This window comes from Bradyrhizobium sp. 157 (assembly GCF_023073815.1).
Lineage (GTDB): Bacteria > Pseudomonadota > Alphaproteobacteria > Rhizobiales > Xanthobacteraceae > Bradyrhizobium.
This window is the reverse complement of sequence record NZ_JADPKF010000080.1, coordinates 1-57671: the sequence shown is the minus strand read 5'-3', so window position 1 is coordinate 57671 and position 57671 is coordinate 1. Positions and strand designations below refer to the sequence as shown.

49 protein-coding genes (1 of these 49 running past the window's edge) are annotated in these 57671 nt (G+C 63.6%); 15 read left to right on the top strand and 34 right to left on the bottom strand.

What is annotated here, in order from left to right; genetic code table 11:
- On the top strand, positions 1–984 hold the 3' portion of the coding sequence (locus tag IVA95_RS21480; RefSeq protein WP_247512281.1) for a DUF1236 domain-containing protein. It extends 300 nt beyond the left edge of the window; only the last 984 of its 1284 coding nucleotides appear in the window; its start codon lies off the left edge, out of view; the stop codon is at positions 982–984.
- Positions 985–1125: 141 nt separating this feature from the next.
- Here IVA95_RS21480 and IVA95_RS21475 read toward each other — a convergent pair whose 3' ends face one another.
- A complete protein-coding gene (locus IVA95_RS21475) occupies positions 1126–2718 on the bottom strand; it encodes a gamma-glutamyltransferase (RefSeq protein WP_247512280.1) in 1593 nt (530 codons plus the stop codon).
- 201 nt (positions 2719–2919) lie between these two features.
- Here IVA95_RS21475 and IVA95_RS21470 point away from each other — a divergent pair, with 201 nt between their 5' ends.
- Entirely contained in the window at positions 2920–3651 is a 732-nt protein-coding gene (locus tag IVA95_RS21470) for a gamma-glutamylcyclotransferase (protein ID WP_247512279.1), read from the top strand.
- Between the two features lie 170 nt (positions 3652–3821).
- Positions 3822–5486 carry an NAD(P)/FAD-dependent oxidoreductase gene (locus tag IVA95_RS21465; protein ID WP_247512278.1) on the top strand — a complete coding sequence of 555 codons (1665 nt, stop codon included), beginning with the start codon at positions 3822–3824 and terminating at the stop codon, positions 5484–5486.
- Positions 5487–5726: 240 nt separating this feature from the next.
- Here the strand turns inward: IVA95_RS21465 and IVA95_RS21460 are convergent, their stop codons facing one another.
- The 4 genes from IVA95_RS21460 to IVA95_RS21445 all read right to left on the bottom strand — a co-directional run bounded on the left by IVA95_RS21460 (position 5727) and on the right by IVA95_RS21445 (position 11384).
- Positions 5727–6578 (bottom strand): phytanoyl-CoA dioxygenase family protein, encoded by an 852-nt coding sequence (locus IVA95_RS21460; RefSeq protein ID WP_247512277.1) that lies wholly within the window; start codon positions 6576–6578, stop codon positions 5727–5729.
- A gap of 105 nt (positions 6579–6683) precedes the next feature.
- The gene (locus tag IVA95_RS21455) at positions 6684–7184 is read right to left on the bottom strand and encodes an L-2-amino-thiazoline-4-carboxylic acid hydrolase (RefSeq protein WP_247512276.1); all 501 of its coding nucleotides are present in this window, start codon (positions 7182–7184) and stop codon (positions 6684–6686) included.
- Between the two features lie 263 nt (positions 7185–7447).
- Positions 7448–10123 carry an alpha/beta hydrolase fold domain-containing protein gene (locus tag IVA95_RS21450; protein ID WP_247512275.1) on the bottom strand — a complete coding sequence of 892 codons (2676 nt, stop codon included), beginning with the start codon at positions 10121–10123 and terminating at the stop codon, positions 7448–7450.
- Between the two features lie 175 nt (positions 10124–10298).
- Positions 10299–11384, bottom strand: a complete 1086-nt coding sequence (locus IVA95_RS21445) for a LysR family transcriptional regulator (RefSeq protein ID WP_247512289.1) — start codon at positions 11382–11384, stop codon at positions 10299–10301.
- Positions 11385–11459: 75 nt separating this feature from the next.
- On the opposite strand from IVA95_RS21445, the gene IVA95_RS21440 reads away from it, so the two are divergent.
- Complete coding sequence (locus tag IVA95_RS21440; RefSeq protein ID WP_247512274.1) at positions 11460–12437, top strand: tripartite tricarboxylate transporter substrate binding protein; 978 nt, start codon at positions 11460–11462, stop codon at positions 12435–12437.
- Between the two features lie 5 nt (positions 12438–12442).
- Here IVA95_RS21440 and IVA95_RS21435 read toward each other — a convergent pair whose 3' ends face one another.
- The 4 genes from IVA95_RS21435 to IVA95_RS21420 are packed head-to-tail and all read right to left on the bottom strand — an operon-like array spanning position 12443 to position 16606.
- The gene (locus tag IVA95_RS21435) at positions 12443–13633 is read right to left on the bottom strand and encodes an ABC transporter permease (protein ID WP_247512273.1); all 1191 of its coding nucleotides are present in this window, start codon (positions 13631–13633) and stop codon (positions 12443–12445) included.
- A 2-nt stretch (positions 13634–13635) separates the two neighbouring features.
- Entirely contained in the window at positions 13636–14796 is a 1161-nt protein-coding gene (locus IVA95_RS21430) for an ABC transporter permease (protein WP_247512272.1), read from the bottom strand.
- Positions 14793–15473, bottom strand: coding sequence for an ABC transporter ATP-binding protein (locus IVA95_RS21425; RefSeq protein WP_057842962.1), 681 nt, complete (start codon positions 15471–15473; stop codon positions 14793–14795). Before IVA95_RS21425 ends, IVA95_RS21430 begins: the two co-directional genes overlap by 4 nt.
- Before the next feature lie 47 nt (positions 15474–15520).
- Positions 15521–16606 carry an efflux RND transporter periplasmic adaptor subunit gene (locus tag IVA95_RS21420; RefSeq protein ID WP_247512271.1) on the bottom strand — a complete coding sequence of 362 codons (1086 nt, stop codon included), beginning with the start codon at positions 16604–16606 and terminating at the stop codon, positions 15521–15523.
- Between the two features lie 532 nt (positions 16607–17138).
- Here IVA95_RS21420 and IVA95_RS21415 point away from each other — a divergent pair.
- Positions 17139–18017: a DUF2066 domain-containing protein gene (locus IVA95_RS21415; RefSeq protein WP_247512270.1), complete on the top strand. Its 879-nt coding sequence runs from the start codon at positions 17139–17141 to the stop codon at positions 18015–18017.
- 32 nt (positions 18018–18049) lie between these two features.
- Here IVA95_RS21415 and IVA95_RS21410 read toward each other — a convergent pair whose 3' ends face one another.
- From IVA95_RS21410 to IVA95_RS21310, 21 genes are all read right to left on the bottom strand, one after another.
- Complete coding sequence (locus IVA95_RS21410; protein ID WP_247512269.1) at positions 18050–19063, bottom strand: NAD(P)-dependent alcohol dehydrogenase; 1014 nt, start codon at positions 19061–19063, stop codon at positions 18050–18052.
- A gap of 73 nt (positions 19064–19136) precedes the next feature.
- Complete coding sequence (locus IVA95_RS21405; RefSeq protein ID WP_247512268.1) at positions 19137–19763, bottom strand: NAD(P)H-dependent oxidoreductase; 627 nt, start codon at positions 19761–19763, stop codon at positions 19137–19139.
- A 13-nt stretch (positions 19764–19776) separates the two neighbouring features.
- On the bottom strand, positions 19777–21354 hold the full coding sequence (locus tag IVA95_RS21400; RefSeq protein ID WP_247512267.1) for an isochorismatase family protein: 1578 nt from the start codon (positions 21352–21354) through the stop codon (positions 19777–19779).
- 19 nt (positions 21355–21373) lie between these two features.
- Positions 21374–22222 carry an MBL fold metallo-hydrolase gene (locus IVA95_RS21395; protein ID WP_213251370.1) on the bottom strand — a complete coding sequence of 283 codons (849 nt, stop codon included), beginning with the start codon at positions 22220–22222 and terminating at the stop codon, positions 21374–21376.
- 43 nt (positions 22223–22265) lie between these two features.
- Positions 22266–23156 carry an amidohydrolase family protein gene (locus IVA95_RS21390; protein ID WP_247512266.1) on the bottom strand — a complete coding sequence of 297 codons (891 nt, stop codon included), beginning with the start codon at positions 23154–23156 and terminating at the stop codon, positions 22266–22268.
- Positions 23153–24271, bottom strand: a complete 1119-nt coding sequence (locus IVA95_RS21385; protein WP_247512265.1) for a VWA domain-containing protein — start codon at positions 24269–24271, stop codon at positions 23153–23155. Before IVA95_RS21385 ends, IVA95_RS21390 begins: the two co-directional genes overlap by 4 nt.
- Positions 24268–25149 carry a MoxR family ATPase gene (locus tag IVA95_RS21380; protein ID WP_247512263.1) on the bottom strand — a complete coding sequence of 294 codons (882 nt, stop codon included), beginning with the start codon at positions 25147–25149 and terminating at the stop codon, positions 24268–24270. Before IVA95_RS21380 ends, IVA95_RS21385 begins: the two co-directional genes overlap by 4 nt.
- Positions 25150–25157: 8 nt before the next feature.
- Complete coding sequence (locus IVA95_RS21375; protein ID WP_247512262.1) at positions 25158–26180, bottom strand: molybdopterin cofactor-binding domain-containing protein; 1023 nt, start codon at positions 26178–26180, stop codon at positions 25158–25160.
- Between the two features lie 2 nt (positions 26181–26182).
- The gene (locus tag IVA95_RS21370; protein ID WP_247512261.1) at positions 26183–27760 is read right to left on the bottom strand and encodes a xanthine dehydrogenase family protein molybdopterin-binding subunit; all 1578 of its coding nucleotides are present in this window, start codon (positions 27758–27760) and stop codon (positions 26183–26185) included.
- Positions 27761–27771: 11 nt separating this feature from the next.
- Positions 27772–28251 carry a (2Fe-2S)-binding protein gene (locus IVA95_RS21365; RefSeq protein ID WP_247512260.1) on the bottom strand — a complete coding sequence of 160 codons (480 nt, stop codon included), beginning with the start codon at positions 28249–28251 and terminating at the stop codon, positions 27772–27774.
- A gap of 6 nt (positions 28252–28257) precedes the next feature.
- A complete protein-coding gene (locus IVA95_RS21360; protein ID WP_247512259.1) occupies positions 28258–29076 on the bottom strand; it encodes an FAD binding domain-containing protein in 819 nt (272 codons plus the stop codon).
- Positions 29077–29092: 16 nt separating this feature from the next.
- Positions 29093–29536: an SRPBCC family protein gene (locus tag IVA95_RS21355; RefSeq protein ID WP_247512258.1), complete on the bottom strand. Its 444-nt coding sequence runs from the start codon at positions 29534–29536 to the stop codon at positions 29093–29095.
- Position 29537: 1 nt separating this feature from the next.
- Positions 29538–29975, bottom strand: coding sequence for an SRPBCC family protein (locus IVA95_RS21350; RefSeq protein ID WP_057842976.1), 438 nt, complete (start codon positions 29973–29975; stop codon positions 29538–29540).
- A 9-nt stretch (positions 29976–29984) separates the two neighbouring features.
- On the bottom strand, positions 29985–32879 hold the full coding sequence (locus tag IVA95_RS21345; RefSeq protein ID WP_247512257.1) for a flotillin family protein: 2895 nt from the start codon (positions 32877–32879) through the stop codon (positions 29985–29987).
- A gap of 24 nt (positions 32880–32903) precedes the next feature.
- Positions 32904–33737, bottom strand: a complete 834-nt coding sequence (locus IVA95_RS21340; protein ID WP_247512256.1) for a phosphoenolpyruvate hydrolase family protein — start codon at positions 33735–33737, stop codon at positions 32904–32906.
- Between the two features lie 2 nt (positions 33738–33739).
- Positions 33740–35977, bottom strand: coding sequence for an ABC transporter permease (locus tag IVA95_RS21335; RefSeq protein ID WP_247512255.1), 2238 nt, complete (start codon positions 35975–35977; stop codon positions 33740–33742).
- Positions 35970–36752, bottom strand: coding sequence for an ABC transporter ATP-binding protein (locus IVA95_RS21330; protein WP_213251382.1), 783 nt, complete (start codon positions 36750–36752; stop codon positions 35970–35972). The genes IVA95_RS21335 and IVA95_RS21330 overlap by 8 nt, the downstream gene beginning before the upstream one ends.
- A complete protein-coding gene (locus tag IVA95_RS21325) occupies positions 36745–37827 on the bottom strand; it encodes a branched-chain amino acid ABC transporter permease (protein WP_247512254.1) in 1083 nt (360 codons plus the stop codon). Before IVA95_RS21325 ends, IVA95_RS21330 begins: the two co-directional genes overlap by 8 nt.
- Before the next feature lies 1 nt (position 37828).
- Positions 37829–38839, bottom strand: a complete 1011-nt coding sequence (locus IVA95_RS21320) for a branched-chain amino acid ABC transporter permease (protein WP_247512253.1) — start codon at positions 38837–38839, stop codon at positions 37829–37831.
- A 129-nt stretch (positions 38840–38968) separates the two neighbouring features.
- The gene (locus IVA95_RS21315; RefSeq protein ID WP_247512252.1) at positions 38969–39796 is read right to left on the bottom strand and encodes an AraC family transcriptional regulator; all 828 of its coding nucleotides are present in this window, start codon (positions 39794–39796) and stop codon (positions 38969–38971) included.
- A gap of 138 nt (positions 39797–39934) precedes the next feature.
- Positions 39935–41185 (bottom strand): ABC transporter substrate-binding protein, encoded by a 1251-nt coding sequence (locus tag IVA95_RS21310; RefSeq protein WP_247512251.1) that lies wholly within the window; start codon positions 41183–41185, stop codon positions 39935–39937.
- A gap of 438 nt (positions 41186–41623) precedes the next feature.
- Here IVA95_RS21310 and IVA95_RS21305 point away from each other — a divergent pair, with 438 nt between their 5' ends.
- A complete protein-coding gene (locus tag IVA95_RS21305; RefSeq protein WP_247512250.1) occupies positions 41624–42391 on the top strand; it encodes an SDR family oxidoreductase in 768 nt (255 codons plus the stop codon).
- Between the two features lie 147 nt (positions 42392–42538).
- Here IVA95_RS21305 and IVA95_RS21300 read toward each other — a convergent pair whose 3' ends face one another.
- The 4 genes from IVA95_RS21300 to IVA95_RS21285 all read right to left on the bottom strand — a co-directional run bounded on the left by IVA95_RS21300 (position 42539) and on the right by IVA95_RS21285 (position 46608).
- Positions 42539–43513, bottom strand: coding sequence for a TRAP transporter substrate-binding protein (locus IVA95_RS21300; protein ID WP_247512249.1), 975 nt, complete (start codon positions 43511–43513; stop codon positions 42539–42541).
- A 14-nt stretch (positions 43514–43527) separates the two neighbouring features.
- The gene (locus IVA95_RS21295) at positions 43528–44835 is read right to left on the bottom strand and encodes a TRAP transporter large permease subunit (protein WP_247512248.1); all 1308 of its coding nucleotides are present in this window, start codon (positions 44833–44835) and stop codon (positions 43528–43530) included.
- 1 nt (position 44836) lies between these two features.
- Positions 44837–45382 (bottom strand): TRAP transporter small permease, encoded by a 546-nt coding sequence (locus tag IVA95_RS21290; RefSeq protein WP_247512247.1) that lies wholly within the window; start codon positions 45380–45382, stop codon positions 44837–44839.
- 257 nt (positions 45383–45639) lie between these two features.
- Positions 45640–46608 carry a LysR family transcriptional regulator gene (locus IVA95_RS21285; protein WP_247512246.1) on the bottom strand — a complete coding sequence of 323 codons (969 nt, stop codon included), beginning with the start codon at positions 46606–46608 and terminating at the stop codon, positions 45640–45642.
- 146 nt (positions 46609–46754) lie between these two features.
- Here IVA95_RS21285 and IVA95_RS21280 point away from each other — a divergent pair, with 146 nt between their 5' ends.
- The 9 genes from IVA95_RS21280 (at position 46755) to IVA95_RS21240 (ending at position 57584) form a co-directional block, all read left to right on the top strand.
- Positions 46755–47792, top strand: coding sequence for a class 1 fructose-bisphosphatase (locus IVA95_RS21280; protein ID WP_247512245.1), 1038 nt, complete (start codon positions 46755–46757; stop codon positions 47790–47792).
- Between the two features lie 12 nt (positions 47793–47804).
- Positions 47805–48680 (top strand): phosphoribulokinase, encoded by an 876-nt coding sequence (locus IVA95_RS21275; RefSeq protein ID WP_247512244.1) that lies wholly within the window; start codon positions 47805–47807, stop codon positions 48678–48680.
- The gene (tkt, locus tag IVA95_RS21270; RefSeq protein WP_247512243.1) at positions 48677–50713 is read left to right on the top strand and encodes a transketolase; all 2037 of its coding nucleotides are present in this window, start codon (positions 48677–48679) and stop codon (positions 50711–50713) included. Before IVA95_RS21275 ends, tkt begins: the two co-directional genes overlap by 4 nt.
- Positions 50714–50746: 33 nt before the next feature.
- Positions 50747–51832 (top strand): class II fructose-bisphosphate aldolase, encoded by a 1086-nt coding sequence (gene fba / locus IVA95_RS21265; protein WP_247512242.1) that lies wholly within the window; start codon positions 50747–50749, stop codon positions 51830–51832.
- A gap of 55 nt (positions 51833–51887) precedes the next feature.
- Entirely contained in the window at positions 51888–53348 is a 1461-nt protein-coding gene (locus tag IVA95_RS21260; RefSeq protein WP_213251396.1) for a form I ribulose bisphosphate carboxylase large subunit, read from the top strand.
- A gap of 12 nt (positions 53349–53360) precedes the next feature.
- Positions 53361–53780: a ribulose bisphosphate carboxylase small subunit gene (locus IVA95_RS21255; RefSeq protein WP_247512241.1), complete on the top strand. Its 420-nt coding sequence runs from the start codon at positions 53361–53363 to the stop codon at positions 53778–53780.
- 130 nt (positions 53781–53910) lie between these two features.
- Positions 53911–54825: a CbbX protein gene (cbbX, locus tag IVA95_RS21250; protein ID WP_247512240.1), complete on the top strand. Its 915-nt coding sequence runs from the start codon at positions 53911–53913 to the stop codon at positions 54823–54825.
- 349 nt (positions 54826–55174) lie between these two features.
- On the top strand, positions 55175–56563 hold the full coding sequence (locus tag IVA95_RS21245) for a DUF4403 family protein (RefSeq protein WP_247512239.1): 1389 nt from the start codon (positions 55175–55177) through the stop codon (positions 56561–56563).
- A gap of 16 nt (positions 56564–56579) precedes the next feature.
- Complete coding sequence (locus tag IVA95_RS21240) at positions 56580–57584, top strand: alpha/beta fold hydrolase (protein WP_247512238.1); 1005 nt, start codon at positions 56580–56582, stop codon at positions 57582–57584.
- Positions 57585–57671 lie beyond the last annotated feature (87 nt).

Sequence of the window (57671 nt, the reverse complement as noted above, 5' to 3'; positions counted from 1 at the left end):
GACAAGCGCGGACGCGGCGAGGACGCAAAATCCCGTGAGCGCGCGCAGGATTCCCGCCAGGGCGGCCGCGACGAACAAACAGCCCGGGAAGGCAAGGACGCCAAAGACAGCAGCAAGGGCAGCGCCGAGATGAAACGCGATAGGGCGCGCGATAAGTCCACGGCGGAGCAGGAAAGGTCGAAGGATGGAACCCCGGCCGCTCAGAAGGAGCGCGAGGGAACAACTACGACGCAAAAGGAATCCGGCCGCGATCAGCGCGATAGCGCGAAGGATGCTGCGGAGCGGGGTAAGGATGCGGACCGGCCCTCGACCGCGACGGACACCACGCGCACACCGCCTTCTGGCCAGACGACGCAGACCCAGACCACCCAGACGCAAGACCGCCAGCAGATCTCGACCGAGAAGCAGCTGCGCATCTCCGAGACGCTAACCCGCGAGCGTCTCGCGCCGCCGCAGCGCAATCTCAACGTCTCGATCCGGGTAGGCGAGCGGCTCCCGCGCCATGTGCGCGTGCAACGGCTGCCATCCACGATCGTGTCGATCGAGCCGCAGTACCGCGGTTACGATTACTTCACGACCGAGGAGGAAATCGTGATCGTCGAACCCCGCACGCAGCGGATTGTGAGCCATATTCCGCGTGACGCGTCGCGCATTCGCGCCGCAGGCGGCGAGACCGCCGGCAGTGGACGTGCAGCCGACGCGATGGCCCAAGCCGGCGGAGCGGCCCAAGCCGGCGGAGCGCCTTGCCGTATCATGCGCCGGGATACCGCGGGCAATCTTACCGAAGTCTCGCCCACGACGGTTGGTTCGGCCGCACCGACTGTTGGTTCGACCGCACCGCAGGATTCGATAAGCGTCACTGTTCGCGCGCCGGGCGGCGGCGGATCGACGAACCCGATTGCATTGGGTGCATCCGATGGACAGATCGTGGTTGCGATGCAAGGCGGCGACTGCACCGTGACGATTGAGCCGCAGACGCGGTAAGCGGGTGTGTCTGGCCTCGCAAGAGGCCGTTACATCAGAATGTCGATGCGGGTAAAGGAAAGTGCGGCATCTGATTGCCGCACTTTTCTCGTTCAGCGGCATCGCACCTTTTGCAGCGTCGCTGCCTGATGACGGGCCGCCTCACCCCGCCGCCACTGCCTCGCTCCAGGCGTGGAACGGCTCCGTCGCGCCGCTGTTGGTTTCGCCGTCGCGGAGCACCGCGCTGGGGCAGGCGAACTTCATCGGCAGGCTCTGGATGCGTGTCTCCTCGTAATCGAAACGCGAGCCTAGCGCATCGCGCGCGGCCTGCGGCAGACGGACGTCGCCGATCACGATCGCGCCTTCGCTGGCGTCGATGCGCGGCTGATGGATTGCGGCATCGAGATCCATGCCGTAATCCATCACGAAGGACAGAAGCTGGCTTACCGCCGGCAGAATGCGCCGGCCGCCCGAAGCGCCGACCGCGATGCGCCTTCCGTCCGCCGCCTGCGCCACCACGGGCGTGTAATTGGTGAGACAGCGTTTGCCCGGCGCCAGCGAATTCGGCGTGCCCGGGGTCGGGTCGAACCACATGATGCCGTTGTTCATGGTGATGCCGGTCTGGTTCGTTACGAATTTGGAGCCGAAGGTGGACAGCAAGGTTTGCGTCACCGCGGCCATGTTGCCGTCGCGGTCGACGGCGGAAAAATGCGTGGTGCAGGCCGGTGCCAGCGCCTCCGCGCCGAGCGAGCGCCTGCCGTCTTCGTCACCCATGTCCTTCAACCGTTCGCGATACGCGGCCTGCAGCGCCGATGCATAGGCGACGTAGGCCGCCGCATCCGGTCCGCCGCGTGCGGGCTTGATATCCTGTTGCAGCAGACCAAGCGTGCGCGAAAGCGTTGGACCTGCGGTGAGTTCGGGCGTCGCGAACACCTTGCCGCCGCGATAGGGGATCGCCAGCGGCTCACGCAATTGAGCGCGAAACGGCTTGAGGTCCTCGACCGACAGCGCGCCGCCCGCGGCCTGAATGTCAGCGGCGAGGCTCTGCGCCAGATCGCCCTCGTAGAAGTCGCCCGGGCCGGCGCCGGCGAGCTGCGCCATCGTGGCCTTGAGCCGGTCCTGCGGCAAGCGGACTTTGGACCTGATGCCCCATTGCGGGTTGGGCGGCAGACCGTCTTGCAGATAGGCGGCGGCGCTCGCGGGGTAACACCGCAAGTCTGCCGCCGCGCTCGAAATCATCACCGTGGTCCACCAGTCGACCGCAAGGCCTTCGCCTGCGAGCGCGATGCTCGGCGCCAGCAATTCCTTCCACGGCAGCTTGGCGTGGCGGCGATGCGCCTCTTCCATGCCGGCGACCACGCCGGGCACGGCGATCGAGCCGGGGCCGTGAATGTTGCGGTCGTCCTTTACCCGCGGCCAGGGGAAGATGTCGGAAGCCGCGCCACCGCCAGTCAGCGGATAATCTTCCACCCGCAGGCTGAGCGGCGCCCGCATGCCGTAGTCGATCACCTCGTAGCGGTCTTCGCGCGCCCGGTAGAGCACCATCGCGCCGCCACCGCCGACCCCGCTCATCCAGGGTTCCAGAACGCCAAGCGCAAACGTCGTCGCGATCACGGCATCGACGCAATCGCCGCCCGCGGCCAGCACCTCGGCCCCCACTCGCGCCGCCCTGCTTGATTGCGCGGCGACGATGCCGCCCTTGGAAGTGACGGCCGGCTTGCGTATCACCTGGGTAGTGGAGAACTGGTCGCGCATCGGATTGCCTTTGATCCCTGTACGTGTGTGGTTGCCGGTCGCCGGAGGATTTCGTTGACGCCATTACACCCTAAAAATCTTGGACCAGCCATGACAGAATAACATCCTGGGAGTTCGCATCGCCCGCCTTCGTGTTGGCGTGTTGCATCCGACAATGGCACATTGCGAACCAGGGCCGTATCCACAAAGGAGCATACTGGCGTGACCGCCGACGCATTCATTCATCTGCCGGAGCTGCGAGCCCGGGTAACGCATCCGGAAAAATCGCTGCTGCGCCTGACGCCGGAGATGCTTTCGATGTGGGAGCAGCGGGCGCGGGCCGCGGGATGGCCGGCAAGCTGGCGGCTCTCGGACGAAGCGATCGAGGCGTCGCGGCTTACGGTGCTCGGCGATCACCCTGATGGCGACGACCTCTGGATCTATTCCTACGGCTCGCTGATGTGGGATCCCGGTTTTCACTTTGCCGAGGTCCGGCTCGCCGACGTCGAGGGTTATCAGCGCCGCTTCACGCTGAAGATCAATCTCGGCCGAGGATCGCACGACTATCCGGCGCTGATGCTCTCGCTGGAGCCGCAATTGGGATGTTGCCGCGGGCTGGCGTTCCGCATTGCGGCCGATTCCGTCCATGCCGAGACAGCGATCCTGTGGCGCCGCGAAATGCTGCGCGGCGGCTATGCGCCGGCGATGGTGCCGATGGCGACGCCGCAGGGACCAATCACCGCACTCGCCTTCACCTCGAACCGCTCGCACCCGAGTTATGTCGGCGAACTGCCGCTCGCCGAGACCGCCGCGATGATCGCGAGCGGGAAGGGCGTTCTCGGCACTAACCGCGAATACCTCGTGCAACTGGCGACGCAGTTGCAGGCGCTGGAGATCGAGGATCCGTACGTCGCGCACTTGCATGCGCAGATCGGCGGCGCTCCCGGTGCTTGAGGCGGTCACCCCACGGCAGCCTGGCGCGTTTATTTTTCAAACAATGTTTCAGGCTGGTTTTGCCGCACAATCCGGCATCCTGACGCAAGTGCAGGACGCGGATAATTGCCATCATAAGAGCCGCCGCGCGGAGACGATCAAGGCCAGAACAATTAACGGAGAGGGCGCGCATGACCGGGGAGATCAAGTCGCACTACGAGGTCGTTGTCGTCGGCGCCGGCGTGTCGGGCATTTACCAGATCAAGCGGCTGGCCGATCTCGACGTGGATGCCCTCGTGCTCGATGCCGCGCCCGATCTCGGCGGAACCTGGTACTGGAACCGCTATCCCGGCGCGCGCTTCGATTCCGAGAGCTACACCTACGGCTATTCCTTCTCGAAAGAGCTGCTCGACGAATGGCACTGGCAGGAGCGGTTTTCGAGCCAGCCGGAGAATCTTCGCTACCTCAACTACGTCGCCGACAAGTTCGATTTGCGCAAATATATGCGGTTCAACCGCAGGGTGGAAGCGGCGGCGTTCGACGAGGGCTGTCATCTGTGGCGGCTCCGGCTCGACGACGGGCGTGAACTGAGCTGCCGATTTCTCATTCTTGCGGTCGGGTTGCTCTCGGTACCGACGCTGCCGCGGCTCGAGGGCATGGAGACGTTCAAGGGGCGTTCGTTCCATACCTTCTATTGGCCGCACGAGCCGGTTGAACTCTCCGGCAAGAAGGTCGGCATCATCGGCACCGGCGCCACCGCGATCCAGGTGATCGGCGAGATTGCGGACAAGGTCGGCGAACTCACGGTGTTTCAGCGGCGGCCGAACTGGAGCGCACCGCTCAACAACAGTCCGATCTCGGACCAGGAAATGGCCGACATCCGCTCGCGCTACGATGAAATCTTTGCCGCCTGCCGGCGCACGCCCGGCGGCTTCGAGCACGAGCCGGACCGGCGCGGCTTCTATGAAGCGACCCGCGAGGAGCGGCTCGTGCTGTGGGACAAACTCTTTGACGAGCCCGGCTTCGGCATCTGGCTGAGCAATTTTCGCGAGATTTTTACCGACGAGGCGGCCAATGCCGAGTTTTCCGCCTACATCGCCGACCGGATTCGGCGGCGCGTGAAGGACCCGGTGACGGCGGAAAAGCTGATTCCGAAGGATCATGGCTTTGGCGTGCAGCGCGTGCCGCTGGAGACCAATTATTTCGAGGCTTACAACCGCGACAACGTACATCTCGTCGATATCAGCGAGACGCCGATTCTGCGGGTCACCGAAACGGGCCTGCACACCAGTGCGCGCGATTATGAGCTCGATATCATCGTCTACTCCACCGGCTTCGATGCGATCACCGGCGCATTCGACGCGATCGACATCACCGGCGTCGGCGGCGTGAAGCTCGCCGACCAATGGCGCGAGGGACCCTCGACCTTTCTCGGCATGATGGTCCACGGCTTTCCGAACTTGCTGATGCCGACCGGCCCGCAGAGCGGCTCGGCCTCGACGAATTTTCCACGCGGCATCGAGAACGGCGTCGGCTGGTGCATGGGCCTGCTCGGCCACATCTGGGATCGCGGCTACACGCGGGTCGAGCCAACGGCCGAAGCGCAGGCGCGCTGGACCGCCCACGTCACCAAGATGTACGCCATCATGCTGATGCGCAAAGCCAAGTCGTGGTTCACCGGCTACAATTCCAACATCCCCGGCCACGAGCACGGCAAGACTCGCTACCTCGTCTACAATGGCGGCACGCCGAAATATGTCGCGGCGATCACCGACGTTGCCGAAAGGGGGTATGAGGGGATCGTGTTTGAGACGGGCGCACAGCCCGCAGCGAGGTCCGCGGCCGCCGCGGAATAAGTGCGTGTAAGGGCAGTGCGTAGGATGGTTTCAGCATAGCGAAACCCATCATCTTTGGAAGCCTAAGCGATGGGTTTCGCAAAGCTAGCCCCTCATCCTGAGGAGCCCGCAGAGCGGGCGTCTCGAAGGATGTAGGCCACAGATGAGCCTTATGGTTCGAGACGCGCGGAGCCTGGCATCGGGCCGCGCTACGCGCGGACCCGTTGGCGCTCACCATGAGGGACTTATGGCGCCGCAAGGTTAGTGCGTCCGCAGCAGCCGCCTGGGATGAACGCCATCGACATAGCCCATGAACGGCGGATGGATCGAATAGCCGATCAGCTCGCGTGCGCGCTCGGGCAATTTGCTGGCGACCTCGGTAGGAACGGCGAGCGCCATGTTCTCGAGTTGCCGCACCCAGCCCACGCAATATTGCGGCGTAATGATCAGGCGCGGCCGGTCCGACCGGTTGGCGCCGCCGCGGTGCCATAGCGTTCCCTTGGTGATGGCCAGCGATCCGGATGGCATGATCAGCTTCACGGCGTCAGGCCTGTCGCCTTCCTCGTGGCCGGCTTCGTTGGTGAAATGAGCCGGTTTCACCGCGCCCTCGATATAGTGCCCGTCCCACAGATGGCTTCCGGGAATGATTTCGGTGGCGCCATTTTGCTCGGTCGTATCGTCGATCGCCCAGAACGTGCTGATGCCAAGAGCCGGGCGGGGGCGCGGAATCTTCACGCCGCTGTCGTCGAAATGCCAGGGCTGGACAGTCTCGCCGGGATGGAGATTGATTGCGAGCATGGCAGACAACAGGCAGCTCTCGCCGAGTTCGGCTTCCACAAAGGCCATCGCGAGCGGATGGATCGCGAGCTCTGCGAAGACGGGCGATTTCGCCAGCAGTGCATACACCCGGTTGGTCCTGGTGCCTTCAAAATCGTTGCGGCCGAACAGATCCCGCGCCAGATGCGGTGCCAGCGCCGCGCGGATTTCGGCGATGCGCTCGGGTGCAAGAACGCGTTCGAAGATCAGGTAACCGCTGCGGTCGAACTCTTCCTTGAAGGAGGCGAACGAGCGTCCCCCGAGCCAGGGCAAAACCTGCTCCGCTGTCGCTGCCATCGGCGCTCTCCTCGTGAGCCCGGTCAAGCCAAGGCTTCTTGCGAGATATCATACGCAACTACGGGGGTTTTTCACGAGATTTCTGCGCGTCGACGGCGGCGCAAATCATGGTCGCGGTGCGAATGCGTAGCGGAACGTGCAGCTCGGCGCGCCCTGCATCAGGGTCTGGTCGCGCCTGAGGCTGACCTCGCTGCCGCCGGCGGCAACGATATCGAAATCGGTGGCGCAGACCAGCAGCGCGCCGAGCTCCGGCTCGCCCAGCGCGCGGAAGAAGTCCGCGAACCGGCAATGCGTGACGTCGAATTCCAGCGCCTCCTTGTCGTGGCGACGCATCTCGACCGTTACCTCCCGCTCGGTGACTCCGGCAAGCGCGGTGTGCATGGTCGCCCATTTGCGCCGCGCGCTACCCTCGACATTCTCGCCGATGGCGGCGAACAGCGCCTTCGACCAGTCGCGCAAGGCTAGTCGCGCAATCGCATCGGCCTTTTGCTGACCCAGTTCCGCGCGCAACGCCCGCAGCATCGGCACCAGCACCTGCGCCTGGATCCGCGTTTTGTCCAACAGCGACAGGCGGGGATCGACCATATAATCGTCGAGCAAGTTCATCGCAGGCTCCTTTCGTTTCCCGACCTCCAGCGAGATATTGCGGCCGGCGAGGGGAGCGCAAGCGAGATAAATTGGGCGATCGACTTAGAAAATCTGATGCATGCCCCTCGATGAGATGCGGCAGGCTCAGGCATGGGGCAGGACACCGGACAATTCGAACCAGCATGGGTTATCGATCGCCACTCCAGGCCGGCGCCAAAGCAGCATAACGCCGGTCGAGAGCGGCCGCTCGGATGAAGCGGAGCGGCCGTTGCCCTGCGCGCCTACCCCGCAGCCGCGTTGACCGCGATCGGCGAGATCTCCTCGCTCTCTTCCAGCTTTCGCGGTAACCCCGCAAAGCCGCGCAACGCTTCCGCCATCTTCGCACGTCCGCTGACGCCGGTGATCACCACGTCCACCATCATCAGGGACGTGTGGATATGGCCACGCGCCTGCAGTTGTTCGACCGGGACACCGGCGGCAGAAAGCGCCTCGGCATACTCGATGCCCTCGTCACGCAGCGGATCGAATTCGCAGGTGGCGACGAACGCCGGGGGCAGGCCCGCCAGATTGCCGCGCAGCGGCGAGGCGCGCGGGTCGGTGCGGTCCGCGGGCGAACAATAGATATCCCAGAACCAGAACATCAGCGCGCGCGTCAGGAAATAGCCGACCGCATTCTCGGTATAGGATAGACGGTCGAACCTGCAATCGGTGACCGGGCACACCAGGAGCTGGCCTGCGATCTGCGGGCCGCCGCGGTCGCGCGCGAGCTGGCAGGTGACGGCAGCGATGTTGGCGCCGGCGCTCCAGCCCGCGACCAGCACCGGTCCCGGCCTGCCACCGAGCTCGGCTGCATGCTCGGTGATCCAGCGCGTTGCCGCATAGCCATCCTCGGCCGCGGCGGGGAAGCGATGATCGGGCGCATGACGATAACCGACGCTGATGACGATCATTCCGCTGCGGCGGCAGATGTCGCGGCAGAACGGATCGTCGGATTGCTCGTCGCCGAACACCCAGCCGCCGCCGTGAAAATAGACCACGATCGGATGCGGTCCGGGCGTCGCCGGTCGATAGAGACGGTAGGGCAGCAGACCATCGGCGCCGTGCAGCACGCCGTCGCCGACCTCGCCGACCGGCCGTCCGGCAGGACGTCCCCTGTTGAATTCGGCGACGAAGTCGCGCGCGCCATGGGCGCCGAGCGACTCGATCTGTGGCAGGTTCATCTCCGCCAGCATGCCGAGCACCAGCCGCACGTCCGGCTGCAGGCGAACGACCTGGCCGTCGTTGCATTGCTCCGAAACGTTCGGACCGGTCAGCCTGAAACCGAGCATGCCGCGGGCGACGACCTCATTGCAGATGCTGCGATAGGGGCCCACGCCACCGGTATAGGGCATCACTCCTCGCGCCTTGCCGGGCACGTTGGCGCCCGTGTACCAGGTGTTGGCGAGCCGATGCAGCGTCAGCATCGAACAGTCGGCCATGTGCTGCGCCCAGCCGGCCTGCGCCGTCTCGGTCGCGTCGATGGTCGTGAAGCCGGCCTCGCGCATCGCGGCCAGCCGGTCGACCACCCAGTCGACATGCTGCTCGATCGAGACCGCCATGTTCGACAGCACCGACGGGCTGCCCGGGCCCGTGATCAGGAACAGATTGGGGAAGCCTGACACCGTGAGCCCGAGATAGGTCTGCGGGCCGTTGGCCCAGACGTCGGACAGCGATTTGCCATCGCGGCCCGTGATTGGATGAACCGCCTTGATGGCGCCGGTCATGGCGTCAAAACCGGTGGCGAACACGATCATATCGACATCGATCGTGCGCTTGTCGGTCATGATGCCCGAAGCCGTGATCGATGTGATCGGCTCCTTTCGCAAGTTCACCAGCGTGACGTTGGGGCGGTTGAACGTAGCGTAGTAGTTGGTATCGAGGCAGGGACGCTTGGCGCCGAACGGATGGTCGCGCGGCGTCAATGCGTCGGCCGTCTCGGGGTCCTTGACGATGGTGCGGATTTTCTCGCGGATCAGGTCGGCGAGCAGCGCATTGCCATCGACGTCGACACCCTGGTCGGCCCAGAGCTGGGTCAGGATGTAGACGAGATCGCCGGTGGCCCAGGCCTGCTCGAACCGCTCGCGCCGCTCGGCATCACTCAATTGCCAGCTCACCGCCGTCTGTTGCGGATAAGGGACGCCCGCGAGTGACCAGCGTGCCTGCTCGCGATAGCCTGCCCGATCGCCTTGCAGCAGCGCCAGGCGGTTCGCCGGCGCCGGTCCGTTGTGGGCGGGCAGGGCGAAATTCGGCGTGCGCTGGAAAACGGTGAGGTGCGCGGCCTGCTCGGCGAGCAGCGGGATCGACTGGATGCCTGATGATCCCGTGCCGATGACAGCGATGCGCTTGCCGGCGAGTTCGACTTCTTCGTGCGGCCAGCGCCCGGTGAAGTAGACTTCGCCCTTAAAATCCTTGACACCGTCGATCTCCGGCGGCTTCGGCGCGGAGAGACAGCCGGTCGCCATGATGTAGTAGCGGCAGTAAAGATCAGCGCCATTGTCCGTCGCGAGCCGCCAGCGTTCTGCGTTCTCTTCCCAATTTGCCGCTGTGACCTTGGTGCAAAAGCGGATGTCGCGCCGCAACTCATATCGATCGGCGACGAAACCGAGATAGCGCAGGATCTCGGGTTGCGTTGCGTATTTCTCCGACCATTGCCACGCGCTCTCCAGCTCGGGATCGAAGGTGTAGCTGTAGTCGATGGTCTGGATGTCGCAGCGTGCGCCGGGATAGCGGTTCCAGTACCAGGTGCCGCCGACGTCGCCGGCCTCCTCGATCACCACCGCCGAGAAGCCGGCCTTGCGCAGACGATGCAGGAGATAGAGGCCGGCAAACCCGGCACCAACGACCGCGACATCGACCTGCTGCGTCGTACCGCTGTTCGTTGCTTCAGAAGAACGTGCTGCGACCGCTGCGTCTGGCATGCCACTCCTCCCGTATGATTATATTTTGAAGGAGGCTACTGCCGCGTGTTCAGTTTGTCATCAGGACATATGCAATCAATGGATGTTGGTTGCAGACCCATTCTGCCGAGGCACCGATTTCCGCGATTTCATGAATTCTCCGTGCGAAGCAGTGACTTACCCGCGATGCTCTTTGTTACATGCGCTTGCGTCGCTCATTCGTGCGCCGGCGCTCGATTCCTGTGGCCGCCCAGTTCGTGCTGAAATCCAGCGTGAAGTCGCGAAAACTCTCCACGGCGGGCGAGAGCGATGCGCTGTTCCGGACGAACATCGCGATCTTCCATTTGACCGTGGGTTGCGTGAGCGGCAGGAATGTCAGTCCGAAGGCGCGCACCAGCGGCTCCGCCATCGAGGGGCAGATTACAACGCCTTGTCTCACGCGCAGCATCGATAGCGCGGTGTTCACCCGGTGGACCGGCACCAGCTCCTTTGGGTGATGCCTGGGCGGCACGTTGCTCAACACGTTGATGGCGATGTTGGGCATGTAGTTGAGCACGGGCCGCTCGCGTAGATCCTTCCAACTAACCGACTTGCCTTTTGCCAGCGGGTCATCGCTGCGCAAAGCCGCCCAGAGCGGGTCGGCGCAAATCATGTGTACCTCGACCGATTGATCCGGGACGACGCCGGCCGGCCCGAAGCCGATGTCGGTAGAGCCGTTCTGCAAGCCGGCGAGCACCTCCTGGATCGGCACGTCGTCAAAGCGGACGTCCACGCCGGGATGGCTATTATTGTATTCAGCGATCAGCTCCGGAAGCAGCGTGCACGATAAGGTCTCGGGCGCGGCCACGCGCACCAACCCGCGGCGCAGCTCCTTCAGGTTGGTCAGACTCTCCAGCGCCTCGTCCAGGTTCGAGAGCACGCGCCGCGCCATTGGCGCAAAGCTCTCGCCGACGGCGGAAGCGGAAACCTTGCGGGTGGTGCGGTCCAAGAGGCGGAGGCCGACGCGACTCTCAAGCTCCTTGATCAGGCCCGACAACGCTGCCTGCGACAAGTGCATGGCCTTGGCGGCTTCCGAGAAGCTCGCGGTCTCCAGCACGGCCACATAGGCGCGCAACTGCCGCACTGTCACATCCATCGCCATGTCGGGTCCCCCAGCGTCGCCGTTCCCGTATTCATAGGATGAGGTTATCAATCGGTCAAAAAATACGCATTGTTCGATAGAAGGCGCGTATCTATCGTTGCGGCCTCGATGAGACGAGTCCAGCGATGTCTGCGATCGCACCAATGCGGCTCGGATAAAAATGGGATGGACGCGACGGGCTGCACCGCACCTTCGGGCGGCCTCAACGAGGCATTCATGAAAGTCACACGCCGAACCCTGCTCGGGACGATCGCCGCCTGCTTCTCGGCCGGCTCCGGCTTCGAGGCATTTGCCCAAGGCGATTGGCCGTCACGGCTGGTGCGGCTGGTGTCGCCCTACGGCGCCGGCGGGGCAAACGACATCTCGCTGCGCATCCTGGCCGAGCAGTTCGGGCGCAGCCTGGGGCAACAGTTCATGGTCGAGAACAAGCCGGGTGCGGGCACGCGCATTGCCAACGAGCTGGTCGCGCGCGCCGTGCCGGACGGATACACCTTCCTCTATGCCGCCGCGCCCTATGCCACCGCCGAAGCGCTGTTCGGAAAATTGAAGTACGAGCGCAAGGATCTGCAGCCGGTGGCGATGACGGTCATGGCGCCGCTGTTTCTGATCGTCAATGCCAAGGCGAGCTTCAAGAATTTGCGGGAGATGATCGCCTACGGCAAGTCGCAGACTGATGGCCTGACCTTCGCCTCGCCGGGCGCCGGCTCCCAACCGCATTTGGCGGCCGAGTTGCTGCTGAGAGACGCCGGCGTCAAGGGCCTCAACGTGCAGTACCGCGGCGATGCGATGGCGTACACGGAGCTGCTCGCCGGCCGCGTCGACGCCACCTTGACCGCAATCAGCACGGCGTTACCGCACATCCAGAACGGCGATTTCCGCGTGCTGGGTGTCGCCTCCGCCGAGCGCAGTGCCATCTACCCGCAGGCTCCGACCTTGCGCGAGCAGGGCTTTCCCAACGTGGTGGCCTCAGGTTGGTTCGGTTTCATGGCGCCGGCAGGTACGCCGCAGCCAATCGTCGAGCGGATGCAGCAAGAGATCAATCGCGCGCTCGCCGACCCCGAGGTGAAACAGAAGCTGCTCGCCCAGGGGCTGGAAACACGCGCCGGTTCGGCCGCCGAATTCGGCAAGTTCATCGACGGCGAGACACGGAAATGGAGCGAGGTGATCCGCGTGGCAGGGCTTAAGGGCGAATAGAGCCCTCAGTTCGCGTAGAGGCCTTCGACGATGGGCAATCGCGCGGCCCGTAGCGCTGGAAACAGCCCGCCGATCAGGCCCACGATCAGTGCGAGTGCGACGCCTTCGGCAATCAGCGAGGGGCTGAGCTTGAAGTCGAACACCACTTGCGTGAAGTTGCCGCCAAGCGTCGAGGCCGTGACGCCATCGAATATCAGATAGGTGGCGGCGGCACCCAGCAGGCCGCCGATGACGGCGAGCAACAGGGATTCGGCCAATGTTCCGACAAAAGCCGGGAAGCCGCCGAAGCCGATCGCGCGTAGCGTTGCGATTTCCGTCGCGCGCGCGGCGACCGACGAATACATCGTGTTGAGCGCTCCGGCGACAGCTCCGAGCGCCATCGCGATCGCCAGCGGCCAGCCGAGTTTCTGAATCAGGTCGGAGGTTTGCGAGGCCTGTTCGGCAAAGTAACTCGCTTCGGATTTGACATCGAGCTTCAGCCGCGGATCGTTGTCGCTGTAGCTTTTCAGCTCATTCAGTGCGGCCGGCCCGGTGAGCCGCGCGCGTACGGTCTGGACTATGTTGTTGCGGTTGAACAGGCTCTGCACCACATTGAGATCCGCCCAGATCTCGGATTCGAACACGCTGCCGCCGGCCTCGAACACGCCGACGACAGTCCAGCGCGTGGCGCCGAACGATACCGTAGAGCCGAGGTCCAGCCCTTCAAACTCCCGCAGCAATGCCTTGCCGACCACCACTTCGTTGCTGCCGCGATTGAACATGCGGCCTGCGGTGATGCGAACGTCCTTGCGCAACTCGGAGCCCTGTTCGCCGATCCCGCGCAGCGGCAGATTGGCCTTGGTCTTGGTGGTGCGTTTGATGCCGTCGACCACAAGATAGAGTTCCGGCGAGATCAGCGGCTTGCCATCACTGCCGCGCGCGATGCCAGGTCCATCCTCGATCAACCGCACCTGATCGCGGCTCACCGTGCTGTTGATCTCGGCCTGCGAGCCGGCCCGCAGCACGATGGCGATGTCGTCGGCGCCGGATCCCGCAATGGTGCGCTGGAAGCCGTTGGCCATCGCCAGGAATGCGAGCAGCACAATCACGACCAGTGCGATCGCGATCACCGTCGAGAGCGAAAGCCAGCGGCGCTGCGCGATGCTCTTGAGATTGATGGCGGTGACCGCCGCCACTTGAAGCCAAAGCGAACGCATGCCTATCCCCGTCCGAGCGCGGTTGCAATTTTGAGCCGCATGGCGTTGAGCGCCGGGATGATCCCGGTGATCAGCCCCAGCGCGATCATCAGCGCCAGCCCCTGCAGAGCTATGGTCGGCGATACGGCAAAACCGGGCACGACGTTGGCGAGGCTGTTGCGCAGCGCCATGGCGATCAGCGCCGCGATCGCCAGTCCGGGAATTCCGCCGAGCAGCGCCAGCAACACGGATTCGCCGAGCACCATTCCCAGGATTCGCGGGCCTGAAAACCCGAGCGTCTTCAATACGCCGATCTCGCGGGTGCGCTCCCGGATCGACAGCGCCATCGTGTTGCCGACGATCATCAGAATGGTGACGAAGGCGGCGCCGACCACCAGCACCACGATCAGCGCGATGTTGCCGAACTGCGCCGCAAAGGCCTTGCCAAAGGCCTTTTCAGTGTCGGTCGAGGTCTCGGCGGTGGAATTGGCGAACATCGCGTCGATTGTCTTGGCGACGCGATCGTTATGTTCGGGGGAGGTGGTCTGGAGGATCATCCAGCCGATGGTGTCTTTTCCGAAACTGCGGGTCTCGTCGAAATAGGCGTACTGGAACAGGAGGAAGTTGGTGTCGACATGCTGGGCCTTGCCCTTGACGATGCCGGCAATGGTGAGATCCCAGGTATGGCCGCCGCTCTTCTGGCTGAAGATGTTGCTATTGAGAGGAATGCGGTCGCCGATCTTCCAGCCCCATTTCTGCGCCAGGCTTTCGCCGACCACCGCGCTGCCGCGGTCCCGCATGAAGGCCTGAAGCTGCTCGGGCGGAACCTCGAATTCGCTGCGGTAGACGTCGAAATAGGTGTTCGGCTCGACCGCAAGCGCCATGATGAAGTTCTTCGGGTCCTGATAGTAGCCGCCGAACCAGTTGGCGAAGGTCACCTGCCGCACCCCTTCCACCGCGCGCACGCGGTTGAAATAGGCGATCGGCATCGGCTGGGTGAAATTGATCTTGTTGACGGTGATCATCCGGTCCGCGGCGGCGGCATCCTCGCCGGCGGTGAAGGCACGATAAAATCCGGCGAGCACGCCGAAGATCATGAAGGCGATCAGGATCGACACGATCATCAGGCTCGCGCGCAGTTTGCGGCGGAACAGGTTCTTTCGCACCAGGTCGAAGTCGTTCACGCGGCAAGCTCCCGTTCGACGAAGCGGCCCTTGTCGAGATGCAAGACGCGCTTGGCATAGTTTGCCGCCGCGGGGTCGTGGGTGACCATGACGATGGTCTTGCCGAGCTCGCCATTGAGCAGTTGCAGAATCGATAAGATTTCGTCGGCGGATTGACGGTCGAGATCGCCGGTCGGTTCGTCGCACAGCAACAGATTCGGGTCCGAGACGATGGCGCGCGCTATCGCCACGCGCTGCTGCTGGCCGCCCGACATTTCGCGCGGACGGTGCTTGACGCGATCGGCAAGCCCAACCACGGAAAGCGCGGTGTGAACACGCTCGGCGCGCTCTTTGCTGCGCAATTTGGTGAGCAACAGCGGCAATTCCACGTTCTGCGCCGCCGTCAGCATCGGCATCAGGTTATAGAACTGGAAAATGAAGCCGATGTTGGCGGCTCGCCAAGCCGCCAATTCGCCCTCGGAGAGACCGTCGATGCGATGGTCCGCCACCGCAATCTCGCCCGCATCGACGCGATCGATGCCGCCCAGCAGGTTGAGTAGCGTCGTCTTGCCCGAGCCCGACGGTCCCATGACGGCGACGAAATCACCGCGGGGAATCGCAAGATCGAGGTGGTCGAAAATCGAGATGGTTTCCTTGCCCTTGGTGAAACGCTTGCTTACGCCGGTAAGGCGAACCATCGGGTGTTCGGCTGTCACATTTGTCTCCTCTTTGAATCAGTCGGGAGCTAGTTCGCGGCGCTGGCGTCGGCGGAGCCGTTCGCCTTGTCGTTTGCCTTGGCCTCGCGCAGAAAATTCACCTTTACTGCCATGTCAGGCAGGATGCGTGGATCCTTCTTTTCGAAGCGAATACGCACCTTCACCGTGGCCTTTTCGCGGTTTGCGGTCGGCACGATCGCGATGACAGAGGCGGGAATGGTCCAGTCCGGATAGGCATCCAGCACCGCGTGCACGGCGCCGCCGGGGCTGACGCGGCCGATGAAGGCCTCGTTGACGTCGACCTCGATTTCGATGGAATCCATGTCGACGATGGTGCAGATGCCGGTGCGGGTGAAGCCGCCGACCGACATCGGCGAAATCATCTCGCCGGGTTGCGCGCTGCGGTCGACAACGACGCCGGCAAACGGCGCACGGATTTGATGCTTATCGAGCATCGAGGCGCTGCGCTTGGCGTCGATCTTGGCGGTCTCGAACTGCGACTGCGCCTGACGCAACTGAGCGCTGAGCACGCCGACGCGCGCTTGCGCCTTGGTCAGATCGGCCTCGGTGGCAAAATTCTTTTGCGACAGCGTCTGCACGCGCGACATAATCCGGGTCGCATCCTCCAGCTCGGCGGTGATCGCGGCGACGGCAGCGTCGGCGGTCTCGACCCGCGAACGCGCCAGCTCATAGTCCTTTTCAGCCAGCACGCTGTCGAGCCGCGCGACGACTTGCCCTTCGGTCACTGTCCTGCCTTCGTCGGTGAAGACCTCGACCACCTTGCCGGTAATCTCGGCCGCAACGGTCGCCTTGCGGCGCGCCACCACATAGCCGGAGGCAGCCAAGCTGCCAGCCGCCTTGCCATTGGTTGCGGTCTGCTGAGGCTGCTGCGGCGCTTGCGGCTGTGAGGCAGGCTGTGGTGCGGTTTGCGATGTCGTCTCTTTGGGCTGGTCCTGCCTGCGCAATTCGAAGGCGGCAAAGGCGGCAAAGGCGACGACGCAGGCGGCAATGGCCGCCGAGATCGGCAGCCAGCGGCGGCTCTTCGGTCGTTCCACCTTGGTGGCGCTGCGATCGATCGTCAGCGATCTCAGCAATTTGCTCTTGTCTTCGCGCATCGTTCATTTCCATCCGGCTGCTCGCCGCAGCTTCCGCGCGGGCGACATCGTTCTCGCACGGGCCGTCTCTCTTACAGCCGATCTACATGTCTCGCCATAGCAGCGGTCGAGCCCTCCGCTTTTTCGTGAGGCGGCGACCCCAGCTCGGTTGTAAATCCCGTTCAGCTCTCGCGCGCGCCGGGCGGCGCCCGTTTTCGACGAGGCGAATGGCGGAAATCTAAGGCCTAATGGCGATAGAAGCAATTCGTGGAACCAGCAAGAGTTGTACGCGCCGCATCGCCAATTTTCAGGACATCAGCATCGCGGATCCCTGCGTAGACGCCTGCGATCCTGAAATGACCGCAAAACTCGGGAAAATCTTGCAGGTCGGAACCCTGTCATTGGACCCGCGCGTATGTTTTTCCCAGCGAAGATACATAATGCTAGGGTTGAAGGCCCACCAGCGGGGAGGGCTTTCTTAAAACGATATTTCTGGGGCTTGCATTAGCCAATGTTCCAAGACAAGAGCTTGAGGAATCGCGGAAGCCTCATCGTGGTTGATCTGCCTATGACGAGACGCCAGCCTGTTTTGGTATGGCTTGGCGCAGCCACCATCGTCGGTATACTCGTTGCAACAGCCCTGGTTTGGTGCACCGGAGCTATGGCGGCGGGAGCTGATCTGTATCGGGCGCAGACTGTCGTCACGGGACAGGGCGAAGGCAACCGCATCATCGGCTTTGCCTCCTGTTTGGAGGACGTCCTGATCAAGGTATCCGGCGCACAGAAACTCGCGGGCGACCGTCGATTGGCGGCGTACAAATCGAACGCAAAAAGCTTCGTCAGGGCATTCAGTTATCGCGACCAGTTTGCAGGCAAGCCTGTTCGTGACGAGCAGGGTACCCGCGATCGGCCCTACGATCTGACGGTCGATTTTGACGAAAAGAAAATCGACGGCGTCCTCAAGGCGCTCGGCCTCAAGCCATGGCTTTCACATCGCCCGCGGCTGGCCGTTTTCATCGAGATGGAGCAGGGCCCGAGGAATTTTATTGTCACGGCGGATGGAGTTCAGTCCGATTTGCATCGCGACGCGTTGCTCGCAGCCGCCGACAGGCGCGGGATGAACATCGTGCTGCCCAGCATGGCCGCGTTGGCGAAATCGGGCCTGGAAGGCGCGAAGCTCGAGACTAGGCCATCGTCGGCTCTGGCGCCGCTTGCGACCGAGCAGGGTGGGGAACTCGCGTTGGTCGGACATCTGGTTTGGAATGATCGCGAGCTTGGATGGGTCACGCGTTGGCGAATTGACTGGGAAGGCCGGACGCACGTCTGGGAAGTACGCGGCGTTACGTTTGACGAAGCGTTTCGGCGTGGCATCGGCGGCACGGCTCAGATTTTATCAGACAACGGCGATCCGGGCGGCCGCCCGCGACGCTGACGGAGTTGGCCGCGGGTTAGCGGGATGGCGCTTCATCTGATCTCGATCGCCACCTTCCCGAAATGCGCACCGCTCTCCATGTGCGCAAAAGCGTCCCTGACCTGATCGAAACGGAACGTTCTGTCGATCACCGGCTTCATGCCGTTGACGGCAATCCCATCCGCCATCGCCTGGAGATCCTCGACCGATCCGACGGTGACGCCCTGCAGCCGCTGCTGCTGCATGACCATCAAGGGGAGCCGCAGGTCGGATGGCGGCGGCCCGGCGAGCACGCCGATGAACGCGATCGTGCCGCCGATTCTGGTCGCCCGGATCGATTCGTTCAGCGTACCGACCCCGCCCACCTCCACGACCAGGTCGACGCCGTGACCGCTCCATTCGCGGGCTTTCTTGCCCCAGTCGGGCGTCGTCTTGTAGTTCAAGGTATAGTCGGCACCGAGCTGCTTGAGGCGTTCGATCTTCGCGTCGCTGGATGAGGTTGCGATGACGCGCGCGCCGCACATTTTGGCGAACTGAACTGCGAACAGGGATACGCCGCCGGTCCCCTGCGTCAGAACAGTTTGCCCGGGCTTCACGCCGCCGAGCTTGACGATCGCGCTCCAGGCCGTGAGCCCGGCGCAGGGAAGCGCGGCGGCTTCGATGTCGCTGAGGTGCTCCGGTGTTCGGACCAGCGCGTGTTTCGGAAAAACCCGATATTCGGCAAGGACCCCGTCCACCGCGCCGCCGAGGGCTGAGCGCATTTTTGCTTCGCTTGGTTCGCCGCCGATCCAGCCTTCGAAGAAGCTGCCGATGACGCGATCGCCGGCTGCGAATTCCCGCACGCCTGGGCCTACCCGCTCGATCACGCCCGCGCCATCCGAAACCGGTACGAGCGGAAATTTCTGACGCGAGCCGTAGCCGCCCTTGACGGTGATGAGATCGCGATAGTTCAGCGTTGCCGCCCTGAGCCGGACGAGCACCTGGCCGTCGCCGGGCGTCGGCACAGGCTTATCCACGAGGGCAAGTCCATCGATTCCGCTCGGTCCCTGTAGCTCATAACATTTCAACGGAAGTCTCCTTTGATGCGGTCCTGTACGCGCAATATTGCCGCAAATGTTCCGGTTCCGCCAACCTTGCGGGTCAGAATCGCGCAGCCATCTCGGCCAGCCGCCGATGTGCGCCTTCGCGTGCCGCCCGGGTCGGTTCGAACGGCCCGGTGGTCGGCCCGATCGGCACGAAACGCACGTTGCTGACGCCGATGAAGCGGAGCGCCTCGCGCAGGTAGGGCGTCGCCATGTCGATGCGTCCACGATTCATGCCGGTGACGAAGTCGCTGCCACTGGCGAGAATGATGACCGTCGGCCGGTCCTTGAACAAGGGCAAATAGCCTTGCGCCGGATCGAAGCGGAACGCCAGCCCGGGCTGCGTGATCACGTCAATCCATTGTTTCAGCTTGTAGGGAATGCCAAAATTCCACATCGGCGTCGAGATCAGCACGCGATCGGCGAGCGCGAAGCGGAGCGCGATACGCTCGGTGACCGCAAAGGCGTCGCGCTGTGAATCGGTGAAGGCCCGCCCGTTGATGCGGGCATATTTGGCCTCCAGTACGTAGCCTTCGAACTCCGGCAGGTGATCCCGCCACAAGTTCATCACGTCGATGTCCCAGTCGGGCCGCGCTTGTTGAAAGCGGTCGACAAAGACGCGCGCGCCGGCTGAGGATTCCGAATCCGCGCGCGGCGAGCAGCTCAGGTGAAAGAGTTTTGGCATGGCCGTGCTCTGGTCATCCCAATCCCCTGATAACCGCATCGGCGTTGGTGACGACGGCGACGTTCTGCATCGCAAAGTTGATGGAGGCGTTGTGCCAGTCTGCGTTCATGGTCGAGCAGCAGTCTTCCGGCACGATCATGAAGTAGCCCTTGTCGGCGCCGGTGCGGGCCGTGTGCTCGACCGACATGTTGGTCCAGGCGCCGGTGTTGATGATCATGTCGCGGCCGGTCGCCTTCAGGATGGTCTCCAGCCGCGTGCCTTCCCAGGCGCTCATGCGCATCTTCTCGACGATGAAATCGCCGGCGCGCGGCTCAAGCCCCGGCACCGGGGCGGCACCCCAGCTTCCGCGCACCATCGCGCCGCTGTCGACCAGACCTTCGAACAGCGGTGCGTTGAGCGTGACGCCGGGCGCGCCAGGTTCGACGATGAACCAGACATGGATGATGACGACGCCGCGCGCCCGCGCCGCCTCCGCCAAGCGGCGAACATTATCGACCACCCGCTGCTGCCGCGCATGAACCGGCGATCCGGAATCGGCGAATGCGCCACCCTCCATGATCACGTCGTTCTGCAAATCCTGAATGATCATCGCGCAGCGCCGAGGATCGAGCTGCATGTCGCCGCCGGTAAGTTGTGGTGAGGCAGGCGTGGCAGAGGCCGTATCAGGACCGGACGAGGTGCGGCCGCTCATATAGGGCTCGTGGCGCGGTCCGGCCCTGACCGGAATCGCATAGACCGAATGCGTGGCAGTCAGATAGAGCGTGCGAAAATCAGAGCCGCCCCAGGTGAGATTGGCGACGAGTTCGGGCACGCGCACCTTGCCGAGCAACTCGCCTGATGGCGAATAGACCCAGACACCGCCGGGCGCCGTGACCCAGACATTGCCGCGCTGGTCGCACTTCATGCCGTCGGGCAGGCCGGGCTCGAGTTCGGAACGGATGCCGCTGGCGAAGACGCGCGCGTTGGCGAGCGAGCCATCGGCTTCGACGTCGAAGGCGCGGATCAGCGCCTGCGTGGTATCGTTGACGTAAAGCAGGCGCTCGTCGGGCGAGAAGCAAAGGCCGTTCGGCTGATCGAACATGTGCCGATCGACCACGAGTTTCGGTGGGCCACCGCCGGGCGGAACGCGATAGACGCCCTGGAAGCCGAGCTGGCGCGGCCGCTCGACGCCGTAGACGGGCATGCGGCCATACCAGGGATCGCTGAAATAGATCGCGCCGTTCGAATGTACGCAGACGTCGTTCGGGCTGTTGAGCTCCTGATTCTCGAAATGCGAGGCAATCACCTCGCGCCTTCCGTCGGGTCGTTCGCGGATCAACGACGAGGTGGCGTGCTCGCAGACGATCAAATTGAGCTCGGTGTCATAAGTCATGCCGTTGCATTTGTTCGACGGACGCTTGACCTCGACGACGCCGCGCTTGGCATCCCACCGGCGGCGCACGTCGGCCGGCATATCCGAAAACAGCAGGAAGTGATGGACCGGGTGCCAGATCGGCCCCTCAGTGAATTCAAAACCCGTGCCGACCTGGCCGACCGGCGCATAGGGATCGATCAACGTTTCGAATTCCGGGCGCAGCGTCACGTGCGTCATCGGTCGGTCCTTTCAGCGCTCAGGCCGGGAACCAGTGGCGTTGCGGCAAGCTCTGAACGATGGGGCCGGGCACTTGGTCGTGCAGCCGGCCGACCACCATGCCGCCTTCGATCTTGGCCGGCCGGTCGTGCACCGGAAGGAGGTAGCGCGAGTTGCTCAGGAGTTTTTTGATTGCCGCCTTCTCTGCTCTTTTGCTGGTGCCGTGATTGCCCGTGGTGCGCGGCTCCCAATCATGGATTTCGTGGAAGGGATTCACGATCTGGTCGTTGAAATCGTAGATCACGTCGCCGCAGATGGTGGCGATGCCGTCGGCGGTGTGAACATGGATGTTCATCGAGCCTTCGGTGTGGGCGTTGGCGGCCTCGCAATAGACGCCCGGCATCAGCTCGATCGGCCCGGTCACTTCGAGATCGAGGAAGCGCAGTGCGCTCTTGGTGTGCAGGCGGTCGATCAGATGCTTGATATCGGGCGCCGGATATTGCGGATGCATCAGGCCGGAGACGGAATATTCCAGCTCCTTGCGGTTGAGCACTACCGTCGTGTTCATCGGAAACAGATCGTCCTTGCCGGCATGATCGATGTGCAGATGGGTGTGGCAGACGAAACGGACGTCGCCCATGCGCACGCCGTGGCGCGCAAGCTGGTTCTCGATCATGTTCTCGTGGAACTGGAGCCCGCGCATGCCCAGCGTTTCCATGATCTGGTTGGAGCGGTAGCCGGTGTCGATCACCACCGGATAGGGGCCGCCGACGATCAGGAAGCCGAGCGTCAGGACACGGCGGGTCCGGCCGCAATCGCGGCCGAGCACGAGAAAGCTCGATTCCAGTTCGATATCCCCATAGTCCAGGATCTTGATTTCAAGCGGCATCTGTTCCCTCCCACATCCTTTTCATTGGCGGATCCGCGCGCCGTCATCGGTCAAGCCGGTAGACGCGCAAAGCAGTCGTTCGCAGAACGGCGTCGCGCTGATCCGCGGCAAGCGCGGCCGTCGCGGCGAGATAGACGTCGATCAGTTCGCGATAGCTGGTCCAGAGTTTCTCGATCGGAAAATTGGAGCCGAACAGGCAGCGCTCGGCGCCGAAGATCGCGACCGTTTCGGTGACAACACCGGCTACGTGCGCCGGGTCGTTGCGGTGGATGAAGGTGCCGAGCCCGGAAAGCTTTGAGACGATGTTCGGGCAGGCCGCGAGCCGGGTCATGCCGGTGCGCCAGGCGGATCGACCCTGCGGCGAAAGGTCTTCCAGCATGCCGGCGTGCTGCAGGATGAAGGTTACATCGGGACAGGCTTCCGCGAGGCCTGCGGCATCTTCCATTTGCGGCGCGAACACCTGCAGATCGAAGCTGAAGCCATAATCGGCGAGCCGCGCGATGTTGCGGCGTATCTTCGGATCGGCGCAGAGGTCCGGTCGCGCGGCAAAACGATAGAGCGGGTTTTCGTGCCAATGCAGTTGCATGCGCACGCCGCGCACCAGCGGATAGCGCGCCAGACCATCAAGCTGCGGGCGGATATCATCGACGTTGAAGTCGGCGTAGGAGACGATAGCGTGCGGCCAGCCATGGTCCTTTGCGGTCTCTTGCACCCAGGCCGTTTCGTCCTCGAAGCGATCGTTGGCCCAGTTGGTCTGCACGTAGACCGACCGCGTCACGCAGGAGCCTGCGAGGTCACCAAGATATTCCTGGATCGGATAGTCGCGGCGGATCGGCTCATAGGGGCCAAAGATGCGCGGCTGCATCGGGCCGACAAGCCAGGGCAGGTCGGCCTGGCGCCAGATGTGGTGATGGGCATCGACGATATCGGTCACGCGGCCTTCCTTTGTCCAAGCGAGAGCACATGCGAAACGATCGCGGCGGTTGAGCCGCCATCGCCCAGATCATCCACGAAATGGCGGATCGCGATCAGCGCTTCGGTCTGCGGCTGAAAGCCGGGGCCCGACGCCAGCGGCGTTAGCCAGCTCAGGCGCCAGGCGCGCCGCGACAGCTTTGCAACGGCGTCGCGTAGCGCGGAGGGATCGCCACGTTCGAGCCCGTCGGAGAGGATGACGACGGCGGCGCCACGCGCATAGCTGCCGAACCGCGGTACCGCCAGGAACGCCTGCAGTGCGTCGCCGATGCGGGTGCCGCCGTCCCAATCGCTGACCAGATGCGCGGCGGCGAACAGCGCCTGCTCGCGGCGCTTGAGACGGAGCGCGCGGGTGACGCGGGTGAGGCGGGTGCCGAAGGTGAACACTTCGACGTTGGGAGCCGCGTGCGACAGCGCATGCGCGAGCTTCATGTTGTCGTCGGTGCGTCCCTTCATCGAGCCGGAGACGTCGATCAGCAGCAGGATCTTACGCGGCCGGGTGCGCCGCTTCAGCCGGCCGAGCCGCAGCACTTCGCCGTCGTTGCGCACGCTCTCGCGCAAGGTTCGCCGCAGATCGGCCCAGGGACCGCGCCGGGCGCGCCTGCGCCGGTGACCGCGCCGCCGTGGCAGCCGCGCAGGCGCCTCGCGCGAGAGCCGGCGCAGCACATCGCCGGTCGCGCCCGGCGTGAAGCGGCGTTCGACCAGCGCTTCCGCGCGGGCGGCGGCAAGTCCTGATTCGTTGGCTTCATCGGCGAGCAATGTTTCGTCCTCACCGCGGCCTTCCTCCTGCAGGCGAACCACTTCCTCATCTTCGGCGCCCGCGCGATCGATTGCTTCGCTGCCGAGGAAATGGATGTCGAACAGCCGGTCGTAGGTCGCGCGCCGCTCGGGTGGCGGCGCGAGCGTTGCCAATCCAGCCTGCCGAATGGCTTCGAGGCTGCGCGGACCCAGCAACTCGATGGCGGCCAGGAACGTAGTCGTTTGTTCCGGCGCCACTGCAAATCCGTTGGCGCGCAATAGAGCGACAAAGGATACGAACACGCCGGCAGCGCGTGGCAATTGAGGTTCGTCGCTCACGCGGCAGCCTCCGCAATCAGGGCGTCGAGCCGGCCGGAGATGAAGGTGAGATCCTCCTCGTCCTTCAGTGCAACCCCGATCGAGCGCTTGAACGCATCCGGCCAGCGGGCGCCGCGCGCGTGCAGCAGTGTGGCGGCTTCGGCCCAGTCCACGGCTTCCGCGATTCCGGGCGCCTTGCTGAGCGGTTCGCGCCGGAGTTTGCCGACGGCGGCGACGACCGCGCGCGCGGTCGCTTCGGCGACACTGGAAGCCCGCATCATGACGATACGCGCCTCGCGCTCGGCAGTGGGATAATCGATCCAGTGATAGACGCAGCGGCGGCGCAACGCTTCATGCAGATCGCGGGTGCGGTTTGAGGTCAGCACGACGACCGGGCGCTCGGCGGCGCGAACGGTGCCACGCTCGGGAATGGAAATCTGGAAATCGGAGAGGAATTCCAGCAGAAAGGCCTCGAACTCCTGGTCGGCGCGGTCGATTTCATCGATCAGTAGGACAGTGGAGTCAGGCGCGCGCAACGAGGCGAGCATCGGCCGTTCGATCAGAAACGTCTCGCCATAGATGTCGATCGTCTCCTCGCCCGCCTGGCGGATCGCGAGCATCTGGCGCGGATAGTTCCACTCGTAAAGCGCGGCGGCTGCGTCGATTCCTTCATAGCATTGCAGGCGGATCAGGCGGCGGCCGAGGACGGCGGCGATCGCTTTTGCGGCTTCCGTCTTGCCGACGCCGGGCGCGCCTTCCAGCAGCAGCGGCTTGCCAAGCGCCAGCGCAAGGTAGGCTGCCGTCGCTAGGCCCTCGTCCGCAAGGTAGTATGCCGTCCGCAACGCTCGCTCCAGCGCCTCCGGGCTGTCGATGCCGACGATGTTGCCGCGGACCGTCATGTTCTGCCTCAGCGCCGTGCCTGCGGTCGTGCGCCGCCTTGGGCCTTGATCGCCCGCAAAACTTTTTCCGGCGTGATCGGCAATTCATCCATCCGCACGCCAACCGCATTGAAGATGGCGTTGGCGACCGCAGGGAGCACCGGATTGGCGCACATCTCGCCCGGGCCCTTGGCGCCGAACGGTCCGTCGGCCGCGGGGCGTTCCAGCACCGCGATATCGTGCGGGCAGATGTCACCGGGTCCGGGCATCAGGTATTCGACGAAATCGCGCGGGCCGTGCGCCGGATCGGGATAATAAGGCTCGGGCGTTTCAAACAGCGCGTGGCTGATCCCCATCCACGCACCGCCGACGAGTTGCTGCTCCACCAGCCGCGGATTGAGCGCGCGGCCCAGTTCGTATGCACTGTCCATGCGCACCATCGCGATCTCGCCGGTCTCGTCGTCGACCTCGACCTCGGCGACCAGGCAGGCGTGCGCGTAGCAGGTCGCCGGCGACATTTCGCCGGTCTCGGGGTTCACCTCAGATAACGGCACCAGAAAGATGCCGCGTCCCGATATGGTCTTGCCTTGCTTGAATTGCGCGGCGATCGCGACGTCCTTGGTGGAGATCGAACGGTGCGGCGCGCCTTTGACGTGGATGTTGCCGCGCCCGTCGGTCTCAAGATCCGCAGCGTTGACCTCCAGTTCCTCGGCGGCGGCCTCCATCATGACGCCGCGCGCCTCCCTGGCTGCCGCCATCACCGCGTTGCCGACGCGGTGCGTGCCGCGTGACGCGAACGAGCCCATGCAGTGCGGTCCGGTGTCGGAATCAGCGGTATCGACATAGACGTCCTCGACCGGCACGCCGAGCGTCTCCGCGCAGATCTGCCGCGTCACCGATTTCATGCCCTGGCCGAGGTCGATCGACGACAGCGATACGGTGAACTTGCCGCTGGGGTTGGAATGAACCAGCGCCTGGCTGGGGTCGCCGCCGAGGTTCATGCCGATGGGATAGTTGATCGAGGCGATGCCGCGTCCGCGATGCTTTGCCATGGTCAGCGCCTCCTGGTGCCGAAGACGGAAGAAAAGCGCGTGGCGCCGTGTGATGGCGATGGCGGCCTTGGAGGAGGGGGCGGCGCGGGTGGCGGCGGTTCGTGGATCGGCGCAGGAGGCGCGCGATCGTAGGTGGTCCGCTGCTGTGAGACCGCGGCGCGTTGCGGGACAGGCTCGATCGGCGTCGGCGATATCGCCGCCCGGCTGACGCCGCCGTCCTTGCGCGATGACATGCGTTTGAACTCTTCGCGCAGCGGCCACTTGGCTTTTTCGGCGGCGACCTGGACGCATTCGATCAACGCGGTGTTCTTGGCCTCACGCCGGTGTGCTTTCATGTCACCGTCGCGGTAGGCGTTGAGGATGCGGAACTCCATCGGGTCGATGCCGACGAGATGGGCGAGCTTGTCCATCTGGCATTCGAGCGCAAAGTCCATCGCCGTGACGCCGAAGCCGCGCATCGCGGTGGCCGGCGTCCGGTTGGTGAACACGCAGTAGACGTCGCCATGGACGTTCGGAATCGTGTAGGGGCCGGGCAGGTGCGCCACGCATTTGACCACGGCGTAACTTGAAAGCCGCGTATAGGCACCGCTGTCGAAATAGGCGCAGATCTTGCGGGCGACGATGTGGCCGTCGCGCTTGATGCCGTCCTTGATGTAGATCCGCTCGGCGCCGCGCGGCGAGCCGAACTGCATCTCCTCCTCGCGGCCGAGCTGGTAGCGCACCGGACGCCCGGTCAGCATCGCGCCGAGAATGGCGAGCGGCTCGGTGAGCGTATCCACCTTGCCGCCGAAGCCGCCGCCGACGGTTCCGCCGATGAAGTGGAAGGTGTTGGAGGGGACGTCGAGGATTTTGGCGCAGGTATCGAGCGAGAAGAACAGCGCCTGCGTCGAGGTGTAGACGACATAACGTCCGTTGGTATCGGGGGCTGCGATCGAGCCGTTGGTCTCGGTCGGCGCATGCTCGATCGGCGACATCTGGTAGCGCTGTTCGAGGACGTGATCGGCCTCGGCGAAGCCGCGCTCGACATCGCCGAAGCGCAGCTTCTGGTGATCATAGACGTCGTGATAGATGAAGGTGTTCTTGGGGTAGACCTCGTTGACGACGGGCGCGCCCGGCTTCAGGGCTTCCTCGACGTCGAACACTGCGGACAGCGGCTCGTAGTCAACGCGCACCTTCGCCATCGCCTCATAGGCTTCTCGCGGAGTGTCGGCGACAACCGCGATGATGGGCTCGCCCTTGTAGCGCACCTTGTCGACCGCAAGCGACGGCTCGTCGTCTTTGCCGAAATTGATCAGGCTGAGCAGCGTATTGAGATTGCGCGGCACATCGGCGCCGCGAATGATGCGGCGAACGCCGGGCGAACGTTCCGCTTCCATCGTATCGATGCGGCGCAGGCGGGCATGTGCATGCGGGCTGCGCAATACTTTCAGATGCAGCATGCCCTGCAGCTTATGGTCATCGAAATAGGTCGAAGTGCCCGTGACATGGCCGAGCATGTCCTGGCGCTGCGTGCCCTTTCCGATCTCTTTCAAATTTTCGTCGCGCTCGTCGGCGAAGATGTCCTTGCGCAGTTCCAGCATGGTCGTTCCCTTTAGGCGCGTGCGCGACCACTCGCAGCGGCGGCGAGCACGGCGTTGATGATCGGCTCGTAGCCGGTGCAGCGGCAGATGTTGCCGGAGATCGCCTCGATGACCTCGGCGCGGCTCGGCGACGGATTGCGATCGAGCAGCGCCTTCGCCGCCATCAGCATGCCCGGCGTGCAGTAGCCGCATTGGGCCGCGAACTGCTCCATGAAGGCGCGCTGCAGCGGATGCAGGTTGGGACCGTCCTTCAGCCCGTCCAGTGTTTCGACCGAGCGCCCGTTCGCGGCTTCCGCCAGCGTCAGGCAGGAGAGATGCAGCTCGCCATCGATCAGCACGCTGCAGGCCCCGCAACCGCCCTGGCCGCAGCCGAATTTCGGCGTCATGTCGCCGATCTGTTCGCGGAGCGCGACCAGCAGATTGACGCCGCCGTCGACGAATAGCGCGACGTCGCGGCCATTGTGACGAAACTGGAGCGCGGTCTTGGTCATGATGGCTTACTCCAGCCCGGATAACAGGCGACGAAGGTGAACGCCGACGATCTCGCGGCGATACCAGGCGCTGCCAAAGGCATTGTCTGTGGGCGACATACCTTCGGCGGCTACCGCCGCAGCAGCGTTGATCGCCGCATCGTCAAGCGAACGTCCCTCCAGCGCGCGCTCGGCGGCTCTGGCGCGAATTTGCGTGGCGGCCATCGAGCCGAGCGCGATGCGGGCTCCCGATATGCGGCCGCCGCTGACTGGCAGGTGCGCGGCAAGCGTGATCACCGAGCCGCCCTTGGGCTTGATGCGCGCGATCTTGCGATAGCGGAAAGCGTCGGCGCTTGCGGGCCGCTGGCAGGAGATGGCTAGCACCAGCGCGCCGCTCTGGCGTTCGCGGGATTGCAGGAACTCTTCGATAGGCATGTCGCGCGCACCAAGACCGCCCTGGACGGAAACAGTCGCATCTAGCGCGAGCAGTGCGACGGTGAAATCGCCATAAGGGTTGGGCGCGAACAGATTGCCGCCCACCGTGCCCATGTTACGCACGGCCGGCCCGCCGATTGAACGAGCTGGGGCGTGCAGAAAGGCGAGTTCGCGCTCGGCCAGAATTCTCGCGAAGGTGACGCCGGCGCCGATCGTCACGCGCGAGCTTGCGACATCAATATGAGACAGTGCGCGGTCGGTGGCACGCACGACGGTGGAAATCGAGACGTCGCCCTCGTTGAGCGCGCGCATGACAAGCGTGCCACCGCCGAGATAACGCGCGCTGCGGTCGGACGACAATGCCGACGCGGCCTCGCCAAAACTCGCGAATGTCTTCACCGTAACGGGCATGGTATTGCCTCCGCTTTCATGCGGCCTCCTTCAGGTGCTGGCGAATGGCATCGAAGCCGGCTTGATAGATCTGTTCCGCGACCATCTGCGTCAGCCGTTCGGCATCCGCGGGGCGCGTGGTGAACCTGGATTCCCAATGCCAAAACGTGCGGTCGCCGTCGGTGACCGGAAGCAGGCGTACATGGGCGACATAGTTGAACATCGGGATCGGCGTATCGAGCAGGCAGTAGCTGAAGGTCTGTTCAAGGTCCGAAAGCGCCAGCAGTTGCTCGCGCAGCTCCGAGCCGTCCTGCAGCTTGAAGCGTCTGATACAGCCGATCTTATCGGCGGGCTGTGCGCGCTCGATCGTGCTGGTGGCGACCTCCGGATGCCAGCGGTCGTGGCCGTTAAAGTCGCGCAGCACATTCCAGACCACACCGGTCGGCGCGTTGAGGATCGTGCTTTTGACGACATGCGGCACGCTAGCCTCCGAAGGCGCGCTTGAGCGCGTCGAATCCGCCCTGGAACACGCCGGTTCCGATGTTGCTGACGAGCTCGTTCTCCCGCTCCGGTGCGCAGTCGAACTCGGCGGTCCACTCCAGAAACGTCTGGTCGCCGTCGGTCACAGGCGTCAGCCGCAGCGTTGCAACGTAGTTCTCCACGCCCATCGGGGATTCCAGGATGGAGTAGGTGCAGAACATGTCGTAGTCGGACAGCCCGAGCAGCTTCTCGCGGATACGATCGCCGTTGCGCAGGCGAAAATCCCGCACGCATCCGATCTTGTCTGCGGGCTCGCCGCCCTCGATGCGGCTCTCCGCAATCGCGGGATGCCAATTCGGCAACCCGTTGAAGTCGCGCACGCGCGCCCAGACGCGATCGTTGCGAGCGTTGACGACAGTGGAGACGTAGACCCGGGCCATGACGCGTGCTTATCCTTTCTTGCGCGGTCCGCGTTCGGCGGGTGGCTCGCCGGGGGCCGGAGATGGAGGCGCATCGGATTTGGGCGCACCGCTTTTGCGCGTGGAATCCCTGATGCCCTGCATGTCGCGCGCTTCGCGAATGAGGCCGGGCATCTTGGCGAGACTGCCGCCCTCGACGCCGATGTCGGAAAGGATCGAGTCGATCAGCGGCGCCTGCACCCGGTAGCGCAGCGCCGAGTCGATCACCTCGTCGGTGGCGCTGCGGCCGCCATTGCCGCCGCCACCGTTGCCGTTGAGGCCATCGACCTGAAGGATGCGGATGCCTTCGATCTTCTCCATCGGCTTGACGCTCTCGCGCACGATGCCCTCGATCCGGTCGAGCAGCTTGCGGCGGAACAGCGAGTAGCGCGCCTGGTCGGTGAGCACGTTCTCCGCTTCGTTGAGCAGCCGCTGCGCCTCGGCTTCGACCGCGGCGCGCACGCGCTCGGCGTCGGCAGCGATACGGGTCTCCTCGGCCCGCTTCTCCGCCAGCAGCACCTCGACGGTCTTTTGTCGCTTGGCGATCTCGCTTTCGCGGGCGGTGACGACGCGCTCGGCCGCTTCGGTCGCGCGCACGCGCGCATCTTCGGCCGCCACCTTGGCTGCCGATTCCTCCAGAGATTTCTGATAAAGCGCGATCGCCTTTTCCATCAGCGCCGTTTCGACGTCCTTCTCGCGATTGACCTCCAGTTTCCGCAGATCGCGCTCGCGGCCGATGCGGGCTTCGTCAAGGCCACGGTCGGAGGCGATGCGCGCCCGCTCGACTTCCTCGCGGGAAGCGATCTCGGCCTCCTGCAGCGCCTGGACACGGGCGACTTCGAGTTGCTCGATCGCGCGCCGGCGTGCCAGCCGAGCGGCCTCCAGCGCCTGTTCGCGCGAGACGTCGGTGGTCTCGACTTCCTTGCGGGCATTGATCTCGGCCTGCTTGACCTGGCGGTCGGCATCGATGCGCTCGGAGCGTTTGGCGGCAAGCGCGATCACGCGCTCCTCGTCGGCGATCTCGACCGCCTTTTTCTGGTCGATATTGAGCACTTCGCGCGTCCTGGACGAGGCGATACGTTCAGCCTCCAGCGCCAGCTCCACTTCGACGCGCCGCCGTTCGATGGCATCGCGCCGCTTGAGCTCGGCGGCCTCGATCGCTTCGGTGCGCTCGATTTCAAGTCCCCTTGTTTCTCTTTCGGCCCGAATGCGTTGCGCGGCGACGACCTTCTCCTGGGAGATGCGGGCGGCCTCGATCGCTTCGCGCGAGGCGATATCGGCCTCCTCGACGGCGCGGTTGCGCGCGATTTCGAGTGAGCGAACGCGTTCTTCCTGGGCGATGCGGGAGGCTTCCGTAGCCTCTCGCGCAGCGATGCCGGCAACTTCCAGCGCCTGGTTGCGCTCGATTTCCAGCTTGCGTGTGGTCTGCTCGGCGGCGATCCGCTCGGCCGCGAGTGTCCGTTCGCGCGCGATCCGTGCGGCTTCCACGGCCTTTTGCGCGTCGATCTCGGCCTCCTGGATCGTGCGGACCTGCGCAATCTCCAGCGCGCGGGTGCGCTCGTCGGACGCAATGCGTTCGATGTTAACGATCGTTGTCTGGGCGATGCGCGCTTTCTCCGTCGCCTCGCGCGCCGCGATCTCGGCTTCTTCGACCGCGCGGGTACGTTCGATTTCGCGCCTTCGGGTTTCTTCCTCGTTTGCGATCCGCGCGTCGGTGACGGCGCGATCCTGCTGTATGCGCGCCTTCTCGACCGCCTCGCGTGCCGTGATCTCGGCTTCCTCGACGGTCCGGGTGCGCTCGATGTCGCGCTGCCGCACCTCGCGCTCGGAGGCGATGCGGGCGGTATCGACCGCGCGCTGGTTGGCGATCTTGGCTTTTTCGATTTCCTCGCGCGCCAGCAGCTCCTTCTCTTCGACCGCGCGCGTGCGCTCGATCTCGCGGTGTCTCGTTTCGCGTTCCGAGGCGATGCGGGCTTCGGCGATCGCGAGCTCGTTGGCGATGCGCGCCTTCTCGATAGCCTCACGCGCCGAAATCTGCGCCTGCTCGGCCTCGGTCTCCCGCAAGGCGCGTTCGCGCGCAACTTCCGTGCGCTGCAGAGCGCGGCGCATCTCGATGTCGCGCTCCTGTTCGAGGCGGGCGGTCTCGCTCTCGCGTTCGATCTCCAGCGCCTGACGTTCGGCGTCGAGATTGCGGGAGCGGATCTTGATCATCGAATCCTGTTCGATGTCGTTGCGCAGCTTACGCTTGGCCTCGATATCTTCCATCAGCCGCGTCAGACCCTCGGCATCAAACCGGTTCGACGGATTGAAATATTCGAGATCAGTCTGGTCGAGATCGGTAATCGCGACTGACTCCAGCTCGAGGCCGTTCTGGGCCAGCGCCTCGGCGGCGGCGGCCTTGAGCCGCGTGACGTACTCGCCGCGCTGCTCGTGCATCTGCTCCATGGTCATTTCGGCGGCAACCGAACGTATGGCGGAGACGAACTTGCCGGACAGCAGGGCGTGCAACTGCTCCGGCTCGAGCGTGCGCCGTCCGAGCGTGGCTGCGGCAATCGCGACCGCTTCGCGGGTCGGCTGCACGCGCACGTAAAAATCCGCCTCGATATCGATCCGCATGCGGTCGCGGGTGATGACAGCGTCATGCTTCGCGCGCACGATGCCCATCGGCAGCACGTTCATGTTGACGGGCGTGTAGTCGTGAATGAAGGGCAGCACGAAGGCGCCGCCATTGATCACCACGCGCTCGCCCAAGAGACCGGTGCGGACGAAGGACACTTCCTTCGACGAACGGTGATAGAGCCAGTTCACGATGTAGACGACGATGGCGATCACGACGATCGCTATGATCAGCCAGAGGATCAATTCGCCAACCAGAGTCCCCGACATCTCTTCCTCCCTTTGGTCTCGGCGTTACCGCGCGCCGATCGCCTTAAATTTACGAACCTGTTCCGTGAGCGCCCGCTCCACCGGCAGGCGCTCCATCGACGATGCGCCGTAAAAGCCGTGGCACTTGCGCGTGTGTTTCATGATGAAGTCGGCGTCGGCGGGCTCGGCGATCGGGCCGCCATGGGCCAGCACCAATATGTCCGGATTGACGCTGAGCGCCGCCGCAGCCCAGGTGTCGATCTGTTCCGGGCAATCTTCGAGCTTCGGCGCGGTATGCGCGCCGATCGCGCCGCCTGTGGTCAGGCCCAGGTGACAGACGATGATGTCAGCGCCCGCAATCGCCATGGCCGCGGCTTCGCTCTCACTGAACACATAGGGCGTCGTCAGCATGTCCTTGTCGCGCGCTTTGGAGATCATGTCGATCTCCAGCGCATAGGACATTCCGGTCTCCTCGAGGTTGGCGCGGAATACGCCGTCGATCAGGCCGACGGTCGGAAAGTTCTGCACGCCGGCAAAGCCCAGCGCCTTCAACTGATCGAGAAAATTATCCATGTCGCGGAACGGGTCGGTGCCGTTGACGCCCGCCAATACCGGCGTCCGGGTGACGACGGGGAGCACTTCGCCGGCCATCTCGAGCACGATCGCGTTGGCGTCGCCATAGGGCATCAGCCCGGCGAGGGAGCCGCGTCCTGCCATGCGGTAGCGGCCGGAATTGTAGATCACGATCAGATCGACGCCGCCGGCTTCCTCGCATTTGGCCGATAGGCCAGTGCCCGCGCCGCCGCCAACGATCGGCTCCCCCTTGGCGGCCATGTTGCGAAACTTCTTCAGGATGGCTGAACGTTCGAACTTCGCCATGGTCACCTCGCGATTTTCCGACGTGTCCCCGGGCGTCCGACCAGGGGACGGAGCGCGTTGACGATGGCGGATGCAAATTCCGGCTCGTTGATGTGGCGCCTGATGCGGATGAGCTGGCGATTGCCGGTCTGGCGAACGCTGCGTTCCAGCGCGGTAAACAGCGCCGCGTCCGCTTCCGGATCCCAGAACGGCTGGCCCGGCGCGTCGAGCGCGGAGACGCCGCCTTCCGGCAGGAAGAAGCGTACCGGCCCGTCCATCCGGTTGAGCTTTTCGCCGATCCAGCGGCCGATGCGGTCGTTCTCTTCCGGTGTGGTGCGCATCAAGGTCACCTGCGGATTGTGAACGTGGAACTTGCGCTGACGATAGCGCTCGGGAATGGTGTCGGCCGCGCCGAAATTGACCATGTCGAGCGCACCGACGGAGCCGATGAAGGGCAGGCGGCTGCGGATGATCGCGCCGAAGCGGTCGTCGGTGGCGGGGAATACACCGCCCATCAGGAGATCGCAGACTTCCGTCGTCGTGAGATCGACAACGGCCGCGAGCATTCCGGAATCGACCAGCTTTTCCATCGAGCGGCCGCCTACGCCGGTGGCGTGAAAGACGAGGCATGCGAAATCGCTGCGCAGATCCGCCGTGATCTTCTGCACGGCGGGCGTCGTCACGCCGAACATGGTGATGCCGACAGCGGGTAACGCAACCCGCGCGTTACGCCCGGCCGCGCTTTGATTGTCGAGACGCGCCTTCACCATGCCGGCGATGGCGTTGGCGCCGTTGGCGAGCACGGCACGCGAGATCGAATTGAGGCCCTGCACGTCGGTGACCGAATACATCATCGTGATATCGGCAGGTCCGACATAAGGACCGACATCTCCCGACGCGACGGATGAGATGATCAGTTTCGGCACGCCGACGGGAAGGCCGCGCATGCCCGGCGCGACCAGCGAGGCGCCGCCGGAGCCGCCCGCCGAAATGATGCCTGCGACATTACCCTGACGGCGCAGCCAATTGGCGAAGGCGTCGGCCATCGCGGTCACCGACGCGCCGCGGTCCGAGCCGAACACGCTCGACCCGCCGCGCCCATGATTGAGCGCGATTTCCTGGGCGGAGACGTCGCAGGCGGAGAGCTTGCCGCTGGTGGAGACGTCGACCAGGCGCGTCCGCAAGCCGTGTTCGGCGATCACGTCGCGAATGAAGCGCAACTCCTCGCCCTTGGTATCGAGGGTGCCGACGACGAGAACGACCGGTGGCCCGGATGCGGTTTGAACGACGGCACCGGCTTGGCGTTTCTGCCGTGCGGCGTCTTCAATCCGGGTGATGCCCGTCGAAAGCGTGCGCGCGGCGGCCTCGATGCGCGCAATCGGCGCCGGCTGCGACCAGCGCGTCGGCAGCGTGGGATTGGAGATATAGATGCGGATTGGCGCTGTGCTCGACGCGCGCGGCGGTGCGGGATGCGCCTTGGCTTCGGCGCCTGCATCCGCGCCTTCGATATCCGCGTCCGGCTCGGCGTGGACTCCAACGACTCCAACACCAAGCAGCCGTTGTTGCAGCTCGCGGTCGGCGGCAAGTCGCGCGGAGTCGATGATGCGATTGATGCGGCCATTGACCATGATCGCGACGTTCTTCGAAATCGCCGTGGCGACGCCGATATTCTGCTCGATCACCAGCACCGACATCTCGCCGTCTTCGGCAAGCCGCACCAGCATTTCCTCGACCTGGGCGACGATAACAGGCGCAAGGCCTTCGGTCGGCTCGTCCATGATGAGGAGGTGCGGATTGGTCAGAAGCGCGCGAGAGATCGCCAGCATCTGCTGTTCGCCGCCCGAGAGCTGCCCGCCGCCGTGGTCCTTGCGCTCGGCAAGGCGGGGAAAGGTCTCGTAGATGCGGTCGATGGTCCAGACGCCGCGCCGCATCCCGGCTGCCAGCCGCAGATGTTCGTCCACGCTGAGCGAGCGCCACAGCCGTCGCCCTTGCGGAACGTAGCCGACGCCGAGCTGCGCGATCCGCGCCGGGCTAAGGCGGGTGATATCCTCGCCGCGGACGCGAACCGAACCGCCGCTCGCCCGCAGCAAGCCCATGATGGTCTTGCACAGCGTGGTCTTGCCCATGCCGTTGCGGCCGACCACCGAGAACACGCCGGAATCCAGCGTCAGCTCGACTCCCTGCAGCGCATGGGAATGGCCGTAGTAAACGTCGAGGCCCCGGACTTCGAGGGCAGGCGCTGAACGGCGGATCTCACTCATGGCCGGCCCCCAGATAGAGCTCCTGCACTTCCGGGTCGGCTTCGATCTCGTGCGGCAGGCCTTCCTTGAAGACACGGCCGTTGTGCATCATCGTGACGCTTTCGACGACGCGAAGCGCGACATCCATGTCGTGCTCGATGATGATGTAGCCGATATGGGCGGGCAGCGACGTCAGGATATCGATCAGTTCGCGCCGCTCGGTGGGGGACAGGCCCGCGGCCGGTTCGTCGAACAGGATAAAACGGGGCGCGCCGGCGAGCGCGAGCGCGATCTCGAGCTGCCGCTGCTGGCCGTGCGCGAGCTCCGCGACCCGCTGCTCCCTGACCGATGTCAGGTGCACCGCCTGGATCAGCGCCTCTGTCGCATGCATGAGGGCATCGTTCGCCCCCGGGCGCAGCGGAGAAAACCGTCCGCGAGAAACGCCGCGACAGGCGAGGTAGACGTTGTCCCTCACCGTGAGGCCGGGGAACAGCGCCGAAATCTGGTAGGTGCGGCGCAAGCCGCGCCTGATGCGTTCGTATGGCGGGAAGTGGGTAATGTCCTCGCCGAAGAAGCGGATGGTGCCGGAGGACGGCGGAAAGTCGCCGGTCACGCAATTGAACAGCGTCGTTTTGCCGGCGCCGTTGGAGCCGAGCACGGCGCGGCGTTCGCCGGGGCGAACCGTGATGGTGACGTCGGTCAGGGCAGCGAGCGCGCCGAACAGCCGCGTCACGCCGCGCAGCTCCAGCGCGGCGCCGGCACCGACGGCCGAAAAGCGTGGCGCGGCGCTATCCATGACCGTGGCCTCCGCTTGCGCGTTTTTCTGGAACAGCCGTGCGACGGCGCCATCGCTCCCAGAGACCGATCACGCCGTCCGACGACCAGAACACGATGGCGAGGAAGCCGAGGCCGATCAGCAGCCGGAAGCGATTGCCGTCGAGCCCTAACTTGACCAGCAGATCGAGCGCGAAGGTACGCAGGATGACGAAGATGAAGGCGCCGATGAAGGGCCCGACGGGGCGGGTGATGCCGCCGACCACGGCGATGATCAGGATATCAATGCAGGCGCCGACGCTGACCGAGCCGGGCGAGATCTGCCGGTAGTTCCAGACCTGCAGGACGCCGCCGAGTGCGGCGATGAAGGCCGCGAACGCGTAGGCTGCCACGCGGTGCGCGTTGACATTATAGCCGAGCGCCGCCATGCGGCGGGGATTGTCGCGCACGCCCTGCAGCGCGAGCCCGAACGGAGCGCGCGAGACATATTGAACGGCGAAATAGCAGAACGCCGCGACGCCCAGCGTGACGTAATAGAAGGGGACGTCGGAGCGCCAGTCGACACCCCAGAATTTCGGCGTGGCGATGGTGTTGATGCCGGTGTGGCCGCCGAAGATCGGCCAGTTCTGGTTGGTGAAATAGTAGAAGGCCGCGCCGATCGCGAGCGTGATCATGATGGTGTAGATGCCCTCGGTGCGCACCGCGAGCGCGCCGCCGAGCGTGCCGAAGACGGTTGCGAGCACCAGCGCCATCGGCGTTGCGAGCCACCACGGCCAGCCGAGGCTGATATTGGTGTTGGCGCTCATGCCGAACACCGCGACCATGTAGGCGGCAAAGCCGGCGACGGTGAGCTGCATCAGGCTGACCATGCCGCCATAGCCCGCCAGGAACATCAGGCTGAGAGCGACGGTCCCGAGGATCAGCGTGGTGGCAAAGATCTCGATCAGGAAGAAGGCGTTAGCGATGAACGGCATGATCAAGAGGATCACGGCGACCAGCCAGACAGCCGGCTTGTTGAATTCCGGCCATGCCAATAACGCCGCGCGCGCTCCTGCCGGCTGACTGGTCTGAGGATGCGCACCCTGGACCAACGACATGTCAGCGCCTCGCAAGTAGGCCCTGCGGCCGCACCGCCAGCACCAGCACCATGATGAGGAAGGTTACGACGATTGCATAAGTCGGGATGTAGACGGAGCCGAGCTGCTCGGCGAGGCCGATGATGACGGCGCCCAGCGCCGCGCCCGGGATCGATCCCATGCCGCCGACGATAACGACGACGAGGGAAGCCAGCAGAAAGCGGGTATCTTCGCCGGGCGAAATCGACTGAAAGGTTCCGCCGACGACGCCCGCGATGCCGGCAAGCCCTGCGCCGAGTGCGAACACGGCAACAAAGACGAGCTGGATCGGCACGCCGGTCGCAGCAAGCATGTCGCGGTCATCGACGCCGGCGCGCACCATCATGCCGACGCGGGTTCGGTTGAGCGCCAGCCACATCACGATGCCGATCACCACCGCTGCGACGAAGATCACGAGCCGCACCATCGGGTAGCGCAGGTAGACCGCCTCGCCCGACGATTTGACTGCGGTGACCAGCGGCAATTCGATCGGGCCGACCAGCCAGCTCGGGGTCTGGATCTGATAGAAATCGCCGCCGAATACCCACAACATCAGGTCCGCAAACACGATCGAAAGCCCGATCGTGACCATGGTCTGGCGCAAATCCTCGCCCTCCATGCGACGGAAGACGACGATTTGCAGGACGATGCCGACCAGCGCCACACCGAGAAACGCGATGATGAAACCGAGCACCCATGAGCCGGTCCAGACGCTGATGGCGTAACCGATGTAGCCGCCGAACAGATAGAGCGAGCCATGCGCCAGATTGACGTTGCGCATCAGGCCGAAGATGAGCGTGAAGCCGCTGGCCACCAGGAAGTAGAGGCTGCCGAGCGTGATGCCGTTGAATAGGGCGTTGAGAAAGACCCGCTTCCTGCCGATCGCCTCTTCGAGGCCGGGTGGCCAGACGGCAAGGATCAGCCACAACAGCACCGCGACAGCGATCAGCAGGATCAGCGCCCACGCCGGATGGCGTTCGATGAATCTTGTCACGGTAGCAGCCCGGCCATCGCCATACCGTCCTCCCAGACGCCGCGGCCGTTTCGGCTCGCGTTTTGGGGCATCCTAATGGTGCCGCGGACCTTGCACTTGATTGTCAGTATCTTTTCGCGCCTGTTGCACTCAGGGGCGCAAGACTTTGGCGGCGCGGCGGTATTCCGTCGGCGCCATTCCGACATTCGCGGCGAAGAAGCGGGTGAAACCGCTCTGGGAGGAGAAGCCGAGATCGAAGCCGATATCGGCGATCGGCACTTCGGTCGCGACCAGGGCGTCCAGTGCCTGTTCCATGATCAGTGTATTGAGATAGAGGTTTGGCGTGACGCCGGTCTGGGTGCGGAACAGCCGGTAGAAGTGTGGGCGCGACAGCCCCGACTCCCGCGCGATCGAATCCAGCTCGATCTCGGCGCCCGGGCTTTCGGACATCAGCTTGATGGATTTGCGGACGCGAAAGTCGGTGACGGCGGTGGCGGTGCGCGTCTCCTGCACCGGCTCTGACGTCTGCCAGCTTTCGTCATAACAACTGTCGATCAACTGCCTGAGCTCGCAGTCCAGGCTGCTCAGCGAAGGCGCGCCGCACACCAGCGCGGCAGAGCGGCGAATATGCCTGTCGAGCGTAGCCGTACGCTTGAAGCAGGTGCGGCCAAACCGCAGGCTGTGGGCCCGGGCCGCATCCGGGGCAAACCATTCGGCGTTGACGTAAAGGACGAAGAAGATCGCCCCGTTCTCCGTGTCCGTCGGCACAAAATTGTGCGGTTCCCAGGGATTGACGGCAACAATGGAGTCTTCCGCGAGCAGCCATCGCTCATCGCACACATCAATGCGCGCTGGCGTTCCACCGACATGAAAAATCAGGTGCCCTTCGCGATGCGCGTGCATGTTGAAGGGGCGGTTCAACTGATAGACCGTCGCGCGACCGAACCGGCCGTGGAAGACGGCGAGAGCCTTGCTCATGCCTTCCCTCCCGCGGGATGTTCTTGTCTTTTCAATGAGCGTTCAACATCCGCCGCGAGAATGCAAGGGTAGATCACATGCTGCCGGGTCGCGCCCGGGCCCCGGCGTGACCGGGGCCCGTTCGCAAATGCGAAGAATTCAGTACTTCTTGCACTCCGGAACCGTCCGGCTCGGCAGCCCGATCTTGGAGAACACGGCCGGGTCGTAACCGAGGGTCTGGTTCACGTTGGGAATGACCTTCACGACCTTGCTGAACAACGCGCCCTTGCCGTCGTCCACCACCTCGGTGACGAAGTTGGTCCCGATGGCCTGGCGGTTGGAATCGAGCTTGATCTTGCCGTTGGGCGCGTCGAGTTCGATCTTGGCAAGCGCTTCCTTGAGCTTCGCCTGGTTGTTGCTGAGATCGCCATTGACCTGACGCAGTCCGAGGATCAGCGCCATCGTCGAGTTGTAATAGTTAGTGGCGAGCAGCGACGGGCTCGGGAACCGCTTGTTCGGCGGGAAGGCGTCCTGATAGGCCTTCACGAACTTCTGCCAGCTTGGATCCTCCCAGGTATCGGCTTGGCCGCTGGCGGCGATGGTGCCGATGAGGGCATTTTTGGCATTGCCCTTGGCCGAGAGAATGGTCTGGTCGACCATGATCGAGCCGCCCATCAAACGGGCCTTGCCGCCGGCCTGCTGATACTGGTTCAGGAAATTGACGGCGTCGGCGCCGCCGAGGCCGAGATAGATCGCATCGACATCGTCGGGAAGAGCAGCAATGACGGAGGCGAAGTCCTTGGTGCCGAGCGGCACCCATTGCCGGTTCGTGACCTGTCCGCCAGCACCGCAGAACTCGAGCACCAGCCCGAACACCTGCGTATAGATGAAGGAATAATCGTCCCCGACCGTCGCAATCTTGCGATAGCCTTTGGTTTCATAGGCATACTTGCCCAACCCGACCTGCCATTGCGCGCCGTCCATGTTGTAGCGGAAGAAGTTCGGCGCCGGGTCGACGTAAGTGGTCTCCTGCGCGCCGGAAGCGGCATTGATGAAAGTCAGCTCGGGGCGCGTCTTGGCGAAGTTCTTGACCGCGATGCCTTCGTCACCGGACAAGGGTGAAAGCAGGATCTGGACCTTGTCCTGCTCGATCAGCTTGCGCACGGCACGGACCGCGGAGTCGGGCGTCGCATCCGTGGAGGCGATGATGAATTCGATTTCCTTGTCGCCGACCTTCTTGCCGAGCGTGTTGATCGCCGTCTGGTGGCCGCGGATTCCGTCCTCGCCGAGCACCGTATAGGTGCCTTCGAGGGTCGCGGTGACGCCGACCCTGATTTTCTCTTGAGCTAAGGCGGCGCCGGAAAGCAACAGACTGCTCAGCGCGACCAGTCCCGCACAGCTTTTAAACATCGAACCCCTCCCTTGTATCGCCAGTTTTGTATAGGTCGTTCCGAAATCGCCATGCCCTTCACAATGCATTGCGACCGGGACCCCCGGGCGAAAGCTAGCCGATGACTGGGGCGGAGCGCGCAAATCCACCTGCCGCAACTTGACCGGTAGTCTCATTTTGCATGCTGCGCCGCGACGAGATTTGCGGCGAATTCAGGCCGTGAGGCTGCGGACGATGGGCATGTGGAACGGGTGGATTTTTTGCGGTCAAGAAGATTCATGCGGCTGGAAGGTCGCCGGTACGCGCGTCACCTTGGATCACCGCCGTTTTGGCTTGACCGCGGTGTGCAGTGTTTCTAGGTCCATCCGGATCCGTTCCTTCGCAGCGGCCTGGCAGGCGTCAGGAAGGTGCTCGGACGGTCGTTTCGACCCACCTGCACGCATGGAGAAGGTCCCGCCGTGGCATTTGAACTGTTCAATCTGGCCGGCAAACGAGCGCTCGTCACAGGATCGTCCCAGGGGATCGGCCTCGCCATCGCACGAGGGCTCGCCGAGCATGGCGCCTCCGTGGTCCTGAATGGACGGGAGCGTAGCAAGCTCGAGGCCGCCGCCGCGAGCTTGACCGCAGCCGGGCACAAGGTTGCGGTCGCCGGTTTCGATGTCACCGTCGCCGAGGATGTCCGCGAAGGCATTGCCACGATCGAGCGCACGGTCGGAGTAATCGATATTCTCGTCAACAACGCCGGCATGCAGTTTCGCACGCCGCTTGAGGATTTTCCGGAAGAGAAGTGGGAGCAATTGCTCAGGACCAATGTCTCGAGCGCCTTCTACGTCGGTCAGGCCGTCGCGCGCCACATGATCCCGCGCGGCAAGGGCAAGATCATCAACATCGCGTCGGTCCAGAGCGAGTTGGCCCGCCCGGGCATTGCCCCGTACACCGCCACCAAGGGAGCGATCAAGAACCTCACGCGCGGCATGTGCGCCGATTGGGCCAAGCACGGACTGCAGATCAATGCCATCGCGCCGGGTTACTTCAAGACCCCGCTGAATCAAGCGCTGGTCGACGATCCCGAGTTTTCAGCGTGGCTGGAGAAGCGGACGCCGGCCTCGCGCTGGGGCAACGTTGACGAACTGATCGGCGCCGCCGTTTTTCTGTCGGGAGATGCCTCATCCTTCGTCAACGGGCATACGCTCTACGTCGACGGCGGCATCACGACCTGTCTTTGATTATTGCTCCGTCGTTGCAGTTCCAGGCAGCGCGTTACCCTCCTGCTGCTGATCGCGCTCGTTGAGACTTCCCTCGCGAATTTCCCCACGAAATGGCAGCGTCCGGCAATCAGCGCCGGACGCTGCGAGCGCAAGATAACGCTGCTCTTACTTCTTATAGGCGGCGATCACGGCTTCACCGTCGGCGCCGGCCTTCTTGAGCCAATCGGCCGTCAACTGCTCGCCGATCTTCTCGAGGCCGGACTTCAGCGCCGGAGGCGGCGGCAGCACTTTCATTTTGTTGGCCTGAAGCTGTTCGAGATACCATTTCGCCTTTTCTTCCGCGAGCTTCCAGCCGCGTTCTTCGGCGACCGCGGCTGCTTTGAGGATCGCGTCCTGTGTCGGCTTGTCGAGCGCATCGAAAGCCGCCTTGTTCACGAAAGTGACGTTCTTCGGGATCCATGCCTGCGTATCGTAAAAATGCGTCATGGTTTCCCAGGACTTGCTGTCGTAGCCGGTCGAGCCCGAGGTCATGAACGCGTTCACGACGCCGGTGGCCAATGCCTGCGGCAGTTCAGCCGCCTGGATGGTGACGGGCTGCGCGCCGACAAGTTCGGCGATGCGTGAGGTGCCGACGTTATAGGCGCGCCACTTCAGGCCTTTCATGTCCTCGATCGTGTTGAGCTCCTTCTTGGCATAAATGCCCTGCGGACCCCATGGCACCGCGAACAGGAGCATAAGCCCCTGCGACGCGAGCTTCTTTTCGATGGCAGGCTTCGAGGCGAGCCACAGCTTCTTGGCTGCGGGGTAGCTCGTCGCTAGGAAGGGGATAACGTCGATGCCGAACATCGGATCTTCGTTCTCGTGCAGCGAGATCAGAACCTCGCCGGCCTGCGCCTGGCCGGTGGCGACCGCGCGCTTGATTTCCGGCGCCTTGAACAGCGACGCGGCGGGATGCACGGTGATCTGCAGCTTGTTGCCGGTGGCATCGGCAACGTCCTTGGCGAACGTGATCAGATTAACCGAATGCGGATTGTCCGCCGGATAGGCCGCCGGAAGATTCCATTTTGTCTGCGCCATTGCTGGAACGGCAAGTGCCGCGACGCAGGCGGCCAATGCGCACGTCTTTATGAGTCTGAACATGACAATACCTTTCTCTAGCCAGGGAACGCGATCCGCGGCAGCATCATCACGATATCAGGAAAGACCGTGATGATGGCAACCGCCAGAACGAGCAAGAAGAAGAACGGCAGGGCTGCCTTGGCGACCGTGTTGGAATCCTTGCCGCTCATGGTTTGCAGGACGAACAGGTTGAAGCCGACGGGCGGCGAGACTTCCGCCATTTCCACCACTAGCACCAGGAAAATGCCGAACCAGACCAGATCGAAGCCGGCCTGCTTCACCATCGGGATGACAATGGCGGTCGTCAGCACGATCATGGAGATGCCGTCGAGTGCCGTGCCAAGTATGACGTACATGACTGTGAGCGCCGCGATCAGCGAATAGGGGCTAAGCTGGAAGCTGTTCACCCAGTTCGCCAGCGCCATCGGGATGCCGGTATAGGCCATCGACGTGCCCATGTAGGAGGCGCCCGCCAGGATCAGGAGGATCATGCAATTGACCCGCGTCGCGCCCATGACGCTCGCCCAAAACGATTGCCAGCTCAGCGCGCCCTGCCACCAAGCAATCGCGAGCGACCCCAGCACGCCCCAGGCCGCGCATTCCGTCGCCGTCGCCCAGCCCATCAGCAGCGACAGAAAGACGAAAATGATCAGCAGCAGGCAGGGAATGAGATTGAGCGACTCGGCAATGCGCTTGCGAAGGCTCATGGACGGTTCGGCCGGTGGCGTTCGGTTCGGATTGGCGAGCGACCAGATCGCGATGTAGCCGGAATAGAGCGCCATCACCAACACGCCCGGCAGAAACCCGGCAAGAAAGACCTGAATGATGGAGACGTTCGCCTGCACCGCATAGACCACCATCGTGATCGACGGCGGGATGAGAATGCCGAGCGTGCCGGCACCGGCCAGTGAGCCGAGGCTCAAGCCTTCGTCATAGCCGCGCTTCTTCAACTCGGGCAGGGCGATCTTGGCAACCGTGGCGCAGGTCGCGGCTGATGATCCCGACACTGAGCCGAACACGCCGCAGGCGAGCACATTGACGTGCATGAGCCGGCCCGGCAGCCAGTTCAGCCACGGCGCAAACCCGCGGAACATCTCCTCCGACAGGCGCGTGCGGAACAGAATTTCGCCCATCCAGATGAAAAGCGGCAATGCGGCGAGCGACCAGGATGCGCTGTTGCCCCACACCGTCGTGGCCAGCACGCTGCCGGCCGGAATGGCGCCGCCGGCGAACTGCATGCCGGCCCATCCCGTCGCCATCAGGGCGACGGCGATCCAGACGCCGGCGCCGAGCAGCAGCGCAAGGAATCCGAGCAGGATGGCGGCGATGGAAAGCAGCTCCATCTCAGACCCCGCTCTGCATGGCACGCTCGACGATTTCCTCGGCGCTCTGCGGCTTCGGTAATTCGTAGCGCGGCGCAAAGCCGCGCAGCACATGGATCAGCTCATCCACGAAGGCGATGAAAAGAACCGCGAGGCCGCCGCTGTAGCCGAGCTGCGGAATCCACAGCGGCACTGCGATGACGCCTTGCGAAATATCGGAGAATTTCCACGACTGCCAGGTCATGATCACGGCATGCCAGGCGAAAAAGCCGATGAAGCCGACACCGACCAGGAGGGCTGCGATCTCGACATAATGGCGAACGTTGTCGTTGAGGCGGTCGATCAACAGGCCGACGCGGATCATCTCGCCGTGCTTGAACGTATGCGCGAGCCCGAGGAAGGCGGTCGCCGCCATGCACCAGGAGATGAAATCATCGCCCGCGGGAATATTGATGCCAAACGGCCGGCCGCCCGACAGCAGCAGCATCAGGACAAAAATCGCAATGAGGAAAAGCCCGGCAAGATAGCCGGAGAAAAGGTAGAGCCGATCGAGAAACACGCGGATCATAATGAGACCTTACCCCTCGCACGCATATTGTCCGGAAGCAATAGACGTACCATTTTCGGTAATCGTCCCTTCTGGAAGGGCCTGTCGATCCGCATCCCGCCAAAGCGGACGACCGAAATCAGCCTCCTAAGGGATAGGTTTTCGGAGTTGTTTGGGACAGTCAAGGCAGGACGGGGCAAATCCCTGCGACTCTTTCTACGGCCATTCCGATCGCGGCCGGAGCTTGGCTCTATCCTTTAGGTTGAGAGAAGAGCGGGTCAGCGCCCGGCACGGCCTGATGGCCGGGTGAGACGTATCCGACGGTGGGTGCGGGGCAGAAACTGCTTGCCCTTGGCGCTGAGGAAATCGAGCATCGCCTGCGCCGGCGGCAGCAACACCTTGTCCTTGCGCGCAAGCGCGAACCACTGCCGCACGATCGGCAGGCCATCGACGTCCAAGGTGACCAGACGCCGTTCGTCGAGCTCGGTCGCGACCGTGTGCGCCGAGAGAAAGGCGATGCCTAGCCCTGCGATCACCGCCTGCTTGATGGTCTCGTTGCTGCTCATGGCAAGGCCGATCTTGGGGCGGATGCCTGACGTCTCGAACAACTGCTCCATCAGCCCGCGCGTTCCGGATCCCGGCTCGCGCGTCAGGAAGGTTTCGCCGGCGAGCTCACGCAGCGCGATGCCGGATTTTCGCGCCAGCCGATGCGCGGTCGGCGCGATGATGACGTGGGGATGATCGCCGATCAGGTGGACATTCATGTCGATGTCGGCGGGTGGGCGCCCCATGATCGCGAAGTCAAGATCGTAGCCGCGCAGCGCCTCGCCGACCTCCTGGCGGTTGCCGATCGAGAGCGTGATTTCGACGTTAGGATAGAGCTTCGAGAATCCGGAGATCATGAACGGTACGAAATATTTCGCGGTCGAGACCGCGCCGATCGAGATGCGGCCTGCGGTCTTTCCCGCCATCATCTCCAACGTGGTCTCGCAGTCATTGATCGCCGCCTCGATCCGCTCGGCGAGTGCCAATACCTCGCGCCCGGCATCCGTCAGCAGCATGCCGTCGCCGGTGCGCTGGATCAGCGGCAATCCGGCGACCGCCTGCAGGTTGCGCAACTGCAGCGTTACCGCGGGCTGAGTCAGGTATAGCTGCTTCGACGCCGCGGTAACCGACCGGTGCTTCTGCACGGCGGCCAGCGCGCGCAATTGGCGGATGGTCAATTCCCGAAACAGTCGGCCGGCCATGATAGACCCCCATTATAATAAAAACTTTGCTCAGGCCAAAGATAACAAAATTTCCCTAATTCGGCAAACTGCGCTTGCTTAAGGGCGCGGTCGCCAAACGCGGCGAACGCTGCGACAGCGCCACGAGAGCGCACCGGGAGAGGGCCATGGACGAACGCGTGACGCTGCGTTCACATCTCGACCAATCGCTTGCGCAGATCCCCCATGGCGCGGCGGTCGGTGCGGTGATCGAGGCCATTGCCGCCGCTGCAATCGAACTCGCAGCGCTAATTGCGGATGGGCCGCTCGCTGATATCACCGGGCGGGATGGCGGCATCAATTCCGACGGCGACCGGCAGAAGGACATCGATATCGTCGCCGACGAAATGATGCGGCGTGCGCTGCGCGATGCGCCGGTGGCGGCGGTGCTTTCCGAGGAAGCGGCGCTGCCGGAAACCTTGCGGCCCGAGGCGCGCCTGTGTGTCGCGATCGATCCGCTCGACGGATCGGCCAATCTCGAAAACAACATCTCGATGGGCACCATCTTTTCGATCCGCCCGAGAGGCAATGACATCCTTTCGACCTTCTTTGAGCCCGGCACGGCGCAGTGCGCCGCGGGATTTTTCGTCTACGGTCCGCAAACCACGCTCGTGCTCGCGCTCAACGCGCGTGTCGATATCTTCATTCTCGACAGGCGCGCGGGGGAATTTCTGCTGATCCGGCGGGCCGTGCAAATCGCGCGCGATGCCCCGGAGTTCGCCATCAACGCGTCCAATCGCCGGCACTGGCATGGTCCCGTTCGCGCCTACATCGATGAATGTCTCGCCGGCACCAGCGGTGGCGGTGAGGCGGATTTCAACATGCGCTGGATCGGTTCGCTGGTTGCGGAATCGCTGCGCATTTTGGCGCGTGGCGGCGTGTTTCTTTATCCGGCCGATGCCCGCCCCAGCTATCGCGAAGGGAGGATTCGCCTACTGTACGAGGCCCATCCGATGGCGCTGGTAATGGAATGGGCTGGTGGTGCTGCCTCGACCGGACGGCGGCGAATTCTGGAACTGGGCGCGAAAACGCCGCACCAGCGGGTGCCGCTAATCATGGGTTCTGTGCGTGGCGTGCGCGATATCGCCGCCATTCACGAAAGGATCGAGCCGATGTTCGACAATAGCGATGCGCCGCTGTTCGCGCGGCGCGGCCTGTTCCGCTGACGGGGCATCATAATGTCACGGGCTCATCCCATCATATCGATTACGGGTTCGTCGGGCGCCGGCACGACGTCGGTGAAGAAGACGTTCGAGCAGATCTTCCGCCGCGAAAAGGTGGTTGCGGCCTACATCGAAGGCGACGCCTTCCATCGTTACAATCGTTTCGAGATGCGCACCAAAATGCTGGAGGAGGCCGAGCGCGGCAACAAGCATTTCAGCCATTTCAGTCCGGAAACCAATCTGTTCGAGGAACTCGAAAGAGTGTTTCGCGATTACGGTGAATCCGGCACCGGCATGACGCGGCATTACGTCCACGACGACGAAGAGGCGAAGCTGTACGGCGCCAAGCCAGGTACATTCACCGAATGGAGCCAATTGCCCGAAGGGTCCGACCTGCTATTTTACGAAGGGTTGCACGGCGCTGTCGTGACCGACAAGGTCAACGTCGCGCAGCATGCCGATCTCAAGATCGGCGTCGTGCCGGTGATCAATCTGGAATGGATCCAGAAGCTGCATCGCGATCGTCGCGACCGCGGCTATACCGCTGAGGCGGTGACCGACACCATCCTGCGGCGAATGCCGGATTACGTGAACTACATCTGTCCGCAGTTCGCCGAGACCGACATCAATTTCCAGCGCGTGCCGACCGTCGATACGTCGAACCCGTTCATCGCGCGGTGGATTCCGACACCGGATGAATCGATGGTGGTGATCCGTCTCAAGAATCCGCGCGGCATCGATTTTCCTTATCTGCTGTCGATGATTCCGCACAGCTTCATGTCGCGTGCCAATTCGATCGTGATCCACGGGGCAAAGCTCGACCTGGCGATGCAGCTCATCCTCACCCCACTGATCCTGCAACTGATGGAACGCAAGAGGCGCACGATATGAACGCTCCCGCTCTATCCCGCATGGCCAGCCGTCCGGATCTGTCACACGCAGAGATGGCCAACGCGATCCGCTTCCTGGCGATCGACGCCGTTGAGAAGGCCAAGTCCGGTCACCCGGGCATGCCGATGGGCATGGCTGACGTCGCGACTGTCCTGTTTTCGCGCTTCCTCAAATTCGATCCCTCGGACCCGGCGTGGCCGGATCGCGACCGCTTTGTGTTGTCGGCCGGCCATGGCTCGATGCTGCTGTATGCGCTTCTGCACCTGACGGGCTACGAGGGCGTGACGTCGGACGAGCTCAGGGCCTTTCGGCAATGGGGTTCGAAGACGCCGGGACATCCCGAGTATGGCCACACCCCCGGCGTCGAGACGACTACCGGACCTCTCGGGCAGGGCATTGCCACCGCCGTCGGCATGGCGCTCGCCGAGCGGCTGATGAACGCCCGCTTCGGCGACGATTGCGTCGATCATTTCACCTATGTGATCGCGGGCGACGGTTGCCTGATGGAGGGGATCAGCCACGAGGCGATCTCGCTGGCCGGGCATCTCAGGCTCAATCGCCTGATCGTGCTGTTCGACGACAACGAAATCTCGATCGACGGCGCCACGTCGCTGTCATGCTCGGATGATCAGCTCGCGCGGTTCAAGGCGGTGGGGTGGTCGGCCTGCCGGATCGACGGCCACGACCCCGAAGCCATCGCTACCGCCATCGAACGGGCCCGCAACAGCGACCGGCCGTCGCTGATTGCCTGCCGTACCATCATCGGTTTCGGCGCGCCGAACCGTCAGGGAACCGAGAAGGTCCATGGCGCGCCGCTGGGTAGCGAAGAAGCCGCCAAAGCCCGCGATGCGCTGAACTGGCCGCACGCGCCGTTCGAGATTCCGGAAGCCGTCCTCGCGCAGTGGCGTCAGGCAGGCCGCCGCGGGCATGCCGCCCGCCGCTGCTGGATCGAACGGACCCGGCGTCTGAGTTCGGATTCCCGTTCGCCATTTCACGATGCGCTGAATCGCAACCTGCCGTGCAGCTATGCGCAAGCGATGGCAAAGCTGCGCGATGACTTCGCGTCCGAGCGGCCGAATATTGCTACCCGGCAGGCGTCGCAGCGCGTGATTGATGCAATCGCCGAAGCGCTGCCCAATCTGCTGGGTGGCTCGGCGGATCTCACGCATTCCAACCTGACGCGGGCCAAAACCCAGCGCCCGGTACAGCCCGGCTCATTTGCAGGCAGCTATATTCACTATGGCGTCCGCGAGCACGCCATGGCGGCGGCGATGAACGGCATCGCTCTGCATGGCGGATTCATCCCCTATGGCGGTACGTTTCTCAGCTTCGCCGATTACAGCCGTCCGGCGATCCGGCTGGCGGCGCTAATGAACGTTCGCGTTATCCATGTGATGACGCACGACTCCATCGGGCTGGGCGAGGATGGTCCCACCCATCAGCCGGTCGAACATCTGGCGTCGCTTCGCGCGATCCCCAATCTGCTGGTTTTCCGACCGGCCGATGCCATCGAGACCGCCGAGGCCTGGGACTGCGCGCTACGGGCGCAGGCCAGTCCGTCAGTGCTGTGTCTGTCGCGGCAAGCGCTGCCTGCCTTCCGCGAAGGCGGCGGTGACAATCTGGTCGCGCGCGGCGCCTATGTCGTCGTTGAGCCGCAGGGCGGACGCGATGTCACGCTGATCGCGACCGGATCGGAAGTCGCGATCGCCATCGAAGCTGCGAAAACGCTCGCAAGGGATAATGTCCGCGCGGCCGTCGTCTCGGCCCCGTGCTTCGAGCTGTTCCGCCAGCAGTCGCGCGAGTACCGGGCGGAGGTTCTTGGAGACGCCCCGCGGGTCGGGGTCGAAGCCGCGATCGAGGGCGACTGGGCGCGCTGGCTCGGCGACGGCGGCGAATTCGTCGGGATGACCGGCTTTGGCGCATCTGCGCCGGCGGAAACGCTCTATCGCGAATTCGGCATCACCGCGAACGCCGTCGCAGTAGCGGCGATGCGCAGCATCGCGCAGTCAAGGATGGCGGCAACTTGGGCATGACGGTCACAAGAGAGCAATGACACGGAGGCTGCGATGGCGCTGATAACGCTGAGGCAATTGCTGGATCATGCCGCCGAGCGCGGCTATGGCGTGCCGGCATTCAACATCAACAACATGGAGCAGGGCCTTGCGATCATGGAGGCCGCGGCTGCCGTCGACGCGCCCGTCATCATCCAGGCCTCGCGGGGCGCGCGCTCCTACGCCAACGACATCATGCTGGCGAAGATGATCGATGCGCTGGAAGAGATGTATCCGCAGATCCCGCTTTGCCTGCACCAGGATCACGGCAACGAGGAATCGACTTGTGCCACCGCGCTGCAGCACGGCTTCACGTCGGTGATGATGGACGGCTCGCTGATGGCCGATGCCAAAACTCCGGCGAGCTACCAATACAACGTCGGCATCACCCGCCGTGTCGTCGACATGGCGCATTGGATCGGCGCCTCGGTCGAAGGCGAACTGGGCGTACTCGGCTCGCTGGAGCATGGCGGCGGCGAACAGGAAGACGGCCATGGCGTCGAAGGCGAGGTCAGCCGCGACCAATTGCTGACCGATCCGGACCAGGCGGTCGATTTCGTTCGCGCTACCAAGGTCGATGCGCTGGCGATCGCGATGGGGACCTCGCACGGCGCCTACAAATTCTCGCGCAAGCCGGATGGTGACATTCTCGCCATGAGGGTGGTCGAGGAAATCCATCACCGGCTGCCCAATACGCATCTGGTGATGCATGGCTCATCCTCGGTGCCGCAGCCGCTGCAGGACGCATTCAACCAGTTCGGCGGCGAGATGCCGCAGACCTGGGGCGTGCCGGTCGAGGAAATCGTCCGCGGCATCAAGCACGGTGTCCGAAAGGTCAATATCGATACCGACTGCCGGCTGGCGATGACCGCGGCGTTCCGCCAGGTCGCAACGCAGAACAGAAGCGAGTTCGACCCGCGCAAGTTTCTGAAACCGGCGATGGATGGCTTGCGCGATCTTTGCCGCGAGCGCTTCGAACAGTTCGGCACGGCGGGCCATGCGTCGCAGATCAAGGTCATCCCATTGGCCGAGATGGCAAGACGCTACCGCTCGGGCGCACTCGATCCACGAATCGGAGGAGTAGCCGATGCCGCCGAATGAGCTGACGACGCCTTCATTCCCGACCACTCGCCGCACACCACCCAAGGAGAGCGATATGAACATGCACTCGATGACTGTCCGCGGCAAAGATCGCTACAAATCCGGCGTCCTCGAATACAAGAAGATGGGCTATTGGGAGCCCGACTACCAGCCCAAGGACACCGACATCATCGCGCTGTTCCGCGTCACGCCACAGGAAGGCGTTGATCCGATCGAGGCGTCGGCGGCGGTCGCCGGCGAATCCTCGACCGCGACCTGGACCGTGGTGTGGACCGACCGGCTGACGGCGGCGGAGAAATACCGCGCCAAATGTTTTCGCGTCGATCCGGTGCCGAATTCGCCGGGCCAGTATTTTGCCTATATCGCCTACGACCTCGACCTGTTCGAGCCCGGATCGATCGCCAATTTGTCGGCCTCGATCATCGGCAACGTGTTCGGCTTTAAGCCGCTGAAGGCGTTGCGGCTCGAGGACATGCGGCTGCCGGTGGCCTACGTGAAGACGTTCCAGGGGCCTGCGACCGGCATCGTGGTCGAGCGCGAGCGCATGGACAAGTTTGGCCGGCCGCTGCTCGGAGCCACGGTGAAGCCGAAGCTCGGCCTATCCGGGCGCAACTACGGGCGCGTTGTGTATGAGGCGCTGAAGGGCGGCCTCGACTTCACCAAGGATGACGAGAACATCAACTCGCAGCCGTTCATGCATTGGCGCGAGCGGTTTCTGTATTGCATGGAGGCCGTCAACAAGGCGCAGGCGGCGACCGGCGAGATCAAGGGCACCTATCTCAACGTCACCGCCGGAACCATGGAAGATATGTATGAGCGCGCCGAGTTCGCCAAGGAGCTTGGCTCGGTCATCATCATGATCGATCTGGTGATCGGCTACACCGCGATCCAGTCGATGGCCAAATGGGCGCGCCGCAACGACATGATCCTGCATCTGCACCGTGCCGGGCATTCCACCTACACGAGGCAGCGCAATCACGGGGTCTCGTTCCGGGTGATCGCGAAATGGATGCGGCTCGCGGGCGTCGACCACATCCATGCCGGCACCGTGGTCGGCAAGCTCGAAGGCGATCCGGCGACCACGCGCGGCTATTACGATATCTGCCGCGAGGACTACAATCCGATGCGGCTGGAGCACGGCGTGTTCTTCGACCAGCATTGGGCGAGCCTCAACAAGCTGATGCCGGTCGCGTCCGGCGGCATTCACGCCGGACAGATGCATCAACTGCTCGATCATCTCGGCGAAGACGTGATCCTGCAGTTTGGCGGCGGCACCATCGGCCATCCCATGGGCATTCAGGCCGGCGCGACCGCCAATCGCGTCGCGCTGGAAGCGATGATTCTCGCGCGCAATGAAGGCCGCGACTATCTACACGAGGGTCCTGAGATTCTCGCCAAGGCGGCAGAGACCTGCACGCCGCTGAAATCGGCGCTGGAGGTCTGGAAGGATGTCACCTTCAACTACGAATCGACCGACATGCCCGACTACGTGCCCACGCCCTCTGTCGCAATGTAAGGAGCGGAAATCATGCGCATTACCCAAGGCTGCTTCTCGTTTCTGCCCGATCTTACCGACGAGCAGATCTCCCGGCAGGTCCAGTATTGCCTGGAGAATGGTTGGGCGGTGAACATTGAATTCACTGACGATCCGCATCCCCGCAACAATCTCTGGGAGATGTGGGGATTGCCGATGTTCGATCTCCGCGACGCCGCCGGCGTGATGATGGAGCTGAACCAATGCCGCAAGGTGTATGGTAACAGCTACATCCGCCTGTCGGCGTTCGATTCCAGTCACGGCTGGGAATCAGTGCGGCTGTCCTTCATCGTCAACCGACCGAAGGACGAACCCGGCTTCCGCCTCGAGCGGCATGAAGTTGCCGGCCGCAACATCCGCTATACGACCAGATCATACGCCGCCGACCGTCCGGAGGGCCGGCGTTACGGTTAGTTCACCGGTTCGGTCCGACAGACGAGTTCTCCCTGATCGTGCCTACGTCTGCCGGATGTACTGCTCCGTCGCTGCGGAAGCGGCGACGGAGTTTTCCAGACTGCGAGTGCATATCGTCGAGGTTTGCCAAATGGACATGGATACCGCCGACATGACAGACACCGTCAATCTCCGCGAGGAGCTCGAATCGGTCGGCATCGAAGAGATCCTCACGCAACTCGACCGCGAGCTGATCGGGCTGAGTCCCGTCAAAACCCGTATCCGCGAGATCGCATCGCTCTTGCTGATCGAACGCATCCGCAAGCGCCTCAATCTGACGTCGGAGGTGCCGACATTGCACATGTCGTTCACCGGTAATCCCGGCACCGGCAAGACCACGGTGGCGCTGCGGATTGCGAGCATCCTCCACAGGCTCGGTTTCGTGCGTCGCGGCCAGGTGGTGTCGGTTACCCGCGATGAGCTGGTTGGACAATATATCGGCCACACCGCGCCCAAGACCAAGGAGGTGCTGAAGAAGGCGATGGGTGGCGTGCTTTTCATCGACGAAGCCTATTATCTCCACCGGCCCGACAACGAACGCGATTACGGTCAGGAAGCGATCGAGATCCTGCTGCAGGTGATGGAATCCCAGCGCGAGGATCTGGTCGTGATTCTTGCCGGTTACGGCGATCGGATGGATAAATTCTTCGCCAGCAATCCCGGCTTCCGCTCCCGCATCGCCCATCACATCGATTTTCCGGACTATTCGGAGCCCGAATTGCTCGCCATCGCCGAGCTGATGCTGCGCGACATGAACTACAAATTCAGCGCCGACGCGCGTGAAGCGTTCATCCGCTACATCGCGCTGCGCAAAACCCAGCCGCTGTTCTCCAACGCGCGCTCGATCCGAAACGCGCTCGACCGCATGCGCCTGCGCCAAGCCAATCGTCTCGTCGCAAATCTCGATCGAGTGCTGACGGCTGACGACATCGTGTCCCTGGAGGCGTCGGACGTGCTCACCAGCCGGGTCTTCCTGAAAGGCAAGTCGACGGCTGGCTCGGCGTGAAGCGCGATCGCGCGTTCAATTTGCGGGAAAACGGGTGTGATGGGATCGACTCGCCGGAGCGGCGCGGAACGTATCGTTGCGGTGCGGTGCGGCGCGGTGATCCGGCGTGGCTTGCCAAGCCGTAGCTCGCGTGCCGCACAGCCCCGCCTTCGCCAATAGGGCTCCGGCCGAGCCGGATCGCGAAACAACTTCCGCCATTCGTTCCACTAACGTATAGTGCTGTGGTTGCTCGCGAGCGACACTGAGTTCCGACTGTGGTTCTAGTTTTTCCCGAAACTGGAGCACTAAAATGACTCATCCATCACGCACATATCAGCTGCAGTACGATTCGATCGCGAATGGATCACGCATGGGCATTGCCCGTCTGGCGGCGTTCGCTCTTGGGGCGCTCCCGTCGATCGCGTTCGGCGCCGAAAAGCCGGCGCTGAGCCCGGATGCAGCAGCGCCACTCGTAACGACTTCGCGCATCTCTGCGACAGTCGAGTTCGGGCTGCCGGCTCTCGCTGCGGCGATCGAGCGGGATATTCCAAAGCGGCTTGCCACCATCGACGAGCGCGTCAACTGCGTTCATCGTCGTGTTCTCATTTTCCGCATCAACGCCAATTGCGATGTCTGGGGTTTCGTCGACCGGACCAGCCCGGTCTCTCTGTATGGCCGGGGCGACCGCATCTTCGGGGCCGTATCCATATATGGCGCGGCCGAAGGCCAGGGAGCCAATCGTTTCACGGCGCGCATTCGCGGCGACACCGAGGCGCGCGCCACGATCGAGGTTGAAGCGCGCCCAGCGCTGCGGAGGGATGGGTCGCTACAGCTGAACATCAGCGACTCCTTCCAATGGAGCGAACATCCCTACCTTCACGTGCTCGGCCGCGAGTTTGACCTTGCGCCCTATGTCGAGCCCAACATCCGGACGCAGCTGGGCCGCATCCGGTCACGGGCGCTGGCGGCAGCGCGCGCACTCGACCTGCACGGCAAGGCCGAGGCGGCGTGGCGTCACGCGTTTGAACCGGTCAAACTCGCGGAGGATCCGCCGGTCTGGCTGCAAGTGACCCCGCAGAGCGCCGCTTTCGCGGGTGTCCGTGCCAATGCCAAGGTGTTGTGGGGATCGCTTGAGCTCACCGGCTCCGCTGAAACCGTGATCGGGCAGCAGCCCCCAGCTGTTACAGTGACCGCCCTGCCGCCGCTCGGCACCGAGGTGGCCGAGCCTGGCACCTTCAACGTCATTCTTCCCGTCCGCATCAACTACGAGACGCTCAAGGACAAGATAAGCCAGGCGATCGCAGCCGTGCCGGCGCAGGACACGTCCGTGCGCGAGGTTCAGGTTTATCCGTCATCGGGCAAACTCGTGATCGGCCTGCGCATCGCAAAGAGCTCGGATACCGATTCCAGCGCGGGCCAATGGACCTATTTTTCCACCACGCCAAACGTCGATACTAACGCCAAGACCTTCAGTCTCGGCGAAATCGACCTCACAACTTCATCAGACGACAGCCAGATTCGATCTGCCGTGCAACAGCTCGCGGCACAATTGAAGAATGTCGCCAATGTCGACTACGGCATCTCCTACCAGAACCTGCTCATGGCGGCGAACGAGCGCCTGACGCGCCCGCTGAAGGATGGCTTTCGCATGGAGGGCCACCTCGACTCGGCAAGGCTCGAAAAGGTGCAGTTGCTGCGCGAAGGCATCCTGATTGCCCTTCATGCCAGCGGCGGTCTGAAGATACTTTACGGGCTGTAAGCGCGTGAGCTGGACCATGCGATACTTCACCACCAATTTCTTCGGCCGCTGGCGGCGCAAATGGATGCCCAATGCGCTAATCGCCGCGGCTGTCTTTGGCCTGGCGGGAATAGCGTCGGCCCAGACGGCATTTTATGATGCGCCGGAATCGTTGCTCGCCGGCGCTCCGGGCAGCTTGGTGCGGCAGGAGCCGATGGACGGGGCTCCGCTCGGCGCCTCCACCTATCGCGTGCTATATCGGTCGACGGGGCTGAAGGGCCGGCCGATCTTTGTGTCCGGCGTCGTCATTGTTCCGCAAGGCGCGCCCCCGCCCGGCGGTCGTCCGATCGTTGCCTGGGCGCATCCCACCTCGGGCATCGTCCCGCGCTGCGCGCCGTCGCTCGCCATTTTTCTGTTTCAGCAGATCCAGGGTCTTCGCTCGATGATCTCCCGTGGCTTCGTCGTGGCGGCGACCGATTATCCGGGACTCGGCACGCCGGGCCCGCATCCTTATCTGGTGGGTGAGAGCGAAGGTCGCGCCGTGATCGATATCGTGCGCGCGGCACGTTCCCTTCCCCGCGCGGGCGAGGGCAAGGACTTCATAGTGTGGGGACATTCGCAAGGCGGGCAAGCCGCGCTCTTCGCAGGGATGATGGCAAACGCCTACGCCCCTGAGCTGAGGCTTCTCGGCGTCGCTGCTGCGGCGCCGGCAACCGACCTCGCAAAGCTGATGAGCGACGATATCAACTCGATCGGCGGCAAGAACATCACGGCGATGACGCTATGGTCGTGGCACCGCGTCTACGGAGCCGTCATCGATAACGTCATCGATCCGCGCGCCATGCCCGCGATTGACAGGCTGGCGCAAGAATGCATCGAAGGGCCTTTCGACCTGATCGTCAGGCAGAGAACAGGGAGGCCGCTCGAGCAATATTTTTTGACGGTGCAAGATCCGACCAAGGTCGAACCGTGGCGCTCGCTTCTCGAACAGAACAGCACCGGCGTGCTCTCTCCCGAGATCCCCATCTTTCTAGAGCGTTAGCCCATCTGACTGAATCGCTGCGGATTCACAAATCAGCGTTTTGGTGATTCAAGCTACCCGCCGGGACAGGAGGCCGGCGGGTATGGC

What these genes read in the sequence shown, in the direction of transcription:
- IVA95_RS21475 (WP_247512280.1), bottom strand. Translation starts at nt 2,718, where the DNA reads ATGCGCGACCAGTTCTCCACTACCCAGGTGATACGCAAGCCGGCCGTC.
- IVA95_RS21465 (WP_247512278.1), top strand. Translation starts at nt 3,822, where the DNA reads ATGACCGGGGAGATCAAGTCGCACTACGAGGTCGTTGTCGTCGGCGCC.
- IVA95_RS21460 (WP_247512277.1), bottom strand. Translation starts at nt 6,578, where the DNA reads ATGGCAGCGACAGCGGAGCAGGTTTTGCCCTGGCTCGGGGGACGCTCG.
- IVA95_RS21455 (WP_247512276.1), bottom strand. Translation starts at nt 7,184, where the DNA reads ATGAACTTGCTCGACGATTATATGGTCGATCCCCGCCTGTCGCTGTTG.
- IVA95_RS21450 (WP_247512275.1), bottom strand. Translation starts at nt 10,123, where the DNA reads ATGCCAGACGCAGCGGTCGCAGCACGTTCTTCTGAAGCAACGAACAGC.
- IVA95_RS21440 (WP_247512274.1), top strand. Translation starts at nt 11,460, where the DNA reads ATGAAAGTCACACGCCGAACCCTGCTCGGGACGATCGCCGCCTGCTTC.
- IVA95_RS21435 (WP_247512273.1), bottom strand. Translation starts at nt 13,633, where the DNA reads ATGCGTTCGCTTTGGCTTCAAGTGGCGGCGGTCACCGCCATCAATCTC.
- IVA95_RS21425 (WP_057842962.1), bottom strand. Translation starts at nt 15,473, where the DNA reads ATGGTTCGCCTTACCGGCGTAAGCAAGCGTTTCACCAAGGGCAAGGAA.
- IVA95_RS21420 (WP_247512271.1), bottom strand. Translation starts at nt 16,606, where the DNA reads ATGCGCGAAGACAAGAGCAAATTGCTGAGATCGCTGACGATCGATCGC.
- IVA95_RS21405 (WP_247512268.1), bottom strand. Translation starts at nt 19,763, where the DNA reads ATGCCAAAACTCTTTCACCTGAGCTGCTCGCCGCGCGCGGATTCGGAA.
- IVA95_RS21400 (WP_247512267.1), bottom strand. Translation starts at nt 21,354, where the DNA reads ATGACGCACGTGACGCTGCGCCCGGAATTCGAAACGTTGATCGATCCC.
- IVA95_RS21395 (WP_213251370.1), bottom strand. Translation starts at nt 22,222, where the DNA reads ATGCCGCTTGAAATCAAGATCCTGGACTATGGGGATATCGAACTGGAA.
- IVA95_RS21380 (WP_247512263.1), bottom strand. Translation starts at nt 25,149, where the DNA reads ATGACGGTCCGCGGCAACATCGTCGGCATCGACAGCCCGGAGGCGCTG.
- IVA95_RS21375 (WP_247512262.1), bottom strand. Translation starts at nt 26,180, where the DNA reads ATGGCAAAGCATCGCGGACGCGGCATCGCCTCGATCAACTATCCCATC.
- IVA95_RS21370 (WP_247512261.1), bottom strand. Translation starts at nt 27,760, where the DNA reads ATGCTGGAACTGCGCAAGGACATCTTCGCCGACGAGCGCGACGAAAAT.
- IVA95_RS21365 (WP_247512260.1), bottom strand. Translation starts at nt 28,251, where the DNA reads ATGACCAAGACCGCGCTCCAGTTTCGTCACAATGGCCGCGACGTCGCG.
- IVA95_RS21360 (WP_247512259.1), bottom strand. Translation starts at nt 29,076, where the DNA reads ATGCCCGTTACGGTGAAGACATTCGCGAGTTTTGGCGAGGCCGCGTCG.
- IVA95_RS21350 (WP_057842976.1), bottom strand. Translation starts at nt 29,975, where the DNA reads ATGGCCCGGGTCTACGTCTCCACTGTCGTCAACGCTCGCAACGATCGC.
- IVA95_RS21345 (WP_247512257.1), bottom strand. Translation starts at nt 32,879, where the DNA reads ATGTCGGGGACTCTGGTTGGCGAATTGATCCTCTGGCTGATCATAGCG.
- IVA95_RS21340 (WP_247512256.1), bottom strand. Translation starts at nt 33,737, where the DNA reads ATGGCGAAGTTCGAACGTTCAGCCATCCTGAAGAAGTTTCGCAACATG.
- IVA95_RS21335 (WP_247512255.1), bottom strand. Translation starts at nt 35,977, where the DNA reads ATGAGTGAGATCCGCCGTTCAGCGCCTGCCCTCGAAGTCCGGGGCCTC.
- IVA95_RS21330 (WP_213251382.1), bottom strand. Translation starts at nt 36,752, where the DNA reads ATGGATAGCGCCGCGCCACGCTTTTCGGCCGTCGGTGCCGGCGCCGCG.
- IVA95_RS21325 (WP_247512254.1), bottom strand. Translation starts at nt 37,827, where the DNA reads ATGTCGTTGGTCCAGGGTGCGCATCCTCAGACCAGTCAGCCGGCAGGA.
- IVA95_RS21315 (WP_247512252.1), bottom strand. Translation starts at nt 39,796, where the DNA reads ATGAGCAAGGCTCTCGCCGTCTTCCACGGCCGGTTCGGTCGCGCGACG.
- IVA95_RS21310 (WP_247512251.1), bottom strand. Translation starts at nt 41,185, where the DNA reads ATGTTTAAAAGCTGTGCGGGACTGGTCGCGCTGAGCAGTCTGTTGCTT.
- IVA95_RS21300 (WP_247512249.1), bottom strand. Translation starts at nt 43,513, where the DNA reads ATGTTCAGACTCATAAAGACGTGCGCATTGGCCGCCTGCGTCGCGGCA.
- IVA95_RS21295 (WP_247512248.1), bottom strand. Translation starts at nt 44,835, where the DNA reads ATGGAGCTGCTTTCCATCGCCGCCATCCTGCTCGGATTCCTTGCGCTG.
- IVA95_RS21290 (WP_247512247.1), bottom strand. Translation starts at nt 45,382, where the DNA reads ATGATCCGCGTGTTTCTCGATCGGCTCTACCTTTTCTCCGGCTATCTT.
- IVA95_RS21285 (WP_247512246.1), bottom strand. Translation starts at nt 46,608, where the DNA reads ATGGCCGGCCGACTGTTTCGGGAATTGACCATCCGCCAATTGCGCGCG.
- IVA95_RS21280 (WP_247512245.1), top strand. Translation starts at nt 46,755, where the DNA reads ATGGACGAACGCGTGACGCTGCGTTCACATCTCGACCAATCGCTTGCG.
- IVA95_RS21275 (WP_247512244.1), top strand. Translation starts at nt 47,805, where the DNA reads ATGTCACGGGCTCATCCCATCATATCGATTACGGGTTCGTCGGGCGCC.
- tkt (WP_247512243.1), top strand. Translation starts at nt 48,677, where the DNA reads ATGAACGCTCCCGCTCTATCCCGCATGGCCAGCCGTCCGGATCTGTCA.
- fba (WP_247512242.1), top strand. Translation starts at nt 50,747, where the DNA reads ATGGCGCTGATAACGCTGAGGCAATTGCTGGATCATGCCGCCGAGCGC.
- IVA95_RS21260 (WP_213251396.1), top strand. Translation starts at nt 51,888, where the DNA reads ATGAACATGCACTCGATGACTGTCCGCGGCAAAGATCGCTACAAATCC.
- IVA95_RS21255 (WP_247512241.1), top strand. Translation starts at nt 53,361, where the DNA reads ATGCGCATTACCCAAGGCTGCTTCTCGTTTCTGCCCGATCTTACCGAC.
- cbbX (WP_247512240.1), top strand. Translation starts at nt 53,911, where the DNA reads ATGGACATGGATACCGCCGACATGACAGACACCGTCAATCTCCGCGAG.
- IVA95_RS21245 (WP_247512239.1), top strand. Translation starts at nt 55,175, where the DNA reads ATGGGCATTGCCCGTCTGGCGGCGTTCGCTCTTGGGGCGCTCCCGTCG.
- IVA95_RS21240 (WP_247512238.1), top strand. Translation starts at nt 56,580, where the DNA reads ATGCGATACTTCACCACCAATTTCTTCGGCCGCTGGCGGCGCAAATGG.